This window comes from Variovorax glacialis (assembly GCF_051216375.1).
In the GTDB taxonomy this organism is placed as follows: Bacteria; Pseudomonadota; Gammaproteobacteria; order Burkholderiales; family Burkholderiaceae_C; genus Variovorax.
On record NZ_JBPJZT010000004.1, the window covers coordinates 386,068 to 442,452 of the forward strand.

Below are 56,385 nucleotides of genomic sequence, written 5' to 3' on the forward strand. Positions count from 1 at the left end.
CAGGGTCTGGCCGAGGCGTCCGGCCTGAAGGCCGTGATCCTCGACGTGGAATCCTATGCATCGCGCCTGGCGACGGCGCGCCTGATCGAGCAGCTTCCTGGCCAAGGCCGCGACGCGGTTGTTGCGCTCTTCGAAGTCGGCGCCTTCACGACCAGCATGCAGGTCCTGCGCAACCAGGAAGTGCTCTATGACCGTGACCAGGCATTCGGCGGCGCGCAGCTCACGCAACTGATCGTGCGCCAGTACGGTTTCTCCGCGGAGGAAGCCGAAGCCAAGAAGCGCAGCGGGGAGCTGCCCGACGACTACGGATCGGGCGTCCTCAAGCCTTTCGTGGCAAGCATCGCGCAGGAAATCGCGCGGGCGCTCCAGTTCTTCTTCACTAGCACGCCGCACAATCGCGTCGACTACGTCTTGCTGGCGGGCGGCTCGGCCGCGTTGCCGGGCTTGACCAGCGCCGTGACGCGCCAGACGTCGTTTGCCTGCTCGCTCGTCAATCCGTTCGACGGAATGGAAATCGGCAGTGGAATCCGTGAGAAGAAGGTTCGACGCGAAGCGCCGTCCTACCTGACATCGTGCGGCCTGGCGATGCGGAGGTTCCTGCAGTGATCCTGATCAACCTGCTCCCGCACAGGGAAGCCGCGCGCAAGCGCCGGCGCGAGACCTTCTATGCCACGCTGGGTTTCTCCGCGGTGCTCGGCGGTGTGATCGCGGGGATGGCGTTCCTGTGGTTCCAGGCCCAGATCTCCAGCCAGCAGTCGAAGAACGGCCTCCTGCAATCGGCCATCACAAAGCTCGAGGCGGAGATCAAGGAGATCTCGACCTTGCAGGCCGAGATCGCCGCCCTGAGGGCCAGGCAGCAGGCGGTCGAGGACCTGCAGGGCGATCGCAACATGCCCGTGCACCTGCTCAACGAACTGGTCCGCCAACTGCCGGATGGCGTCTACCTGACGAGCATGAAGCAGGACAACCAGACGGTGACGCTGCAGGGCATGGCGCAATCCAACGAGCGCGTGTCCGAACTGCTTCGCAATCTCGGAAATAACAGCCCCTGGCTGGTCAAGCCGGAACTGGTCGAAATCACTTCGAGCACCGTTAGCCTGAGTCCTCGCGACCAGCGTCGCGTCGCGAACTTCACGATGCGCATCGGTCTCAAGCGGCCCACCGACGCGCAGAAAGCCGTAGCGCCGGGCAGCAAGCCCGCCGCACCGGCAGTCAAAGGGTAGGCGTTCATCATGGCAACTAAACGCGCATCCCCGAGGTTCGACCTGGCGGCCGCCGTGCGGCGCTTCGGCCAGCAGTTCCAGGGTCTCAATCCCAATGATCCGGCCTCCTGGCCCTCGGCGCCGCGCTATGCCCTGTGCATCGCGGTAGCGGCGCTGGTGCTGGTGGGTCTGTGGTTCGTGTGGCTCACCAATTCGAACGACGAACTCGAGGCCGAGCGCGCCAAGGAAGTCACCCTCCGCGCGGACTACCAGAAGAAGGTCGCGCAGGCCGCCAATCTCGAGTTGCTGAAGAAGCAGCGCGAGCAGGTGCAGCAGTACGTCACGCTGCTCGAAAAGCAGCTCCCGAGCAAGGCCGAGATGGATGCGCTGCTGTCGGACATCAATCAGGCAGGGCTCGGGCGCAGCCTGCAGTTCGAACTGTTCCGTCCGGGCCAGGTCTCCGTCAAGGACTACTACGCCGAGCTTCCGATCGCCGTCCGCGTGACGGGTCGCTATCACGACATGGGGGCCTTTGCCGCGGATGTGGCGAACCTCTCCCGCATCGTGACCCTGAACAACTTGTCCGTGGCGCCGCAGAAGGATGGGAGCCTGGTCATGGATGCCACGGCCAGGACCTACCGATATCTGGATGAGGAAGAGCAAGCCATGCAGAAGCGTGCCGCCGCTGGAGCAAAGAAGAAATGAGATCGCTCAGATTTCTCTGGCTCGGCGTGGCCGCGGCCAGCCTGAGCGGCTGCTTCGGCTCCGAGGAGGAGGACCTCCAGCGCTGGATGGCCGACCAGCGGGCGCAGGTTCGCCCCACGGTGCCGCCCATCACGGAGCCGAAGAAGTTCACGCCGCAGGCCTACACGGAAGGCGCCGTGATCGAGCCTTTCAACATGCAGAAGCTCACGCAGGCCTTGCGCCGCGACTCGAGCCAGCCAAGCACCTCGGGCCTGATCGCGCCGGAACTCACGCGTCGCAAGGAAGCCCTGGAGGCTTTCCCGCTCGATTCGATGGCCATGGTCGGCAGCCTGAATCGCAATGGGCAGCCGGTCGCCCTGATCAGCGTCGACAAGCTGCTCTATCAGGTGCGCGTGGGCAACTATCTGGGACTCAACTACGGGCGCATCACCCGTATCAGTGAAACCGAACTCGCCTTGCGTGAAATCGTGCAGGACGCCGCCGGTGAATGGATCGAACGCGTGGCGACGCTGCAGTTGCAAGAGAGGACGAAATGAACCAACAAAAATCAATGCTCGCACGCTGGCTGCGCGTTGCCGGTGCGGCTGTCCTCGCGTTGAGCGCGGCGGCTGTCGTTCATGCCCAGAATGCCATCGAATCGGTGACGAGTTCGATGCAGTCGGGCGCTGAAGTCATTCGCATCGACTTCACCCAGCCGCTCGCTGCGCCGCCGACCGGCTTTGCCATCCAGTCGCCCGCACGCGTCGCGCTCGATTTCCCGGGTGTGACCAATGCGATCGGTCGCTCGGCGATCGAAGTCAACCAGGGCAACCTGCGCTCGGTCAACGTGGTCCAGGCCGGTGAACGCACGCGTCTCGTCCTGAACCTCAAGCAAGCGACGGCCTACAAGACCGAGATCCAGGGCAAGTCGCTGCTGGTCTCTCTCGAACCCGTGGCCGGTGCGGCGCTCGTTTCTTCGACGCCCCAGGCCTTCGCCGAGAACCGGAACCGCGACATGCTGCCGTTGCGCGACGTCGATTTCCGTCTCGGTTCGGACAACACCGGCCGCGTGATCGTCGACCTGGCCAACAACCAGGTGGGCGTCGACATTCGCCAGCAGGGCAAGAACCTCGTCGTCGAGTTCACCAAGTCGACCCTGCCGGAAGGCCTGCGTCGCCGGCTCGACGTCTCGGACTTCGGCACGCCCGTTCAGGTCGTGACGACGCAGCAGGTCGGTGACCGCGTCCGGATGGTCATCGAGCCCAAGGGCGACTGGGAGCACAGCGCCTATCAGAGCGAAAACCAGTTCGTGGTCGAGGTGCGCCCCCGCAAGGTCGATCCGACCAAGCTGACGCAGGGCGTGGGCTACACCGGCGAGAAGCTCTCGCTGAACTTCCAGAACATCGAGATCCGCTCGCTGCTCCAAGTGATCGCCGACTTCACGAACTTCAACATCGTGACTTCCGATTCGGTGACGGGTGCGCTGACGCTCCGCCTGAAGGACGTGCCGTGGGACCAGGCGCTGGACATCATCCTGCAGGCCAAGAACCTCGGCATGCGCAAGAACGGCAGCGTTCTCTGGATTGCGCCTAAGGACGAGATCAACGCCAAGGAAAAGCTCGAGTTCGAGGCGCAGGCCGCGATCCAGAACCTGGAGCCGCTCCGCACACAATCGTTCCAGCTCAACTACACCAAGGCGGTTTCGATTGCGCAGGGCCTGACGGGTACGGGCTCCGCCGCCGGCAGCGGTGGTGGTGCCGGCACGGCGTCGCGCATCCTGAGCCCGCGTGGCAGCGTGATCGCGGAATCGCGCACCAACCAACTCTTCGTTTCGGACATCCCGTCGCGTCTGACGCAAGTGGCTGAACTGATCCAGAAGCTGGACGTGCCCGTCCGCCAGGTCATGATCGAGGCCCGCATCGTCGAGGCGGCAGACACCTTCGGCAAATCGTTGGGCGTCAAGCTCGGTGGCGGCGCCATCAACCAGAACAACACGATCGGCGCAAACCCGATCATCACGCCCAACCCGGTGGTCAATGGACAGTTCCAGAACCCGCCGACCGCAACGACGATCTTCACGAACTCCAACTTCGTGAACCTGCCCTCGACCGGTGTCGCAGGCAACGGCAATGCGGCGGGCACCTTCGCGATCTCGCTCTTCAACTCGAGCCTGTCGCGACTGCTGAACCTGGAAATCTCGGCGCTGGAAGCCGACGGCAAGGGCAAGGTGGTCTCGAGTCCCCGCGTGGTCACGGCCGACCAGACCAAGGCGCTGATCGAGCAGGGTACGGAACTGCCCTACCAGGTCGCGACCTCGAGCGGTGCCACTTCCATCGCATTCCGCAAGGCCAATCTGAAGCTCGAGGTGACGCCGCAGATCACCCCCGAGGGCAACATCATCCTGACGCTCGACGTCAACAAGGACACCGTGGGCCAGGCCACGACCGCCGGCTTCGCCATCAACACCAAGCACGTGCAGACGGAAGTGTTGGTCGAGAACGGCGGCACGGTGGTCATTGGCGGCATCTTCGAACTGACCGAATCGGTCGATGAGTCGCGCATTCCGGTGCTTGGTGAGGTCCCCTATGTCGGGGCGCTCTTCAGGACGCGGAATCGCACGGCCAACAAGACGGAACTGCTCGTCTTCATCACGCCGAAGATGATCACCGACCGCAACGCGGCGCGCTGATCCGATCCATACCAAAACAAGATTCGAAGTTTTTCTGAGGGAACTGATGAGCTATAGGAATATCCTGGCCGTCGCGCTGGTCGCGGGCGTATTGATCTCTTGCGGAGGGGGCGGAAGCCCCGGCCTGCCGCCAACCACGACGACGACGACAGGTTCCGGCAACGGGACTGGCGGCTCGACGCAGGCGCCTGTCGCCGCGGCGAAGGTCACGGTCGATGTGTTCAATGGAGCCGGCACTTCGACCACGTCGATCTCCGGCGTTGAAATCGCCCAGGTCAAGGCGGTGCTCAAGGATGCCAACGGCGCCCCGGTGCCCGGATCCATCGTTACCTTCAGCGAGGCCGGCGGATCGCTGTTGACCTATTCGCCTACTTCCAAGACGGCGTTGACGGATGCGACCGGGACGGCTGTCGTTGAAATCCGTGCGGCCTCCTCGGCAAACACGGGCGCAACGGCCGTTGCCGCAGCCGGGGTTGTCGCAGGTGTGGCGGTCACATCGCAAAAGGCGATCGCGATTACCAGCGCGCCTTCGAGCGGTGCGACGGATCCTCAGATTCTGGCGTCTGCGATCAATTTCCTCGACGTCAATCCGGCGGATAGCTCCATCGTCCTCAAGGGCTCGGGCGGCAATGGCCGACTGGAATCCGCGACCCTGCGGTTCCGGATCGTGGACTCGAACAACAGCCCCGTGAAGGGCGCTGCTGCGACGTTCTCGGTCACCCCGGCCGCAAACGTGACGCTGAATATTCCGACCGCCACCAGCGACTCGGATGGCGTCGTGGTTACCACGGTTTCCTCGCAGACCACCCCCACGGCCGTAGTCGTCAAGGCCACCATCACGGGCAAGGCTGTCAGCACGCAGTCCGATCAACTCACCGTGACCACTGGCATTGCGACCCAAGCGGGCTTCGATATGTCGGCCAGCAAATACAACCTGAACTTCAACAAGACGGGTGACAAGTCGACTGTCCTGGTCCGGGTCCGCGATGCCAATGGCAATCCTGTGGCCGACGGCGTTCCGATCGTCTTTACCGCCGACTACGGCGTGGTGGGTACTTCCACTCGCGGTGGGTGCGTGACCTCGGGTGGCGCTTGTACTGTCGACTTCCTTGTGCAGGATCCGCGGCCTGCCGACGGCACGCCGGCAACGGTGACCGCGACGACCGCGCTGGGAGACGGCTCGACGATCGGCAAGCAGCTTGCCTTCCGCATGGTTGATGTAGGTTTGCTCAATGTGTACAACACAAGCGCCGGTGGCGCGGTGGTGTCGGCAGTGAACAAGACGGGTTGCGCGGCTGAGACGTTCTCGGCGTACGCAGGTACCCCGGCCAACTTCCCGCCGGCCGCCGGGACGACCATCACCGTGAAGCCGATCTCGTCGGGGATGACCGGCACTCTGAAATCGGCTTCGCCGGTCGCGGATCAGCTCGGCGCGACGGCAGCCCGCGTCAGGGTGGATTTTGAACTCAACCTGACGAATGTGACGCCGAGCCCCTGCGTCGTTGGCGGAGCCAACACGGCGACTGCGAATTTCGACATCGAGTTTTCGGCTGACGGGGTCGTGACGACGCGCAACGTGATGGTGAGCTACCCCACGAACTAGTCGTAATCGTTCAGGCAATGGCGGCGACATCGCCGCCGAGGCCTCCGGGTGTTTCGGCACCCGGAGGCCTTTGTACATTCGGCTCCCGGCCATCCGGGATGCTATCTTTTGCATCTTCTATGCAAACCATCGACTCGCGCCCCAGCCCCCTGAGCCCCGCCATCCCGCGCCTGACTGCGACGGGGCGATAGCATGGCGGTCGCACTCGTCGGCCTGCCCGGCGCCGGCAAATCCGCAGTCGGCCGGCGCCTTGCGCAGCGCCTGCAACTTCCCTTCATCGACAGCGATCACGTGATCGAGGATCGGATCGGCTGCTCGATCCGGGACTACTTCGAGCGCGAGGGCGAGGCCAGCTTCCGCGACCTGGAGCAGACAGTCATCTCGGAGTTGTCCGCGGAGCCTCATGGCGTGGTGGCGACAGGTGGCGGTTCGGTGCTCCGCGAGGTCAACCGGTCGCAGTTGCACGCGAGCTTCCACGTGATCTATCTGCGATCCGCGCCCGAGGATCTCTTCCGCCGCCTCCGCCACGACGTGAAGCGCCCGTTGTTGCAGGTCGCGGATCCCCTGGGTAGGCTGCGCGAACTCTACGACGCGCGCGATCCGCTGTATCGCGCCACGGCCCACGACGTGGTCGAAACGGGCCGCCCGACCGTCGCGATGCTGGTGAACATCATCGTGATGCAGCTGGAACTGGCCGGGATCGCTTCGCCCGGTCCCGAAGGGGATCTGCCGGACTGAAACGGGCGTTGGCGGCATGGACCTAAACTCGGGGCCATGCGATTGTCCGTCCCCACTGAACGCGTCGAGATCCAGCTCGGCGAGCGCAGCTACCCCATCTTGATCGGCAACGATCTGCTCGGTGATCCGGGCAACTTCGCGGCCTTGCCGGCAGCGGCAACGGCCCTGATCGTCACCAACGTCACCGTCGCGCCCCTCTACGCCGACACGCTGCGCGCAGCGCTCGCCGGCCGCTTCCGCGACGTGCACGTGCTCGAACTGCCCGACGGCGAGGCGCACAAGGACTGGCAGACGCTCAACCTCATCTTCGACGCCCTGCTGGGTCACGGCAGCGACCGCAAGACCATCCTGTTCGCGCTGGGCGGCGGGGTGGTGGGCGACATGACCGGCTTTGCCGCCGCAAGCTACATGCGCGGCGTGCCCTTCGTCCAGGTGCCGACCACCTTGCTGGCGCAAGTCGATTCATCGGTGGGCGGCAAGACGGCCATCAACCATCCGCTGGGCAAGAACATGATTGGCGCGTTCTACCAGCCGCAGCTCGTGCTGTGCGACCTGGCGACGCTGGCAAGCCTGCCGCCGCGTGAACTGAGCGCCGGGCTCGCCGAAGTCATCAAGTACGGGCCGATCTACGACATGGACTTCATGGCATGGATCGAAGACCACATCGATGCCCTGGTGGCGCGGGAGCCGGCGGCACTGGCGCACGCGGTCAAGCGCAGCTGCGAGATCAAGGCCGCGGTCGTCGGCCAAGACGAGCGGGAGGCGGGCCTGCGCGCGATCCTCAACTTCGGCCACACCTTCGGGCATGCGATCGAATCGGGTCTGGGCTATGGCGAATGGCTCCATGGCGAGGCCGTGGGTTGCGGGATGGTCATGGCGGCCCATCTGTCGGAGCGCTTGGGAGGCATCGATGCCGCCTTCGTGCAGCGACTGACGACGCTGATTCGTCGCGCCGGTCTTCCCGTGGTCGCGCCTGCGCTGGGCGCCGAGCGCTATCTCGAACTGATGCGGATCGACAAGAAGTCGGAAGCCGGCGAGATCCGCTTCGTGGTTATCGACAAGCCGGGCTCGGCCGTCGTGCGCGGGGCTCCCGAGGCGACGGTGCGCGAGGTGCTGGCGCAATGTTGTTCGGCCTGAATCCCGCAACCTTTCCCGGGTCCGCAGCGATGAACTGCGGATCGGCAAGGAGGCCCGGCCCATGACGCTCGCGCCCTACGCGTCCGATCCCGCGGTGTCGCGCGGTCGCAGGTACCCCGAGCCGCCGGCGCCGACGCGCGACGCATTCCAGCGCGATCGCGACCGGATCGTGCATTCGACGGCGTTTCGCCGGCTGGTCTACAAGACCCAGGTGTTCCTCAACCACGAGGGCGACCTGTTCCGTACGCGGCTGACCCATTCGCTCGAGGTCGCCCAGCTCGGTCGGTCGATCGCACGGTCGCTCCAGCTCAACGAGGATCTGGTGGAGGCCGTCGCCCTTGCGCACGACCTCGGGCACACCCCGTTCGGCCACGCCGGACAGGACGCGCTCGACGCTTGCATGCGCGATCACGGCGGCTTCGAACACAACCTGCAGAGCCTGCGCGTCGTGGATGAACTCGAACACCGTTACCCGCAGTACGACGGTCTCAACCTGAGCTTCGAGACCCGCGAGGGCATCCTCAAGCATTGCTCGCGCGCCAACGCCGAGCGCATCGAGGCGGCCGAGCCGGGCGGCGTGGGTCGGCGTTTCTGCGACCGCACCCAACCCGGGCTCGAAGCGCAGTTGTGCAACCTCGCCGACGAGATTGCCTACAACGCGCACGACATCGATGACGGGGTCAGATCGGGCTTGATCAGCATGGAGCGGCTGAGCGAGGTCGCCTTGTTCGACCGTTATCGCCGCGAGACGCTTTCCGAGTATCCCCAGATTCAGGGCCGGCGGGTGCTCTACGAGACGATCCGGCGGATGCTCAGCGCGCAGGTGTACGACGTGATCGATGCGACGCGCAGTGCCCTCGACGGGGTCGCGCCGGCCGACGCCGATGCCGTTCGCCGATCGGCACCGCTGGTGCTTTTCAGCGACGCCATGCGAGCCGAATCCACGGAGCTCAAGCGCTTCCTTTTCCGCAACCTGTATCGGCACGAGCGCGTGGCGCAGACCGCCGATCAGGCGCAAGGCGTCGTTCGCGCCTTGTTCGACGCGTACCTGGCCAACGCGGCGGAGATGCCCGAGGGGTACGGACTGCGCGCGGACAGGCATCGCGCGGTGGCGGACTATATTGCCGGCATGACCGATCGATTTGCGATCCGAGAGTACGAGCGCCTCACGGGGCTTCGGTGGATTCAATGAACGGCGCATCGATCCCGAGGGCCCGCATTCCTGCCGCTGCGCTGGCGGTCGTCGCCGCGGGCGTGTCTGCGGCGTTGCACATCGGGAAGCTGCCACCCGCGGTGCCGGCGTTGCAGACCAGCCTGGGCATCGGGCTCGTCGAAGCGGGCTTCCTGCTGTCGCTGATCCAGGTGGCCGGCATGACGCTCGGCATCTTCATCGGTCTGGCGGCGGACACCATCGGCTTGCGGCGCAGCATGCTGACCGGGTTGGCGCTGGTCTCGCTCGCGAGCATCCTCGGCGGAATGGTGGGCGTCTGGATCACCGACGGTGCCCAGGCCTTGCCGTGGTTGCTGGCGCTGCGTGCGCTCGAAGGACTTGGATTTCTCCTGGCGGTCATGCCCGGCCCCGGATTGGTTCGCGCCCTGACGCCGCCCGGCTCGGAGAAGGCCGCGCTCGGGATGTGGGGCGCCTACATGCCGCTGGGCGTGGCGCTGGCCCTGCTGCTCGGACCGGCGCTGATCGCGTCGGCAGGCTGGCAGGGCTGGTGGTGGGCGCTCGGCGGCGTATCGGGCGCGGCCGCGATCTGGGTGGCGCTGGTGGTGCCCGGCGACAAGGCTCGTCGCCAGGCGGCCGCGTCGGCCGAGGGCTGGTCGTTCCGCCTGCGTGCCACTGTCGGCGCCAGCGGGCCGTGGACATTGGCGCTCGCTTTCGCCGTCTATTCATCGCAATGGATGGCGGTGATCGGCTTCCTGCCTGCCATCTACGCCGACGCCGGCGTGCCGGTCGGCTGGAGCGCGGCGCTCACCGCACTGGCTGCGGCCGCCAACATCATCGGCAACGTGACGGGTGGCCGACTCCTTCAGCGGGGCGTGGCACCGGATCGCCTCCTGCGCTGGGGCTTCGTCGTCATGGCGCTTGGCAGCGTCGCCGCCTTTGCGCAACTCGGCCACCCTCACGATGCGCTGAGCCTGCCGCCGGCACTGCGCTATCTGGCGGTGTGCATGTTCTCGCTGGGTGGCGGTGTGGTGCCGGCGACGCTGTTCATGTTGAGCGTGCGGCTGGCGCCCAGCCCCTCCACCGTGTCCACGACCGTCGGGATGATGCAGCAGGCTTCGTCGCTGGGTCAGTTCATCGCGCCGCCCTTCGTTGCCTGGATTGCGCATCGGATGGGCGGATGGCAGTGGACCTGGGTCGTCACGCTCGCGTGCTCACTGGTGGGGATGGCGCTTGCAGCGAAGCTGTCGCCCGTCATCTCGCGAAGGGGTGCCGCATGAACACGGTGACCGTGTCGGCAGCACAGGCAGAGGTTGATACGCGCCGTTGGCTGGAGCGTGCGGTGATCGGCCTGAGTCTCTGTCCTTTCGCGAAGGCGGTGCATGTCCGGGGACAGGTCCACTACGCCGTGTACCTGCCGAGCGAAGAGGGCGGGTTGCTTGACGCCCTGATCGCAGAAGCGAACGCGCTGGCCGAATGCGAATCCGCCGAGCGGGACACCACACTCTTGATCGCACCCAACACCTTGTCCGACTTTCTGGACTTCAATGACTTCGCGGCGCGTGCCGAACGCCGGCTCGCGCGTGAGGGTTTCGAAGGCCAGTTCCAGCTCGCGACCTTTCACCCCTTTTTCCAGTTCGCCGGCACCGACGCCGATGACGTCACCAATGCCACCAACCGTGCCCCTTACCCCACGCTTCACCTGCTTCGCGAGGACAGCGTGAGCCGCGCCGTCGAGGCTTTCCCCGACGCCGAGGCCATCTTTGGTCGCAACATCGAGACGCTGGAAGCGCTCGGCGCGGCAGGGTGGACCGCCCTGGACGTCGGCCCCGGAGGCTCGGCGCGATGAGCAAGTTGGCCAAGGCCGCGAAGGCCGAAGCAGATGTGCTGAGCGAACTGCGGCCCGGCCAGTCGGTCGAGTTGCTCAAGGAATTGCACATCCTCACGCGAGAGGGCCGGCTCAACCAGGATTCGCGCCGCAAGCTCAAGCAGGTGTATCACCTGTTCCAGTTCATCGAGAAGCTGCTTCGCGAGCTGCCAGGAGACGGCGCGAACGCGACGCTCGCCGATCACGGCGCCGGCAAGTCGTACCTCGGCTTCATCATCTACGACCTGTTCTTCCGGGAACGCGGTGGCGGGCATGTGTATGGGATCGAGACGCGTGCCGATCTCGTCGAGAAGTCGCGCCTGCTGGCCGAGCGGCTGGGATTCGACCGCATGTCCTTCCTCAATCTGACCGTGGCCGAGTCCGCCAATGCATCCGCGATGCCGGCGCGGATCGACGTGGTGACGGCACTCCATGCGTGCGACACCGCGACGGACGATGCGATCGCCTTCGGCCTCGCTAAAGAGGCGCAATTCATGGTGCTGGTGCCTTGCTGCCAGGCCGAGGTTGCCGCCTGTCTGCGTCAGACCAAGGCGCTCGCGCTGTCGCGCACGCCGCTGGCGGAGCTGTGGCGCCATCCACTGCACACGCGAGAAATCGGGAGTCAGCTGACCAACGTTCTGCGCTGTCTCTACCTCGAGGCCAACGGCTATCAGGTCACGGTGACCGAACTGGTGGGCTGGGAGCACAGCATGAAGAACGAACTCATCATCGCTCGCCACACCGGGCAGAACAAGGCCAGTGCGGCGGCGCGGCTTTGCGAACTGCTGGCCCAGTTCGGACTGGCGTCGCTGCTGGAGACGCGCTTCCGGCTGCCCTGAGCCTTCGCGCCCGTTCACTTCATGGCACGCCTGCCTCGTCTCACGCTGGCCGATCAGCCTCACCACGTCATTCAGCGTGGCAACAACCGGCAGCCGGTCTTCGTCGATCGCGAAGACCGCGAGTTCTTCCTGAGCCTGCTTGGCGAGAACGCGGCCCGCTTTGCGATCGCGTTCCACGCATACGTGCTTATGGACAACCATTTCCATCTGCTCGCCACGCCTTCGACGGCGGATGGACTACCCCAATGGATGCAGGCCGTCGGGCGACGTTATGTGCGGTATTTCAACGACCGGCATGGGCGGACCGGCACCTTGTGGGAAGGGCGCTACCGTTCGACCCTGATCCAGACCGAGCGCTATTTGCTGGCCTGCATGGTCTACATCGACCTCAACCCGGTGCGGGCTGGCGTGGCGGCGGAAGCGCGCGACTACGCCTGGTCCAGCCATGGACACTACGCCGGGTTGCGCCACGACAAGTTCCTGACACCTCACCCGCTCTACTGGGCGCTCGGCAACACGCCCTTCGCGCGCGAGGCTGCGTATGCCGAATTGGTGCGAAACGGCATATCGGGCGCCGATTACGCCACGTTGACCGACGCCACGCTGCGTGGTTGGGCCGTTGGTGATCGGGATTTTCTCCATTCGTTACAGAAAACTACAGACCGACGCGTGCTCAAGGCCCGTCCCGGGCGGCCATCGACCCGTCGGATCGAGTAGCGAATCGGCCGGCAGCCGCATGGGAATTGACCAGAGCGCTCCTGTTTTTGATGTGTCCCCGTTTTAAATCCGAGGAAATCAATCAGTATTTAATATTGATCTGACCCCATTTAATCCATTTGGCATTATTTGTGCAAAGCAATATGCTCCTTTTCCCTGCGAAAACTGAAGGAGCACGCCCATGACGACGGCTGCCGAGATCCAGCATCTCCAAGAACACGGTCTTTATTCCGCTGCTGACGAACACGATGCCTGCGGCGTCGGCTTCGTCGCCCACATCAAGGGCGAAAAGAGCCACGCCATCGTGCTGCAGGGCCTGAAGATTCTCGAGAATCTCGATCACCGGGGCGCCGTGGGCGCCGACAAGCTCATGGGCGACGGCGCCGGCATCCTGATCCAGCTGCCCGACCTGCTGTACCGCGAAGAAATGGCGAAGCAGGGCGTGACGCTGCCGCCGCCCGGCGAATACGGCGTCGGCATGATCTTCCTGCCCAAGGAGCACGCCTCGCGCGAAGCCTGCGAGCAGGAAATGGAGCGCGCCATCAAGGCCGAAGGCCAGGTGCTACTGGGCTGGCGCGACGTGCCGGTCAACCGCGAAATGCCCATGTCGCCGAACGTGCGCGCCAAGGAGCCGCTGCTGCGCCAGGTCTTCATCGGACGCGGCAACGACGTGATCGTGCAGGACGCCCTGGAGCGCAAGCTCTACGTCATCCGCAAGACCGCCAGCGCCAACATCCAGCGCCTGAAGCTCAAGCACAGCAAGGAATACTACGTTCCGAGCATGTCGAGCCGCACGGTGGTCTACAAGGGCCTGCTGCTCGCCGACCAGGTTGGCACCTACTACCTCGACCTGCAGGACAAGCGCTGCGTCTCGGCCCTGGGCCTGGTGCACCAGCGCTTCTCGACCAACACCTTCCCCGAGTGGCCGCTGGCCCACCCGTACCGCTACGTCGCGCACAACGGCGAAATCAACACGGTCAAGGGAAACTACAACTGGATGAAGGCGCGGGAAGGCGTCATGTCTTCGCCCGTGCTCGGCGCCGACCTGCAGAAGCTCTATCCGATCAGCTTCCCCGGCCAGTCCGACACGGCGACCTTCGACAACTGCCTCGAACTGCTCACCATGGCCGGCTACCCGATCAGCCAGGCCGTGATGATGATGATCCCCGAGCCTTGGGAACAGCACGCCACGATGGACACCCGTCGTCGCGCCTTCTACGAGTACCACGCGGCGATGCTGGAGCCGTGGGACGGCCCGGCCTCGATCGTCTTCACGGACGGCCGCCAGATCGGCGCAACGCTCGACCGCAACGGCCTGCGCCCCTCGCGCTACTGCGTGACCGACGACGACCTCGTCATCATGGGTTCCGAATCGGGCGTCCTGCCCGTGCCGGAGCAGAAGATCGTGCGCAAGTGGCGCCTGCAGCCCGGCAAGATGTTCCTGATCGACCTCGAACAGGGCCGCATGATCGACGACGAGGAGGTCAAGGCCACCCTCGCCAACAGCAAGCCCTACAAGCAGTGGATCGAGAACCTGCGGATCAAGCTCGACAGCGTCGAGGCCGAAACCGTGCAGGCGCCGCCGAGCCAGGTCAGCCTGCTCGATCGCCAGCAGGCCTTCGGCTACACCCAGGAAGACATCAAGTTCCTGATGAGCCCGATGGCCGCGGCCGGCGAGGAAGGCATCGGTTCGATGGGCAACGACAGCCCGCTGGCCGTGCTTTCCAACAAGAACAAGCCGCTCTACAACTACTTCAAGCAACTGTTCGCCCAGGTGACGAACCCGCCGATCGACCCGATCCGCGAGGCCATCGTGATGTCGCTCGTGTCCTTCATCGGGCCGAAGCCGAACCTGCTGGACATCAACCAGGTCAACCCGCCGATGCGGCTTGAAGTGAGCCAGCCGATCCTCGACTTCGCCGACATGGCGAAGCTGCGCGACATCGGCAAGTACACGCAGGGCAAGTTCAAGAGCTACACGCTCGACATCACCTACCCGCTCGCCTGGGGCGACGAGGGTGTCGAAGCCAAGCTGGCTTCGCTGTGCGCGGAGGCGGTCGATGCCATCAAGGGCGGCCACAACATCCTGATCGTGAGCGACCGGGATGTCGGTCCGACGCAGGTCGCAATTCCCGCGCTCCTGGCGCTGTCGGCCATCCACCAGTACCTCGTGCGTGAAGGCCTGCGGACCACCGCCGGCCTCGTGGTCGAAACGGGCTCGGCCCGCGAAGTCCACCACTTCGGCGTGCTGGCCGGCTACGGCGCGGAAGCCGTGCATCCGTACCTGGCCATGGAGACGCTGGCCACGATGCACGAGGACCTTTCGGGCGACCTGAGCGCCGACAAGGCCATCTACAACTACGTGAAAGCGGTCGGCAAGGGGCTGTCCAAGATCATGTCGAAGATGGGTGTCAGCACCTACATGAGCTACTGCGGTGCGCAGTTGTTCGAGGCCATCGGCCTGAACAGCGACACCGTCGCGAAGTACTTCACCGGCACTGCGAGCCGGGTGGAAGGCATCGGCGTCTTCGAGATCGCCGAGGAAGCGATCCGCATGCACAAGGCGGCCTTCAGCGACGACCCGGTGCTCGCGCACATGCTCGACGCCGGCGGCGAATATGCGTGGCGCACGCGTGGCGAAGAGCACATGTGGACGCCGGACGCGATCGCCAAGCTGCAGCACAGCGCGCGTGCCAACAACTTCAACACGTACAAGGAATACGCGCAGATCATCAACGACCAGAACCGCCGGCATCTGACGCTGCGCGGCCTGTTCGAGTTCAAGATCGATCCCGCGAAGGCGATTCCCGTCGACGAGGTCGAGCCCGCCAGCGAAATCGTCAAGCGTTTCGCCACCGGCGCGATGTCGCTCGGCTCGATCAGCACCGAAGCGCATTCGACGCTCGCTGTCGCCATGAACCGCATCGGCGGCAAGAGCAACACCGGCGAGGGCGGCGAAGACCCGAATCGCTACCGCAACGAACTCAAGGGCATCCCCATCAAGGTGGGCGACACGCTCAAGAGCGTGATCGGCGAAGCCAACGTCGAAGTCGACCTGCCTTTGAAGGATGGCGACTCGCTGCGTTCGAAGATCAAGCAGGTTGCGTCGGGCCGCTTCGGCGTCACGGCCGAGTACCTCTCGTCTGCAGACCAACTGCAGATCAAGATGGCGCAGGGCGCGAAGCCGGGCGAGGGCGGTCAGCTTCCGGGCGGCAAGGTCTCTACCTACATCGGCCAGTTGCGCTACTCGGTGCCTGGCGTCGGCTTGATCTCGCCGCCGCCGCACCATGACATCTATTCGATCGAGGATCTGGCCCAGCTGATCCACGACCTGAAGAATGTCGCGCCGCATGCGAGCGTCAGCGTCAAGCTGGTGAGCGAAGTGGGTGTGGGCACGATCGCGGCCGGCGTCGCCAAGTGCAAGAGCGACCACGTCGTGATCGCCGGCCACGACGGCGGCACGGGTGCCTCGCCCTGGTCGTCGATCAAGCACGCGGGCAGCCCGTGGGAAATCGGGCTGGCCGAAACGCAGCAGACGCTGGTGCTCAATCGCCTCCGCGGCCGCATCCGCGTGCAGGCCGACGGCCAGATGAAGACCGGCCGCGACGTCGCCATCGGCGCGCTGCTCGGCGCCGACGAGTTCGGCTTCGCGACCGCACCGCTGGTGGTCGAAGGCTGCATCATGATGCGCAAGTGCCACCTCAACACCTGCCCGGTGGGCGTGGCCACGCAGGACCCCGTGCTGCGCAAGAAGTTCTCGGGCAAGCCCGAGCACGTGGTGAACTTCTTCTTCTTCGTGGCCGAGGAAGTCCGCCAGATCATGGCCCAGCTGGGCGTGCGCAAGTTCGACGACCTCATCGGCCGCGCCGATCTGCTCGACACCAAGCAGGGCATCGAGCACTGGAAGGCGCGTGGCCTGGACTTCAGCCGTCTCTTCGCGCAACCGAACGTGCCGGCCGATGTGCCCCGCTTCCACGTCGAGAACCAGGACCACGGGCTGCAGAAGAGTTTGGACATCAAGCTGATCGAGCGTTCGCGTCCGGCCATCGACAAGGGCGAGAAGGTCCAGTTCATCGAAGTGGCCCGCAACGTGAACCGCTCGGTCGGCGCCATGCTCTCGGGCGCGCTGACCAAGGTGCATCCGCAAGGCCTGCCCGACGACTCGATCCGCATCCAGCTCGAGGGCACGGGCGGCCAGTCCTTCGGCGCCTTCCTGGCACGCGGCATCACCCTGTACCTGATCGGCGATGCCAACGACTACACCGGCAAGGGCCTTTCGGGCGGCCGCGTGGTGGTGCGTCCTAGCCTCGACTTCCGCGGCGAGGCCACGCGCAACACCATCGTTGGCAACACCGCGCTCTATGGTGCGACCACCGGCGAAGCGTACCTGTGCGGCGTGGCCGGCGAGCGTTTCGCCGTGCGTCTCTCGGGCGCGACCGCCGTCGTCGAAGGCACGGGCGACCATGGCTGCGAATACATGACCGGCGGAACGGTGGCGGTGCTCGGCAAGACCGGCCGCAACTTCGCCGCCGGCATGAGTGGCGGCGTTGCCTTTGTCTACGACGAGGATGGCCAGTTCGCTTCGCGTTGCAACCTCTCGATGGTGTCGCTCGACAAGGTGCTGACATCGGCCGAGCAGACCGCAAGCGTGCATCGCAAGGTGTGGCACGACGGCGAGACCGACGAGGCCCAACTCAGGAAGCTGCTGGAAGACCACCACCGCTGGACCGGCAGCAAGCGGGCGCGCGAACTGCTCGACACCTGGGCCGTCTCCCGGACCAAGTTCGTCAAGGTCTTCCCGAACGAATACAAGCGCGCGCTGGCCGAGATCCACGAGCGCGAGGTCGAGCTCACCAGCAGCGGCAACAACGCCCATGCGGGCATGGAGCCGCACGCCGCGACGGCCGCCAAGCCGGTTGCAGCCGTCTGACAGCCGAAACAACGAAGAACAGAGGACAGCACGATGGGAAAAATCACCGGCTTCATGGAGCACGAGCGCATCGAGGAGGGCTACAAGCCTATCGAGGAGCGGGTCAAGCACTACAAGGAATTCGTCGTCGGGCTCGACGAGGCGCAGGCCAAGGTGCAGGGCGCACGTTGCATGGACTGCGGCACGCCGTTCTGCAACAGCGGCTGCCCGGTCAACAACATCATTCCGGACTTCAACGACCTGGTGTATCGCAGCGACTGGCAGAGCGCGTTCGTCGTGCTCGACTCGACCAACAACTTCCCTGAATTCACCGGCCGCATCTGCCCCGCACCTTGCGAGGCGGCCTGCGTGCTCAACGTGAACGACGACGCGGTCGGCATCAAGTCGATCGAGCACGCGATCATCGACCGCGCATGGGACGAAGGCTGGGTGGCTGCGAGGCCGGCCAAGCACAAGACCGGCAAGAAGGTCGCGGTCGTCGGCTCCGGCCCGGCCGGCATGGCGGCGGCGCAGCAACTGGCGCGCGTCGGCCATGACGTGACCTTGTTCGAGAAGAACGACCGCATCGGCGGTCTGCTGCGCTACGGCATCCCCGACTTCAAGATGGAGAAGGTGCACATCGATCGCCGCGTCGAGCAGATGAAGGCGGAAGGCGTCACTTTCCGGACGGGCGTGATGGTCGGCGCGGCCAAGGATCCGTTGGGCAAGGGCTCCAAGGTCACCAACTGGGCCAAGGAAATCGTCACACCCGAGCAACTCGACAAGGAGTTCGACGCCGTGCTGCTGACCGGTGGCGCCGAGCAGTCGCGCGACCTGCCGGTGCCCGGCCGCGATCTCGACGGGATTCATTTCGCGATGGAATTCCTGCCGCAGCAGAACAAGATCAACGCCGGCGACAAGGTCAAGGGCCAACTGCGCGCCGACGGCAAGCACGTGATCGTGATCGGTGGCGGCGACACCGGCTCCGACTGCGTGGGCACCAGCAATCGCCATGGCGCCGTGACCGTCACGCAATTCGAACTGCTGCCGCAGCCGCCGGAGGAAGAGAACCGTCCGCTCACCTGGCCCTACTGGCCCTACAAGCTGCGCACCAGCTCCAGCCATGAAGAAGGCTGCGAGCGCGAGTTCGCCATCTCGACCAAGGAATTCATGGGCGAGAAGGGCAAGGTCACCGGCCTGAAGACCGTCCGCGTGGAGTGGAAGGACGGCAAGATGGTCGAGGTTGCCGGCAGCGAGCAGGTGCTCAAGGCGGACCTGGTGCTGCTGGCGATGGGCTTCGTGAGTCCGGTAGGCAACGTGCTCGACGCCTTCGGCGTCGAGAAGGACGCGCGCGGCAATGCCAAGGCCACTGTCGACTTCGTCGGCGGCTACGCGACCAACGTGCCGAAGGTGTTCGCCGCAGGCGACATCCGCCGCGGACAGTCGCTGGTGGTCTGGGCGATCCGCGAAGGGCGCCAGGCGGCCCGCGCCGTCGACGAATTCCTGATGGGATTCAGCGACCTGCCGCGTTGATGTCTTGGGGGCGGCGGGACTCCACCGCCCGCAGATCGGGAAACGTCCCGTGCGGGCACGGATTCGAGCTTCCCGTATCATTGTGTGTCACCGCGAGCCGGGATGCCTGAAGGCGCCCCGGCTTTTTTCATTGCCATGGACACATCTCCCGCCAGTTCCCTCGTCGAGTTCCACAACGTCGCCTTCGGGTACGGCGCGCGCGCGATTCTCGACAGCGTCTCGTTCGCCGTGCCGCGTGGCAAGGTGACGGCGCTCATGGGTGCCTCGGGCGGTGGCAAGACCACGGTTCTGCGCCTGATCGGCGGCCAGCTGCGTGCGCAACGCGGCGAGGTGCTCGTCAACGGCCAGGACATGGGCAAGCTCGATGCCGATGCGCTGTATGCCGCGCGGCGACGCATGGGCATGCTGTTCCAGTTCGGGGCGCTCTTCACCGACATGAGCGTTTTCGACAACGTCGCGTTTCCCTTGCGGGAACACACGAAATTGCCCGAAGCGCTGATCCGGGACATCGTGCTCATGAAGCTCGACGCCGTCGGATTGCGAGGCGCGCGCGAACTGATGCCAAGCGAAGTGTCCGGCGGCATGGCGCGGCGCGTCGCGCTGGCCCGGGCCATCGCGCTCGACCCCGATCTGGTGATGTATGACGAACCCTTCGCCGGGCTCGATCCCATTTCGCTCGGCACGGCCGCGCGCTTGATCCGGCAGCTCAACGACACGTTGGGGCTCACCAGCATCATCGTCTCGCACGACCTGGAAGAGACGTTCAGGATCGCCGACCACGTGATCATCCTCGCCAATGGTGGCATCGCCGCCCAGGGCAGCCCGGACGAAGTGCGCAAGAGCACCGATCCGCTCGTCCATCAGTTCGTCAACGCGCTACCTGATGGGCCCGTGCATTTCCACTATCCGGCCGTCGGCGTCGACGACGACTTCGGCAACGCCGGAGGGGGCCGCGCATGAGCTGGTACAACCCGTCGGACGTTGGCTTCGCAGTTCGCAGCAAGCTTGCCGATCTCGGCCTGGGTGCGCGCCTTTTCCTGCGTCTCGTCTTCCGCGGCGCCCAGACCCTCCGTCGCTTCGGGCTGGTCCGCGACCAGATCCACTTTCTCGGCAACTACTCGCTCGCCATCATTGCGGTGTCGGGACTCTTCGTCGGCTTCGTGCTCGGGCTGCAGGGGTACTACACGCTGCAGCGATACGGCTCGTCCGAGGCGCTCGGGCTGTTGGTGGCCCTCAGCCTCGTGCGGGAGCTCGGGCCCGTGGTGGCGGCACTGCTTTTCGCGGGCCGTGCGGGCACCTCGCTGACTGCGGAGATCGGCCTCATGAAAGCCGGCGAGCAACTGAGCGCCATGGAGATGATGGCGGTCGACCCGGTGCAGCGCATCCTGGCGCCGCGTTTCTGGGCAGGCGTGATCACCATGCCGCTGCTGGCGGCCGTGTTCAGCGCGGTGGGCGTGCTGGGCGGCTACGTGGTCGGCGTCCTGATGCTCGGGGTCGATCCGGGCGCGTTCTGGGGGCAGATGCAGGGCGGCGTCGACGTATGGCGGGATGTCGGCAACGGCGTCGTCAAGAGCGTCGTGTTCGGCCTCACCGTCACCTTCATTGCGCTGCTGGAGGGCTACCAGTCGCAACCGACGCCCGAAGGTGTCTCGCGCGCCACGACCCGGACGGTAGTCGTGGCCTCGCTCGCGGTGCTCGGACTCGACTTCCTGCTTACCGCCATGATGTTCAGCATCTAAAACGATCAGAGAGTGCAACACATGCAACGTTCCAACAATGACATCTGGGTCGGCCTCTTGGTGCTGATCGGCGCCGCAGCGCTGCTCTTTCTCGCGCTCCAGTCGGCCAACCTCCTGAGTCTCAACTTCCAGAAGACCTACCCGGTGACCGCGCGTTTCGACAACATCGGCGGGCTGAAACCGCAGACGGCAGTCAAGAGCGCCGGCGTGGTCGTCGGGCGTGTCGAATCGATCACGTTCGACGACAAGAACTTCCAGGCGAGCGTCACCCTGGCGCTGCAAAGCCGATACAGTTTCCCCAAGGACAGCTCGCTCAAGATCCTGACCAGCGGCCTGCTCGGCGAGCAGTACATCGGTATCGAGGCGGGTGCCGACGAGAAGAACCTCCAGGCCGGCGACGTCATTACTGCAACGCAGTCGGCGGTCGTGCTGGAAAATCTGATCGGTCAGTTCCTCTACAGCAAGGCGGCTGAGGGAAATTCGCCGTCCGGTAACTCCAACAAGAAATGAAACCACGATCTTTCATGGCCCCATCGTTCAGGACCGCCGGTCTGCGCTGGGCATTGGGTGTCTTCGCACTCATCCTGATGACAGGATGCGCAACCGGCCCGAACGCCAATCCAGCGGACCCGCTAGAGCCACTCAATCGCCAGGTGGCACGCTTCAACGACGCCGTCGACGATGCCGTCCTGCGACCTGTCGCCACGGTCTATCAGAAGGCCTTGCCCTCGCCCGTGCGCACGGGCGTCAACAACTTCTTCAGCAATTTGACGGACGCCTGGAGCTTCGTCAACAGCGTGGCGCAACTCAAGCTGCAGGACAGCGCGCAAACATTCATGCGTTTGAACGTCAATACCGTGTTCGGGCTAGGCGGCATCCTGGATGTCGCCACCGAACTTGGCATCGACCGTCATTACGAGGACTTCGGCCAGACGCTGGGACGCTGGGGCGTGCCCAGTGGGCCCTACCTGGTCCTTCCGCTGCTGGGTCCTTCGACGGTGCGTGACGCGAGTGCGCTCGTCGTGGACGTGAATGGCGATCCGGTGAACTTCATCAACGACATTCCAGTGCGCAACTCGATGTACGCGCTTCGCCTGGTGGACCTCCGCTCCAGGCTCCTGCGTGCGAGCGCGTTGCTCGACGATGCGGCGCTCGATCGCTATTCGTTCACGCGCGATGCGTTCCTGGCAAGAAGGCGCAACGAAGTCCACGACGGCGACCTGCCCGACGACGGAAACTAACATCGGGCTCTTTGCATTCGGTTGCAGCGGGCATCGCAAAGGGTGGAACCCTCAGCAGTAGGGCTTTCTCCAATCCGTCAAGCTGCCCGACTTGGGAACAGATACAAGGGAATTTTTCGATGAACCAGATCCTTCAACGCCGTTCTTTCGGCCGCCTGGCGTTGGCGGGGCTCCTGCTCGCCGGTGCCGCAGTCTCTTTCGTGCGGCCTGCGCACGCGGCGGATGAAACACCCGATGAACTCGTCAAGCGCATCTCGACGGACGTGCTGGACACCATCAAGTCGGACAAGTCGATCAAGGCTGGCGATATCGGCAAGATCATGGTGCTGGTCGACACGAAGATCATGCCCAACGTGAACTTCCAGCGCATGACTTCCTCCGCGGTCGGTCCGGCGTGGCGCCAGGCCACGCCTGAACAGCAGAAGCGCCTGGAGGAAGAGTTCAAGACCCTGCTCGTGCGCACCTACGCGGGCGCGCTTGACCAGGTCAGCGACCAGACCGTGAGTGTGCGACCCTTCCGTGGCTCGCTCGACGACAAGGAAGTCCTCGTCCGCACCGAAGTCCGGGGCGGGGGCGATCCGGTGCAGCTCGACTACCGGCTCGAAAAGACGCCGGGCGACGGAGCAGGCTGGAAGATCTACAACATCAACGTCCTTGGCGTCTGGCTGGTCGATACCTATCGCACCCAGTTCTCCCAGCAGATCAACAGCAAGGGCATCGACGGCCTGATCGCTGCGCTGGCGGCGCGCAACAAGTCCAACGGCAAGAGCTGACCCGGATGCTCGTCCTGCCGCGTAAGCTGACGCACGACGAAGCGCCCGCCTGCGTCTACATGCTCCAGCAGGGGCTTGGAGGCCAGACGGACACCTCCACCGTGGTCGACGCCAGCGCGCTGGTCCAGTTCGATTCATCGGCGCTGGCGGTGCTGCTGGAATGCCGGCGCGACTCGAAAGCGCTGGGCCGGGGATTCGCGGTCAAGGGGCTGCCGCCCCGCTTGCGGGAACTCGCTTCGCTGTACGGCGTGGCAGGCCTTTTGCCGGCCGCGCCCTGACGAATTCACCGAGCCCCGTAAAATCGCGGCCTCCCATGCCCGCGATCTCCTTTCAATCGGTCTCCAAGACCTATCCAGCCTCACGCCAGCAACGGGCCCAGGGAAAACCGGGCCTGCGAGCGGTCGATGAAGTCAGCTTCGACATCGAAGAGGGCGAGTTCTTCGGCCTCCTCGGACCGAACGGCGCCGGCAAGACTACCCTGATCAGCATGCTCGCGGGCTTGTCCCGCCCCAGCGCGGGCTCGATCAGCGTCCATGGCTTCGACGTGCAGACGCAATACGCGCAGGCGCGCCGGCATCTCGGCGTCGTGCCGCAGGAACTCGTCTTCGATCCCTTCTTCAACGTCCGCGAAGCGCTGCGCATCCAGTCGGGCTACTTCGGCATCAAGAACAACGATGCCTGGATCGACGAATTGCTGCAAAGCCTCGGGCTAGCGGACAAGGCCAGCGCCAACATGCGCCAGCTTTCCGGCGGCATGAAGCGCCGCGTGCTGGTCGCGCAGGCGCTGGTCCACAAGCCGCCGGTGATCGTGCTCGACGAGCCCACGGCCGGCGTCGATGTTGAACTGCGCCAGACGCTATGGCAGTTCGTGGCCAGGCTCAACAAGGAAGGCAGCACCGTGCTGCTCACCACGCACTACCTGGAAGAGGCCGAGGCGCTGTGCCATCGCATCGCCATGCTCAAGCAGGGCCGCGTGATCGCGCTGGACCGTACGAGCGAACTGCTCCGGTCGGCCGCCAGCAATGTGTTGCGCTTCAAGACCGACGGCATGCTGCCCTGGGCGATCGCGCAGCATGCCCGCATCACCGGCCGGATCGTTCAACTGCCCGCACAGAACGCGCACGAGGTCGAGCAGCTGCTCGCCGCGATCCGCGAGGCGGGGCTCGATGTCGAGGACGTCGAAATGCGCAAGGCCGACCTGGAAGATGTCTTCATCGACCTCATGGCGGGTGAGCAGACGCCGCTGGAGGTGGCGAGATGAGCGCCGCGCCGGGCCGCACGCAACAAGCTCTCACGCCCCGTCGGGCAAGGGGGCTCGCATGATGATCAACGCCCTGGGCTGGCGCGCCTTGCTCTACAAGGAGACGCTGCGCTTCTGGAAGGTCGGCTTCCAGACCGTTGGCGCCCCCGTGCTGACGGCGCTGCTCTACCTGATGGTGTTCGGCCACGTGCTCGAGGACCACGTCAAGGTCTACGGCACGGTCAGCTACACCGCGTTCCTGGTGCCCGGCCTCGTGATGATGAGCGTGCTTCAGAACGCATTCGCCAACAGTTCGTCATCGATCATCCAGAGCAAGATCATGGGCAGCCTCGTGTTCGTGCTGCTCACGCCGCTATCGCACTGGGGCTGGTTCTTCGCCTACGTGGGCTCGTCGATCGTGCGCGGGCTGGCCGTGGGCCTGGGCGTGTTCGTCGTCACGGCGCTGTTCGCGATGCCGGGCTTCGTCGCGCCCCTTTGGATCGTCGTCTTCGCGTTCCTCGGCGCGGCGATCCTGGGCACGCTGGGCTTGATCGCAGGGCTCTGGGCCGAGAAATTCGACCAGATGGCCGTGTTCCAGAACTTCCTGATCATGCCGATGACCTTCCTGTCGGGCGTGTTCTATTCCATCGGTTCGCTGCCGCCTTTCTGGCAGGCGGTCAGCCACCTCAACCCGTTCTTCTACATGATCGACGGCTTCCGCTATGGCTTCTTCGGCGTCAGCGACGTCTCGCCGTGGACGAGCCTCGCCATCGTCGGTAGCGCCTGGCTCGTGGTTAGCGCAATCGCTGTGCACCTCCTCCGCATCGGCTACAAAATCCGCGGATAAACCTTGATATGACTGCTGAAGAGCTGCAATCCATCATTCAGACCGGGCTCGCCTGCGACCACATCACCCTCGAGGGCGATGGCCGCCACTGGTATGCCACCATCGTTTCGCCCGAGTTCGAGGGCAAGCGCGCGATCCAGCGGCATCAGCGTGTCTATGCCACCCTCGGTGCGAAAATGCATACCGACGAAGTGCATGCGCTCTCGATGAAAACCTTCACGCCCGCCGAATGGGCCGACCAGACTTCCTCGCCCTCCCGCTAGACCTCCGGATTCTTCATGGACAAACTTCTGATTCGCGGCGGGCGCAAGCTTCGCGGCGAGGTACTCATTTCCGGCGCCAAGAATGCCGCACTGCCCGAACTGTGCGCAGCGCTGCTGACCGACCAGCCCGTGGTCCTGCATAACGTGCCACGCCTGAAGGACGTGGCGACCATGCTCAAGCTGGTCCACAACATGGGCGTCGCCGCCGACCGCGATGACAACGGCACGGTGCGTATCAACGCGCGCTCGCTGGAGGTGCCCGAGGCACCCTATGAACTCGTCAAGACCATGCGCGCGTCGGTCCTGGCGCTCGGCCCGCTGCTGGCGCGCTTCGGGCGGGCCAAGGTGTCCCTCCCCGGTGGCTGCGCCATCGGTTCGCGGCCGGTCGACCAGCACATCAAGGGACTCCAGGCCATGGGCGCGGACATCGTGGTCGAGCACGGCTACATGGTGGCCAGCATCGGCGGCGGACGCAGGCGTCTCCACGGCGCCCGCATCACGACCGACATGGTCACCGTCACCGGCACCGAGAACTTCCTGATGGCCGCCGCGCTGGCCGAAGGCGAGACGGTGCTCGAAAACGCCGCACAGGAACCCGAAATCGGGGACCTGGCCGAAATGCTGATCGCCATGGGCGCGAAGATCGAAGGGCACGGCACCAGCCGGATCCGCATCCAGGGCGTCGAGAAGCTGAATGGCTGCACGCACCAGGTGGTGGCCGACCGGATCGAGGCGGGCACCTTCCTGTGCGCCGTCGCAGCCACGGGCGGTGACGTGGTCCTGAAACACGGGCGTGCCGACCATCTGGACGCGGTGATCGAGAAGCTCCGTGCCGCAGGCGCGAACGTGACGGCGCAGGAGGACGGCATCCGTGTGCAGAGCCAGGGCCGCCTCAAGGCGCAGACCTTCCGCACGACCGAATACCCGGGCTTCCCGACGGACATGCAGGCGCAGTTCATGGCGCTCAACGTGATCTCCGAAGGCACCTCGACGGTCACCGAGACCATCTTCGAGAACCGCTTCATGCACGTGGACGAGATGCTCCGCCTGGGCGCCCGGATCCAGACCGACGGCAAGGTGGCGGTGATCGAAGGCGTCACCCAGCTTTCCGGCGCGACCGTGATGGCGACGGACCTGCGCGCCTCGGCCAGCCTGGTCATCGCCGGCCTGGTGGCCGACGGCGAGACGCTGGTGGACCGCATCTACCACCTTGACCGCGGCTACGACCGGATGGAAGCCAAGCTGCGCGGTCTCGGTGCGGACATCGAGCGCGTGGCGGGCCCCGCCGAGGTGCAGCCGTGATCACCCTGGCGCTCTCGAAGGGACGCATCTTCGAGGAGACGATGCCGCTGCTGGCTGCGGCAGGCATCGAAGTGACCGAAGACCCGGAGAAATCGCGCAAGCTGATCCTCGAGACCACGCGCCCGGACGTGCGGGTGGTGCTGGTCCGCGCCTCGGATGTACCCACCTACGTGCAGTACGGGGGCGCCGACCTCGGTGTCACCGGTCTCGACGTGCTGCTGGAGCACGGCAACCAGGGCCTCTACCAGCCCCTCGACCTCCGCATCGCGGCCTGCCGCCTCAGCGTGGCGGTGCGCGCCGACTACGACTACGTGTCGGCCGTCAAGCAGGGCTCGCGCATCAAGGTGGCGACGAAGTACGTCGGCCTGGCGCGCGATTTCTTTGCGAGCAAGGGCGTCCACGTCGACCTGATCAAGCTGTACGGCAGCATGGAACTGGCGCCGCTCACGGGCCTGGCGGACGCGATCGTCGACCTCGTCTCGACCGGGAACACCCTCAAGGCCAACCACCTCGTCGAAGTCGAACGCATCATGGACATCAGCGCGCGCCTGGTGGTCAACCAGGCCGCCCTCAAGCTCAAGCGCGAGGCGATCCGTCGCATCGTCGACGCTTTCGCCTCGGCCATCCCCACCTCCTGATCCCGGCAAGTGCGATGAACCTGCAAGCTGACCCCGCCCGTCTTTCCACCACGTCGGCCACCTTCGAGGCCGATTTCAAGGCGCGCCTGCATTGGTCCGCCGAGGCGGACGCGGCGATCGAGCAGGTGGTGGCCGACATCCTGGCGGACGTGCAACGTCGCGGCGACGAGGCGGTGCTGGAATACACGCGCCGCTTCGACCGGCTCGCCGTGGCCGGCATGGATGCGCTCGAACTCACGGCCGCCGAATTGCGCGCCGCCTTCGAGTCGCTGCCTGCCGTGCAGCGCGACGCGCTCGAAGCCGCGGCACGCCGGGTTCGCAGCTACCACGAGGCGCAGAAGAAGGCCAGCGGCGAAAGCTGGAGCTACCGCGACGACGAGGGCACCCTGCTGGGCCAGAAGGTCACGCCGCTCGACCGCGTCGGCATCTACGTGCCCGGCGGCAAGGCTGCGTATCCGTCCAGCGTGCTGATGAACGCGATTCCGGCGCATGTAGCGGGCGTGGGAGAAATCATCATGGTCGTGCCGACGCCGGGCGGTGAGAAGAATCCGCTTGTGCTGGCCGCCGCGCACGTGGCGGGCGTGACGCGCGCCTTCACCATCGGCGGCGCCCAGGCCGTGGCGGCGCTCGCCTACGGCACGGCCACCATTCCGGCCGTCGACAAGATCACGGGGCCCGGCAATGCCTATGTGGCCGCCGCCAAGCGGAGGGTCTTCGGCACCGTGGGGATCGACATGATCGCCGGCCCGAGCGAGATCCTGGTACTGGCCGACGGCACGACGCCGCCCGAGTGGGTGGCGATGGACCTGTTCAGCCAGGCGGAGCACGACGAGCTCGCACAGAGCATCCTGCTGTGCCCGGACGCCGACTACATCGAGCGCGTGCAGCAGGAAATCGACCGTCTCCTGCCCTCGATGCAGCGCGCCGGCATCATCGCGGCCTCGCTCAACGGACGCGGCGCGCTGATCCAGACCCGCAGCATGGAAGAGGCTTGCGAGATCAGCAACCGCATCGCGCCGGAACACCTGGAGGTCAGCAGCCGTGATCCTCACCGCTGGGAGCCGCTTCTCAAGCATGCCGGCGCGATCTTCCTCGGCGCCTACACCAGCGAGTGCCTGGGCGACTACTGCGCCGGCCCCAACCACGTTCTGCCTACGAGCGGGACGGCGCGCTTCAGCTCGCCGCTGGGCGTCTACGATTTCCAGAAGCGATCGAGCCTCATCGAGGTGAGCGAGTCGGGCGCGCAGGTGCTCGGCCGTATCGCGGTGACGCTGGCCGAAGGCGAAGGGCTCGCCGCGCACGCCGAGGCGGCCCGCATGAGATTGCGCTGATGGCGCCGGGGAAAGGTGCCGTGATGCGAATCCGATTCAACCGTCTGGGGTTGCTGCTTGTCCTCCTGGCCGGCGCCGCGAGCGCGCAGGCCATGACCATTCGCGAAATGCGGACCCTGGAGGCCAACGAGAAGGACGGCAAGCTCTACGCCAACTACTACCTCGTCGGCGTGATGGAAGGCCTGCGAGAGGCCAGCGAGGCAGCGCAGCGCGCCGGCCAGAAGCCGCCTTTCTGCATCAATGGCCGGAAACTCGAGCCTTCGATGGCGCGCTCCCTCTACCAGTCCGAACTGACGCGCAACGCCGACAACTACGAAGCCGACATGCCGGTGCAACTCGTCGTCTCGTCCGCACTGCGCAACAGCTACCGCTGCAACCCCTGAACCCCATGACCTCCAAGACCGTCACCTCCCTTGCGCTAGGGCGCATCCGTGCCGACGTGCAGTCCATGCACGCCTACGCCGTGCAGGATGCACGCGGCCTGATCAAGCTCGACGCGATGGAGAACCCCTACGGCCTGCCGGCGGAGCTGCAGTCGGCGCTCGGCCAGCGACTGGGCGCGCTCGCCCTCAATCGCTACCCGGGCGACCGCGGGGCCGATCTGCAGCGCGCCCTGGCCGCGCACGCTGCCATGCCGGAAGGTTTCTCGCTGATGCTGGGCAACGGCTCGGACGAGCTGATTTCGCTTCTCGCCATGGCTTGCGACCTGCCCGGCGCGGCCATCGTCGCGCCCGTCCCCGGATTCGTGATGTACGCGATGAGTGCGCAATTGCAGGGCCTCCGCTTCGTCGGCGTGCCGCTCACCGCCGACTTCGAGCTGGACGAGGGCGCCATGCTGGACGCAATTGCGCAGGAGAAGCCCGCCATCGTCTACCTGGCCTACCCGAACAACCCCACCGCCAATCTCTGGGACGACGCCGTGATCGAGAAGATCATCGACGCCCAGGGCGCGCAGGGCGGCCTGGTCGTCATCGACGAGGCCTACCAGCCCTTCGCCGGCAAGAGCTACATCGACCGGGTGGCCCGCCACGGCCATGTGCTGCTGATGCGCACGCTCAGCAAGTTCGGGCTCGCGGGCGTCCGCCTGGGCTATATGATGGGTCCGGCTGCGCTGGTCGCCGAGGTCGACAAGGTCCGCCCGCCCTACAACATCAGCGTGCTGAATTGCGAGTGCGCGCTGTTCGCGCTCGAGCACGCCGACGTGTTCGAGTGGCAGGCGGCCGACATCCGCAGCCAGCGCGACCGCGTCTTCGAGGGGCTGGCGCGATTGCCCGGCGTGAAGAGCTGGCCCAGCGATGCCAACATGATCCTGGTGCGTGTTCCCGATGCGACAAAGACCTTCGAGGGAATGAAGGCGCGCGGCGTGCTGGTCAAGAACGTTTCTAAAATGCATTCCCTGCTCGCGAACTGCCTGCGCCTGACCGTCGGGACCGCCGACGAGAACGCGCGGATGCTCGCGGCACTCCAGGCCTCACTATGAACACCCCCACGGCACCCGAAGCAGTCGTCGCAGCCGCCGCGCGCGTGGCGTCGGTCACGCGCAACACGGCTGAAACCAAGATCACGGTCCAGGTCAACCTCGACGGCACCGGCCGCTCGAAGTTGTCGACCGGTATCGGATTCTTCGACCACATGCTCGACCAGATCGCCCGCCACGGGCTGATCGACCTCGACATCGACTGCAAGGGTGACCTGCACATCGACGGCCACCACACGGTGGAGGACGTCGGCATCACGCTGGGCCAGGCGGTCGCCAAGGCCGTGGGCGACAAGAAGGGCATCCGCCGCTATGGCCATGCCTACGTGCCGCTGGACGAGGCGCTGAGCCGGGTGGTGATCGACTTCTCCGGCCGCCCGGGCCTGGTGATGGACGTGCCCTTTACGAGCGGCATGATCGGCACGTTCGACAGCCAGCTCACCTATGAATTCTTCCAGGGCTTCGTCAATCACGCATTCGTGACGCTGCACATCGACAACCTCAAGGGCGTGAACGCGCACCACCAGTGCGAGACGGTGTTCAAGGCCTTCGCGCGGGCGCTGCGCGGGGCGCTGGAGCTCGATCCGCGCTCGGCCGGCGTGATTCCTTCGACGAAGGGGTCGCTCTGATCCCATGACCAGCAATACTGTTGCCGTCGTCGACTACGGCATGGGCAACTTGCGATCGGTGTCGCAGGCGGTCCAGCATGCGGCCGACCAGGTCGGGGTGGAGGTGTTCGTTACCTCCGACCCGGACGTCGTGCGCCGGGCCACGCGCGTGGTGCTGCCGGGGCAGGGCGCCATGCCCGACTGCATGCGCGAACTGCGCGACTCGGGACTCCTGGAGCCTGTGCTGGAGGCTGCGGCGAGTAAACCCCTGTTCGGCGTCTGCGTCGGCATGCAGATGCTTCTGTCGCACAGCGACGAGGGGCCGACCGACGGGCTGGGGCTGATTCCGGGCAACGTCCGGAAATTCGAGCTCGCGGGCCGCACCCAGCCGGACGGCAGCCGCTACAAGGTGCCGCAGATGGGCTGGAACCAAGTGCGGCAGGTGCGCCCCCATCCGGTCTGGGCCGGGGTGCCCGACCAGAGCTATTTCTACTTCGTGCACAGCTTCTACGCCCGCCCGGACGACGCCAGCCACAGCGCCGGCGAGGCGGAGTACGGCGAGCGCTTTACCGCTGCCGTCGCACGCGATAATATTTTTGCCACCCAGTTCCACCCGGAGAAGAGTGCGGACCATGGGTTGCAGCTCTATCGAAATTTCCTCCACTGGAATCCCTGACACCTTGAACGGATCGACCGCTCGGCCCGGACCTGCGCCTGCGGCGCCCGCCCGAATCTGAGTACGATCGCGCATTTCGCCACCCACTTCCGTTCGTCCGCTCGATCTCCCTGCGATTTCATCGTTCGTTCCACGCAATCCCGCACCATGCTCCTCATTCCTGCGATCGACCTCAAGGATGGCCACTGCGTTCGCCTCAAGCAAGGCGACATGGACCAGTCCACCACGTTCAGCGAAGACCCGGCCGCCATGGCGCGGAAGTGGCTCGAGGCCGGCGCACGGCGGCTGCACCTGGTCGACCTGAACGGCGCCTTCGCCGGCAAGCCGCAGAACCACGGGGCCATCAAGGCGATCCTGAGGGAAGTGGGCGACGACATCCCGGTGCAGCTTGGCGGCGGCATCCGCGACCTCGACACCATCGAGCGCTACATCGACGACGGGCTGCGCTACGTGATCATCGGCACCGCCGCGGTCAAGAACCCCGGCTTCCTGAAAGACGCCTGCAGCGCCTTCGGCGGCCACATCATCGTCGGCCTCGACGCCAAGGACGGCAAGGTCGCGACCGACGGCTGGAGCAAGCTGACCGGCCACGAGGTCGCCGACCTGGGCAAGAAGTTCGAGGACTACGGCGTCGAATCGATCATCTACACCGACATCGGCCGCGATGGCATGCTGTCCGGCATCAACATCGAGGCCACCGTCAGGCTGGCCCAGGCGCTGTCCATCCCGGTGATCGCCTCGGGCGGACTGTCGAACATGGCCGACATCGACAGGCTTTGCGCCGTCGAACCCGACGGTGTCGAAGGCGTGATCTGCGGTCGGGCCATCTACTCGGGCGATCTCGATTTCACCGCCGCCCAGGCCCGAGCCGACGAATTGGCAGAGCAGTAGCTCGCCCCCAGGCTTGCCCACTTCGTGTGGCCGCCAACCCCCTCCCCGGGGGCAACGCCGGCGGAACGGCAAAGCCGCTCCGCGGCGTTTCCCGAAGGGCCGCGTCGCCGGCTATTCAGACTTGATGGCCATCGTCTGGATGATCGTTTCCAGTTGGGGGCTCATCGGCAGGTTGATGCTGGTGCCTGACGGCAGCTTCCGCAGGAACCAACGCTTGTACTGCCGCTCGATCTCGCCGTCTTCGGCCAGGTCGTGGAAGGTGCTGTCGACGACCGCCTTCAGCTGCGGATCGTTCTTCCGGTACATCACCCCATAGGGGTCGTAAGACAGGAAATCGCCGACCACGTGGTAGTCGCTCGGGCCTTGGGCGGCGCCCCGGTCCTGCGCGATCAGGCCGTACAGCAGTACGTCGTCGGTCGCGAAGGCATCGGCCTTCCCCGCCTTCACGAGCGCAAACGATTCGGCATGGTCGCGTGAAGCCACCAGGTTCAGTCCGAGCTTGAATCGGGTCGACAGATCCCGCATCGTCTTCTCGTTGGTGGTCCCGCTGGTCACCGCGACCGTCTTGCCGGCCAAGTCGGTATAGGACTGGATCGGCGAACCCTTCTTGACCAGCAACTTGGTGCCGGACACGAACATCGTCGGCGAGAAGCTCACGCGCTTCTGCCGTTCGAGGTTGCTCGTGGTCGACCCGCACTCGAGATCGACCTGCCCGTTGACCACGGCGTCGATGCGGGTCTCGGAAGTCACGGGCACCCACTTTGTCGCCAGTTCCTTGTGCACCGCCTCGCCCATCGCCTCGACCAGCGCCTTGCACAGTTCGATCGAATAGCCGATCGGCTCGTTGCGGGCGGAGAGATAGGAAAAGGGCACCGAGGACTCCCGGTAGCCGATGGTGACCGTTCCCGAGTCGCGCACCTTGGCCAGCGTCCCTGTCAGCGCCGCTGGCGCAGCCGGCTCGGGCTCCGTCTGGGCCGTCGCCGTGAACGACAGGCACAGCAACCCGCCGAGCAGCGCCGCGGCCATCGACAGCTTCTGCACTTGCATGATGGCCTCAGGCGTGCGCAGGATGGGCGAGGGTGGCCGCCAGCTCGGCGTCCATCGACCGGGCGTTCGCCTCGGCCTCGCTTTCGGTGAGCAACTCACCCTCCCACTTGGCCACGACCGCCGTCGCGATGGAGTTGCCCACCGCGTTGGTCGCCGAGCGGCCCATGTCCAGGAAGGTGTCCACACCCAGGATCAGCAACAGGCCCGCCTCGGGAATGTTGAACTGGTTCAAAGTGGCCGCGATCACCACCAGCGACGCACGCGGCACGCCGGCCATCCCCTTCGAAGTGAGCATCAGGATCAGCAGCATGGTGATCTGGGTGCCGATCGTCAGCGGGATGTCGTAGGCCTGGGCGATGAACAGCACGGCGAAGGTGCAATACATCATCGAGCCGTCGAGGTTGAAGGAATAGCCCATCGGCATCACGAAGCTCGAAATCTTGCGCCTGACTCCGAAACGGTCGAGCGCGATGAGGATCTTCGGATAGGCAGCCTCCGAGCTGGCCGTGGCAAAGGACAGCAGGAAGGGCTCGCGGATGAGCTTCAGCAGCTTGACGATGCGCGGCCCCAGGAACACGAAACCGGCAAACGCGAGCACGCCCCAGAGAATGAACAGGCTGAGGTAGAACCCGCCCATGAAGACGGCGAACTTGAGCAGGATCTGCAGGCCGTTGGTCGCCACCGTCGCGGCCATGGCGGCCATCACGGCCAGCGGGGCGAGCTTCATCACGTAGCCGGTGATCTTGAGCATCGCGTGCGAGAGCTCGTCGATCGAGGCGACCAGCGTCTTGCCCTTCTCACCGAGCGAGGCGAGGGCGACGCCGAAGAACATCGAGAACACCACGATCTGGAGGATCTCGTTGTTCGCCATGGCCTCGACGAAGGACTTCGGCACCACATGGCCCACGAAGTCCTTCAGCGTGAATTTCGAAGTCGCGAGGTTCGCGGAGGACCCGATGTCCGGCAGCGGCAGGCCCAGGTTGTGCCCGGGTTGGAGCAGGTTCGCCATGATCAGGCCCAGGATGAGCGACACCAGCGAGGCCGTGACGAACCATCCCAGCGCCTTGCCGAACACGCGTCCGACCGAGGCAGCGTCCCCCATGTGCGCGATGCCGACGACGAGGGTGGAGAAGACCAGCGGCCCGATCAGCATCTTGATCAGGCGCAGGAACACGTCCGACATGATCGAGATGTAGCCGGCGATCTCGGCCGCGGATTTCTTGTCGGGAAAGTTGATGAAGACCATGTAGCCGAGCACGATCCCGATGACCATCGCGATCAGAATCCAGGCGGCTGGCGGCAGTTTCCTTCTCATGGGAGCTCCTTTGAGGGTCGTCTCTGGCCGACAGTTCGCATCCGGCAACCGTCTGCTGATGTGATTTCAAGCGAAATAGGCGCCGGCTGCAATGCCGATCGGCCCAAACCTAGAATCGGGGCATGTCACTCCAAGCCCTCGACTTCCGCGGCCAGCCGGCCGTGCGTACCTCCCTCCCCGGGGGCGACAGCTGCACGGTGGCGCTGCATGGCGGTCACGTGCTGTCCTGGATCACCGCCGATGGCGTGGAGCGGCTCTACCTGAGCCCCGATGCGCGCTTCGATGGCCACAGCGCCATTCGCGGCGGGGTGCCGATCTGCTGGCCGCAGTTCAACATGCGCGGGCCCCTGCCCAAGCATGGTTTCGTGCGCAACGTCGCGTGGCAGGCCGAATCCGACGAGGGGGACACTAAACGCCGCGCGCTCGTCCTGTCGCTGCACTCCGACGAGGCCACGCGCGCGATCTGGCCGCATTCGTTTCGCGCGCGTCTCTCCGTCACCCTGGCCCCGCACCAGCTCCGCATCGCACTGACGATCGACAACACGAGCAGCGGACCCTGGTCGTTCGCGGCGGCCTTGCACAGCTATCTGCGAGTGGATGAAGTGACCGCCGCTCGTCTCGAAGGCCTGCAGGGCGCCAATCGATGGGACGCGGTGCGTGACGACCGCCATGTCGAACTTGCGGCCGCACTCGGCTTCGGCGAGGAATTCGACAGCGTCTATGCTGCACCCGCTCGCCCGTTGCGCCTGGTCCAGCCGTCCGGCACGCTGGAAATCTCGCAAAGCGCCAGTTGCACCGAGACCGTGGTGTGGAACCCGGGTCCGTTGCTGAGCGCCAAGCTCGAGGACTTGCCCGACGACGGCTGGCGCCACATGCTCTGCGTAGAGGCCGCGCGCATCGACGAGTCGGTCCTGCTGGCACCGGGCGGCCAGTGGCAGGGCTGGCAGCAGCTCCGCGTCCTTTGATTTCTGTCTGAACCTCTCTGAACGTTTCCCATGCTTGCCAAACGCATCATTCCCTGCCTCGACGTCACGGGTGGCCGTGTCGTCAAGGGTGTCAACTTCGTCGAGCTGCGCGATGCCGGGGATCCGGTGGAAATCGCGGCGCGCTACAACGCCCAGGGCGCCGACGAACTGACCTTCCTGGACATCACGGCGACCAGCGACGGGCGCGACCTGATCCTGCCCATCATCGAGGCCGTGGCCTCGCAGGTCTTCATTCCCCTGACCGTCGGCGGCGGCGTCCGGACCGTCGCGGACGTGCGGCGCCTGCTCAACGCCGGCGCGGACAAGACCAGCTTCAATTCCGCCGCCATCGCCAATCCCCAGGTGATCGAGGACGCCTCCGGCAAGTACGGCGCGCAGTGCATCGTGGTGGCCATCGACGCCAAGCGGCGCAGTGCCGAAGACGCGGCGTCGCGCGGTCCCGGATGGGATGTCTACAGCCACGGCGGCCGCAAGAACACCGGACTCGACGCCGTGCAGTGGGCCGTCGAAATGGCGCGCCGCGGCGCCGGCGAGATTCTCCTGACCAGCATGGACCGTGACGGCACCAAGAGCGGATTCGATCTCGAACTCACTCGCGCGGTGAGCGATGCCGTCAGCGTGCCGGTGATCGCATCGGGCGGCGTGGGCAGCCTCGAGCACCTGGCGGACGGCATCCAGGCCGGCGGCGCCGACGCCGTGCTGGCAGCCAGCATCTTCCACTACGGCGAATTCACGGTCGGTGAAGCCAAGCAGCGCATGGCCGACCGCGGCATTCCGGTCCGGCTGTGACCGACAATAGCTCCATGAACTGGTTGGATGACGTGAAGTGGGATGCGAACGGCCTTGTGCCGGTGATCGCGCAGGAGCGGGGCAGCAACGACGTGCTGATGTTCGCCTGGATGAACCGCGAGGCGCTCGCGAAGACAGCGGAGCTTGGCCGGGCCGTGTACTTCAGCCGGTCGCGTGGCAAGCTGTGGTTCAAGGGTGAGGAATCAGGGCATGTGCAGACCGTCCACGAGATCCGGATCGACTGCGACAACGACGTCATCCTCCTGAAGGTGACCCAGACCGGCCATGAGCCGGGCATCGCATGCCACACCGGCCGTCACAGCTGTTTCTTCAGCAAATACGAAGATGGGCGCTGGACCGTGATGGAGCCGGTTCTCAAAGACCCCGCCTCGATCTACACACCGTCCCCAAGATGAGCACTCCCGAACGAAACGCCGAAGACGCGCTGGCGCGACTGGCCGCCGTGATCGAAAGCCGCTTGCCGGCCCGCGGCGGCGACCCCGACAAGAGCTATGTCGCGCGGCTGCTCCATCGCGGCCCCGATGCCTTCCTCAAGAAGATCGGCGAGGAAGCGACCGAAGTCGTGATGGCCGCAAAGGATGCCGACCATGGCGGCGATCGCGCGAAAGTGGTGAACGAAGTGGCCGATCTCTGGTTCCACAGCATGGTGGCGCTCGCGCACTACGGCTTTGCGCCGCGCGACGTGGTGGCGGAACTGGAGCGCCGCGAGGGCACCAGCGGCATCGAGGAAAAGGCCTTGCGCAAGGCGCAGGATCGTGAAGCTTCCAACGACTGAGGGGACACCATGCCGAACGACATCGTGACCGTCGAGCCCGACGACTCGCTCAAGACATGGGGCTGGATCAGCTACATCCTGCACCTGGTGGTGGCGGTCGGCGCCGTGCTGCCGGGCGCCCAGGCTTCCATCGGCCTGCTGCTGATCGCCCTCGTGATCGACCTCGTCAAGCGCGACGATGCCGCGGGCACCTGGCAGGCCTCCCACTTCAGCTGGCGCATCCGGTCGGTGCTCTGGGCCGGCCTGCTGTACGTGCTGACCTCGTGGCTGTGGCTGCTGCTGTTCGTTCCGGGCTGGATCGCCTGGGGCCTGATTTCCCTCTGGTTCCTCTATCGCATCGTCAAGGGGATGGTGCGCATGAATGCCGGCCGATCCATGGAGCCTTCCAATGTCCTCTGACCCGAATTGCGTCTTCTGCAAGATCATCGAAGGGAAGATTCCCTCGCGAAAGGTCTACGAAGACGACGAGCTTTTCGTCTTCCACGACATTGCGCCGTGGGCACCGATTCACTTCATGATCGTGCCGAAGCGCCACATTCCGTCGATGGCGCAGGTCACCGCCGACGATGCCGCGTTGCTGGGCAGGATCATGACGCTGGCACCGAAGCTCGCCGTGGAGCAGGGCTGCAGGCCGTACCCTGAAGGCGGCTTCCGCATCGTCGTGAATACCGGCGCCGAGGGTGGACAGGAGGTTCACCATCTCCATGTCCATGTCATGGGCGGGCCACGACCCTGGTTGAAAGGGTGACTCGCCCCCAGGCTGCGCGCACTTCGTGTCGCTTCGCCTACCCCCTACCGGGGGCAACACCTGTGGACCGGCGAAGCCGGATCCCCGGTGTTTTCCGCGTTCTCGCGTTTCCGGCTGCCAGGTGAGCTGATAGCCATCGTTTTCGGGCGGTCAATTCCGCCGACTAAAATCGTTCACATTCTTCAGGAGTAATCCATGGGTTCACTTTCCATCTGGCACTGGCTGATCGTGCTGCTCGTCGTCGTGATGATTTTCGGTACCAAGAAGCTGCGCAACATGGGCTCGGACCTCGGTGGCGCGGTCAAGGGCTTCAAGGACGGCATGAAAGACGGCGCGGCGGCTGATACACCCGTTGCGCCGAACGCCCAGGTCACTGGCAACACCACCGCCGACAAGTCGACGATCGACGTCGAGGCGCGTCAGAAGTCCTGAGCCAGGCATCCGTGATCGATCTCGGCATCTCGAAACTCGCACTGATCGGCGCGGTCGCGCTGATCGTCATCGGGCCGGAAAAGCTGCCGCGCGTGGCACGCACCGTCGGCACCCTGCTGGGCAAGGCGCAACGGTACGTGAACGACGTCAAGGCCGAGGTCAATCGCTCGATGGACCTCGACGAACTGCGCAAGATGAAGGACACCGTTCAGGAGGCTGCCCGCGACGTCGAGCACAGCATCCAGTCCGGCGCCAGCGACTTCGAAAAGCAGTTCTCCGAAAGCGGCCAGATGCTTTCCGAACTGGCGGAACCGACGGCGCCTTCCTATCCGGAATACAAGCACCCACGCAAGAACTGGCGCCTGAAGCAGGGCGCCACGCCGCAGTGGTACAAGGCGCGCAACGGCGTGCGCACCAAGGCGCTTTCAGGGGCAGCGCGCGTGGCCCGTTACCGCCCCCACAAAATCAACTAGCCGCATCGCCGATCCGGTAGCGCCCAGCGCGCTTCCATTTCCTGCCCGCAGCGCCCCCACATGGCCGATCCCACCGACAAGAACAAAGAAGACGAACTGGCCGGCACCGAGCAGCCTTTCGTCCAGCATCTCATGGAGCTGCGGGATCGCCTGCTCTATTGCATCTACGGCCTTGTGGTGGCCGGCATCCTGCTCGCCATCTGGCCCGGTCCCGCCGGCCTGATCGACCTGATCGCGGTGCCGATTCGCGCCCACATGCCGCCCGACGCGAAGCTGATCGCCATCGGCGTGTTCTCGCCGTTCTTCGTGCCGCTCAAGGTGCTGGCGATGACGGCGGTGCTGCTGGCGCTGCCCTGGCTGATGTACCAGTGCTGGATGTTCGTGGCGCCGGGCCTCTACAGCCACGAGAAGAAGTTCGCGCTGCCGCTGATCTTCTTCGGCAGCCTGCTGGCCTACGCCGGGATCGCCTTCGTGCAGTTCTTCGTGCTGGACAAGATGTTCGGCTTCATCCAGAAGTTCACGCCGCCTTCGGTGAATGCCACGCCCGATATCTCGTCGTATGTGGAGGCGATCCTGTCGCTGTACATCGCATTTGGCGTGGCCTTCCAGGTGCCCATCGTCGTCATGCTGCTGGTGCGCTTCGAGATGGTCACCATCGAGAAGCTGAAGTCTTTCCGTGGCTACTTCATCGTGGTCGCGTTCGTCGTGGCCGCGATCCTGACGCCGCCGGACGTCGTCTCGCAACTCGCGCTGGCGATTCCGATGTGCCTGTTGTACGAAGTCGGCATCATCGGTGCGCGCTACTTCGCGAAGTACACCAAGGCGCCTGAGGAAAGCGCGGACTCCGCGCAGCCCTGAGCCCGGGCGCCTGGCGCCCGCTGCGCGTTCACTCGGTTTCGTTCTGCGCGCGGCGGACGGATGACCGGGGGCGCAGGCCCGGCGTCACGTCCAGCTCCAGTTTGTCGCTGCCGCGCTGCAGGGCAAAACGCGCCGCATTGCCCGGCTTGAGGCCGGCGACTGTGGTCAGGAGCTCCTGCACGTTGCCGATGTTCCTGTCGCCCACGCTGGTAATGACGTCGCCCGGGCGAACGCCGGCCTTGGCCGCCGGACCGTTCTGCAGCACCCCGGTGATGATCACGCCGGCGCTCGCCTTGACGCCGAAGGTCTCGGCCAACTCGGGCGACAGGTCGTTCGGCTCCACCCCGATCCAGCCACGGGTGACCTTGCCTGCCTTAACGATGTCCTCCAGCACTTGCTTGGCGGTCGACACCGGAATGGCGAATCCGATGCCCAGGCTGCCGCCGGAACGGGAGTAGATGGCGGTGTTGATGCCTTCGAGATTGCCGTTCACATCGACCAGCGCCCCGCCGGAGTTCCCGGGATTGATCGCCGCGTCGGTCTGGATGAAGTTCTCGAAGGTGTTGATACCGAGCTGGTTGCGCCCGAGCGCGGAGACGATCCCGCCCGTTACGGTCTGGCCGACGCCGAACGGATTGCCGATGGCGAGCACCTGGTCGCCCACCTGGAGCGCGTCGGAATTGCCCAGCACGATCACCGGCAGCTTGTCGAGGTCGATCTTGAGCACCGCCAGATCGGTGTCGGGATCGGTGCCGATCACCTTGCCGCGCGCATGACGGCTGTCGTTGAGCGTGACGTCGATCTCGTCCGCGCCTTCCACGACATGGTTGTTGGTGAGGATGTAGCCGTCGGCGCTCACGATCACGCCGCTGCCCAGCCCGACCTGGGGCTGGTCCGCGCCCTGGTCGCCGAAGAAGAAGCGAAACCACGGATCGTTGTTGCGAGGTGAAAGCTGCGCAGCCTTGCTGGTATTGATGCTGACGACTGCCGGCGAAGCCTTCTTGGCGGCGGCGCTCAGGCTGCCCGGCGCGATAGCGGCCGGACTCGTGGCCGGCGCTTCGATGACCGCGACCACGCCCCCGAGCGAGCCTGCCCGGCGATTGAGCCATTCGGGCTTGAGGGTCGCGACGACGAAAAAGGCCGCGAGGAGGATGGTGACGGCTTGGGCAAACAGCAGCCAGGTGCGTTTCATGAAGGACGTGAAGAAGACTTTGAGCGACAGGCGCTTCACCCTGCGGAAGCGCCAAACAGCCGATTGTCCCTCAACGGTCCGGACGACCCTTTGACCTGAACTTCGACGAGGTTGGCCCGTGCTGGATGCGGACGGCTCACGGGGGATACGGGAAAACCCTAAAATTCAAGGACTTGCAGCCGGCGTGCCCTACAGGGCGTTCTCCGGTGTGGCGCGCACGAGACCCGCAGCGACAGGCCGCATCCGCAAGAGCCCACGGCCTCCGGCTTACCGGAGCGCCTCGTCCTACTGTTCTGCTTTGCGATTGCCCATGACTGCACCAGCCCTTGGCGGCGCCGCTTCAGCGCCTTCCGCGCCCACGCGCACCCTCAACGCCCGCGACTACAAGACGCTTGCCCTGTCCGCCCTCGGCGGCACGCTCGAGTTCTACGACTTCGTCATCTACGTGTTCTTCGCGACGGTGCTGGGCGCACTGTTCTTCCCCGTCGACATGCCCGACTGGCTGCGGCAACTGCAGACCTTCGGCATCTTCGCCGCCGGCTATCTGGCGCGACCCTTGGGCGGCATCGTGATTGCGCATTTCGGTGACCTGCTCGGGCGCAAGCGGATGTTCACGCTGTCGATCTTCCTGATGGCGGCGCCGACGCTGGTGATCGGCCTGCTGCCGACCTACGCCAGCATCGGCGTGGCAGCCCCACTGCTCCTGCTCGCCATGCGCGTGCTGCAGGGCGCGGCCATCGGCGGCGAAATGCCCGGGGCATGGGTGTTCGTGGCCGAGCACGTGCCGGTGCGCCGCTACGGGTTCGGCATCGGCACGCTGACCTCGGGCATCACGGGCGGCATCCTGCTGGGTTCGCTCGTCGCCGTGGCCATCAACCGGCACTACACGCCGGTCGAGGTCAGCGACTTTGCCTGGCGCATCCCGTTCATCCTGGGCGGTGTGTTCGGACTGGTGTCCGTCTACCTGCGCCGTTTCCTGCACGAGACGCCCGTGTTCCAGGAACTCGCGGATCGCCGCAACGTGGCGCGCGAGCTTCCGCTCAAGACGATCCTGCGCGAACACCGCGGCGCCAGCGTGTTCGTGGGACTGCTGACCTGGGTCCTCTCGGCAGCGATCGTGGTGGTCGTGCTCTTCACGCCGACCTATCTGCAGAAGGTGCACCACGTCCCGCCGGCGCTTGCACTGGAGGCGAACGCGGTGGCAACGCTGATGCTCACGCTGGGATGCATCCTGGTGGGCTGGGCCTGCGACCGCATCGGCACGCGCGCCGTGATGCTGATCGGCTGGGGTGGCCTGCTCGTCACCACCTATCTTTTCTACACGAGCCTGCCCGGCACGCCGACCTCGCTCGTCTGGCACTACGGCCTGGTCGGCTTGTTCGTCGGCACCATCGCGACCGTGCCGATCGCCGGCGTGCGCGCATTCCCCGCACCGGTGCGCTTCTCGGGGCTTTCGTTCGCCTACAACATGTCGTATGCGATCTTCGGCGGCCTGACGCCGGTGATCCTCACGCTGTGGCTGCAGAAGGACCCGATGGCGCCGGCCCACTACGTCGGCGCGCTCGCAGTGCTCGGTTTCGTGCTCGGGTTGTTGCCCCTCGCGTCGCGCGGCCATGCGATGCGGGCGGTGCCGGCCCGGTCCACAATGGCGTGATGAGCACGACCCGCCACGAACTTCTCCACGCGTTCGACCTGCTGCTCGCGCCCGAGCGCTTCAAGGACTACGGGCCCAACGGTCTGCAGGTCGAAGGTCGCACTACGGTGCGCAAGATTGTCTCCGGCGTCACGGCGAGCCGTGCGCTGATCGAGGCGGCCATTCGCGCCGAAGCGGATGCGATCTTCGTCCACCACGGTCTGTTCTGGCGGGGCCAGGATGGGCGGGTCACAGGCTGGATGCGCCAGCGACTGGGCCTGCTGCTGGGGGACGACGTCAATCTGTTCGCCTACCACCTGCCGCTCGATGCGCATCCCGAACTCGGCAACAACGCGCAGCTCGGCGCGCGCCTGGGCCTCGCAGCGCGCCCCGGCACCGCCGGCCGTTTCGGCGAACAGGAACTGGGCTTCATGGGCGGGCGGGAGAACGGCGAGGGGTTCGCCAGCGCCAAGGCCCTGGCCGCCCATGTGGAGAAGGCGCTCGGCAAGCCGGCGACACTGGTGGACGGCGCACCGCGACCGATTCGAAGCGTCGCCTGGTGCACGGGCGGGGCGCAGAGCTATTTCGAAGCCGCAATCGCTGCCGGCGCGGATGCTTTCATCACCGGCGAGATTTCCGAACCCCAGGCGCACTACGCACGCGAGATGGGCGTTGCCTTCCTGGCCTGCGGACACCATGCAACCGAACGGTACGGTGCACAGGCAGTCGCGGGCCATGTGGCCGCGCAACTCGGTCTGGCGCACGAGTTCATCGACATCGACAACCCGGCGTGAGCAGCGTTCGGTCTCCCATCGCCATCACGCTCGGCGACCCGGCGGGCATCGGGCCCGAGATCATCGCCAAGGCGTTCCGCGACGCGGGCAGTCTTGTGCAAGGGTGCTTCGTGGCCGGTGACGTCGACACGGTGAGACGCGCGGCCCAGGCACTTGCGGCACCCGGTGCACCGGCGCTCCCCGTGGCCTTGATCGAGTCGCCGACCGACGTGCGTGGCACACCGCCGGGCTGCATTCCGGTGCTGCAAGCCGTCGAAGCGCCGAAGAGCCCGATTGCGACGGGCCAGGTCAGCGCCGATGCAGGGCGCGTCGCCGGAGACTGCGTCGCGTGGGCTGCGCGCGCGGCCCTGCGCGGCGAGGTGGCTGCGATCGTGACCGCGCCATTGCACAAGGAAGCGCTGGCGGCCGCGGGGTTCCCGTTCCCCGGTCACACCGAGTTGCTCCAGGCCGAGACCGCGGCCTACCTTGCCCGCCCGGTCGCCCAGGTGCCGGTGCGGATGATGCTCGCCAACGACGAGCTTCGGACGGTGCTCGTGAGCATCCACGTGTCACTGCGCGATGCGATCGAGGCAGTGACCTTCGACGGCGTGCTCGAGACGATGCGCATCACACACAGCGCTTTGACGGCCGTGCTGGGCCGGGCGCCGCGCATCGGCGTGGCCGGCCTCAACCCACATGCAGGGGAGGGTGGCCTGTTCGGCTCGGAAGAGCGGGACATCATCGCGCCGGCCATCGCGGCGGCCCGTGCCGAAGGCATCGTCGCGGACGGGCCTCATGCGCCGGACACGATTTTCATGCGGGCCCGGGCCAAGGCGCACAGCGCCGGCGAGTTCGATGTCGTGATTGCGATGTACCACGACCAGGGCCTGATCCCGGTCAAGTACCTCGGCGTGGAGAAGGGCGTGAATGTCACGCTCGGACTGCCGCTGGTTCGCACCAGTCCCGATCACGGGACTGCCTTCGACATCGCAGGCACCGGGCGGGCCGACCCGTCGAGCCTGATCGAGGCGATCAGGATGGCGAGGTCGCTCTCGGACGTCAGGGGCGCTTGAGGTTGTCGCGGATCTCGCGCAGCAGCACCACTTCCTCGGGCGGCGCTGCGGGAGGGGCAGCCTCCTGGCTCTTCTTCAGCTTGTTGATCTGCTTGACCATCAGGAAAATGATGAAGGCCAGGATCACGAAGTTGACGGCGATGGTGATGAAGTTGCCGTATGCCAGCACCGGCGCACCGGACTTCTTCAGGTCGGCCAGGTTGTTGGCAACGCCCGCAGGCGTTGGACCCAGCACGATGTAGAGATTCGAGAAATCGAGCTTGCCGAATACCAGCCCGACAATCGGCATGATGATGTCGCTCACCAGGGAGTCGACGATCTTGGCAAAGGCAGCGCCGATGATCACACCGACCGCAAGGTCGATCACGTTGCCCTTGACGGCAAATTCGCGGAACTCCTTCAGAAAGCTCATGTCGGGTACCTCTCATGTGCGGTTGTTGAACGCAGGCCAGTATAGGGGCCGACCTTGCCGTCGCAGGCCCGAGGCGCGCCTGCGACTACGGGGTCGTGGCGCGTTGAATTCACTTCTTACGCTCCGCTACAATCGTTGGTTGACCCCAAGCCCCTAGCGAAGAACATTGAGGATCCCCATGAGTGACAGCACCGCCGGCCGCCCCCGGATCGACACCAGCAAGCGGACGTGGTTGATCGCATCAGGTTGTGCGGGCGCAGTGGGCGGGGTGGCAGTGGCCGTCCCGTTCGTGAGCTCCTTCCAGCCCTCCGAGAAAGCCAAGGCAGCCGGTGCGCCGGTCGAGGCCGACATCAGTGGCCTTCAGGTGGGCGAGAAGATGACGGTCGAATGGCGCGGCAAGCCGGTGTGGATCCTGAAGCGCACGCCGGCACAGGTCGCCGAACTCCCCAATCTCAATCCGCTGCTCGCCGATCCGCTGTCCAAGCGCAATCCCGACGAGTTCACGCCGGTCTACGCCCGCAATGACCACCGTTCGATCAAGCCTGAAGTCCTGGTGGTCGTGGGCATCTGCACCCACCTCGGCTGCTCGCCGACGGACAAGTTCCAGGCCGGGCCCCAGCCCTCGCTGCCCGACAACTGGGAAGGCGGCTTCCTCTGCCCCTGCCACGGATCGACCTTCGACCTGGCCGGCCGCGTCTTCAAGAACAAGCCTGCGCCGGACAACCTCCCGGTGCCTCCGCACATGTACCTCTCCGACACGCGCGTCTTGATCGGTGACGACAAGAAGGCCTGAAGGGGAACGACGACATGGCTGAATTCAAGGAAATCTCCCCCAACGCACCCGCCGCCGAGAAGGCACTTAACTGGGTCGACAACCGATTCCCGCTGACCAAACTGTGGAACGACCAGTGGGGCAAGTACTACGCGCCGAAGAACTTCAACTTCTGGTACATCTTCGGCTCGCTCGCGATGCTGGTCCTCGTGATCCAGATCGTGACCGGCATCTTCCTCGTGATGCATTACAAGCCGGATGCCACGATGGCATTCGCTTCGGTCGAGTACATCATGCGCGACGTGCCCTGGGGCTGGCTCATCCGCTACATGCACTCCACGGGGGCATCCGCCTTCTTCATCGTGGTGTACCTGCACATGTTCCGCGGGCTGATCTACGGCAGCTACCGCAAGCCGCGCGAACTGATCTGGATCTTCGGCTGCGCGATCTTCCTGTGCCTGATGGCCGAGGCCTTCATGGGCTACCTCCTGCCCTGGGGCCAGATGAGTTACTGGGGCGCGCAGGTGATCGTCAACTTGTTCTCCGCGATCCCCTTCGTGGGCCCGGACCTCGCGCTACTGATCCGCGGTGACTATGTGGTGAGCGATGCCACCCTCAACCGCTTCTTCAGCTTCCACGTGATTGCCGTGCCGCTGGTGCTGCTCGGCCTCGTCGTCGCGCACCTGATCGCGCTGCATGAAGTGGGCTCGAACAATCCCGACGGCATCGAGATCAAGGCCAATCGCGGTCCCGATGGCCACCCGGTGGACGGCATCCCGTCGCATCCGTACTACACGGTGCACGACATCTTCGGCGTGGTGGTGTTCCTCACGATCTTCTCGGCGGTGATCTTCTTCGCGCCTGAGGCTGGCGGCTACTTCCTGGAATACAACAACTTCATCCCGGCCGATTCGCTGAAGACGCCGAATCACATTGCGCCGGTCTGGTACTTCACGCCGTTCTATTCGATGCTGCGTGCCATCACCAGCGAGATGATGTATGCGCTCATCGCCTGCGTGGTGGGTGCAGCGGCCTTCGGCGTCTGGAAGGCGCGCGTGCCCCAGTTCGTGAAGGTTGCCATCGTGGTGGCGGCGGTCGTCGTCGCTGCGCTCATGCTCTCGATCGACGCCAAGTTCTGGGGCGTGGTCGTGATGGGCGGCGCCGTCATCATCCTGTTCTTCCTACCATGGCTGGATCACAGCCCGGTCAAGTCGATCCGTTATCGGCCGAGCTGGCACAAGTACCTGTACGGCGTGTTCGTCGTCAATTTCGTGGTGCTGGCCTATCTGGGCGTGCAGCCGCCGTCGCCGATCGGCGAGCGCGTGTCGCAGGTCGGCACCCTGTTCTATTTCGGTTTCTTCCTGTTGATGCCATGGTGGAGCCGCCTCGGTGAATTCAAGCCGGTCCCCGAGCGCGTGAACTTCGCAGCGCATTGACCGGGAGAGCACAAGAATGAAGAAACTGATCCTCACGTTGATCGCAGCGCTCGGCATCGTCACCGGCGCACACGCCGCGGAAGGCGGCATTCCCTGGGACAAGGCGCCGAACCGCACCAACGATCTGGCGTCCTTGCAGAACGGCGCGAAGCTGTTCGTCAACTACTGCCTCAACTGCCACTCGGCTGCGTTCATGCGCTACAACCGGCTGCAGGACATCGGCATCTCGGAACAGCAGATCAAGGACAACCTCCTATTCACGACCGACAAGGTCGGCGAGACGATGAAGGCCAACATCGATCCGCGCCAGGCCAAGGAATGGTTCGGCACCGTGCCGCCCGACCTGACGCTGGTGGCACGTTCGCGTGCCGGTCATGGCGGCACCGGCGCGGACTACCTCTACACCTACCTGCGTACCTTCTACCGAGACGACACCAAGGCCACGGGTTGGAACAACCTGGCGTTCCCGGCTGTCGCGATGCCGCACGTGCTGTGGGAACTGCAGGGCGAACGCCGTCCGATCTTCGACAAGGTCGAGGCGCATGGCCATGAGACCGAAGTGTTCAAGGGCTGGGAGCAACTCACTCCCGGTACCATGACGCCGATGCAGTACGACCAGGCGATGGGCGACCTCGTGAGCTATCTGCAGTGGATGGCGGAACCGGCGCAGAACACCCGCATCCGCGTGGGCGTCTGGGTGCTGCTGTTCCTTGTCATGGCAGTGGTCTTTGTTTGGCGCTTGAATGCCTCGTACTGGAAAGACGTCAAGTAGTACGAACGATGCCGATCGGGCGCCACAAGCGTCCGGTCCCGCAGAGTGGGTTGCCAACGCGACCCACTCTTTTTGATTTTTAGGAGCCTTTCGCCATGATGGTCTTGTATTCAGGAACGACCTGCCCTTTTTCACACCGCTGCCGCTTCGTGCTGTTCGAGAAAGGCATGGATTTCGAGATTCGCGATGTCGATCTGTACAACAAGCCTGAAGACATCAGCGTGATGAATCCGTACGGCCAGGTGCCGATCCTGGTCGAGCGCGACCTGATCCTGTACGAGTCGAACATCATCAACGAGTACATCGACGAACGCTTCCCGCATCCGCAACTGATGCCCGGCGACCCGGTCGACCGCGCGCGTGTCCGCCTGTTCCTGCTCAATTTCGAGAAGGAACTGTTCGTGCACGTGTCCACGCTGGAAAACCGCACGACCAAGGGCAACGAGAAGGCGCTCGAAAAGGCGCGCTCGCACATCCGCGATCGCCTGACGCAACTCGCCCCGGTCTTCCTCAAGAACAAGTACATGCTGGGCGACAACTTCTCGATGCTCGACGTCGCGATCGCCCCGCTGCTCTGGCGGCTGGACTACTACGGCATCGACCTCAGCAAGAACGCCGCACCGCTCCTGAAATACGCCGAGCGCATCTTCTCGCGCCCTGCCTACATCGAAGCGCTGACGCCGTCCGAAAAAGTCATGCGCAAGTGAGCCTGCGGCGCAGCCAGCCATGATCAACGCGCTCGAGTCGTCTTCCACCCGCCCGTACTTGATCCGGGCGCTGTATGAATGGTGCACGGACAACGGCTTCACGCCGTATGTGGCGGTGCAGGTCGACGACACCGTCCAGGTGCCGCGCGAATACGTCAAGAACGGCGAGATCGTGCTCAACATCAGCTTCGACGCGACCAGTTCGCTCAAGCTGGGCAATGATTTCATCGAGTTCAAGGCGCGTTTCGCCGGCACGGCTCGCGAGATCAGCGTGCCGGTGGGACGTGTGATCGCCATCTACGCGCGCGAGAACGGGCAGGGGATGGCCTTTCCGGCTCCCGCGCCCGCGCAGGCGGATGGCGCCGCGCCACCCACTTCGACGACACCCACACCTTCGGTTTCGGCTTCGCGCACGCCATTGCGTGACGCATCGCGCGGCACCGAGGGCGACGCGAGCAAGATCGTTCATCTCGTGACGGGCGAGGGTACGGAGGAAGCGGTGGAGGCCAGCAGCACACCGACCGACTCCGAAGAGCCCCCGCGTCCGCCGACCGGTGGCGGATCGCGCCCCTCTCTCAAGCGGATCAAATGAGCGCTGCGGCCAACGCCGCACCGCTAAAATCCTCCCTCACCGCCGCTTTAGCTCAGTTGGTAGAGCAACCGCCTTGTAAGCGGTAGGTCGTCAGTTCGATTCCGACAAGCGGCACCATCAAAGATCGCGAAACCGCTCCCCGTTCCAGCCTCGTGCCGGGAGCGGCGTTGCAGCACGATATGGACAACGTCATCCCGCAGGATCCTGGTCGCAGCGCCTCGTCCCTTTCCGCCGATGCCCGAACGCGCTCGCATCAGCGCCGCACGATGATCGTCCAGTGGATTCGCAAGACGCATGGCTGGTTCGGATTGTGGGGAGCGATCCTCGGCCTGATCTTCGGCACGGCCGGCATCTGGTTGAATCACCGCGCAGTGCTGAAGCTGCCGATGGAGCAGCAGCGCATCAATGCCCAGCTGGTCTTGCCCGACCCCGCGCCGGCCACTGCGGAAGATATGGCCGCATGGCTGCAATCGGCGCTGAATCAGAGCGGCCCGCCGAATACCGTCCGGACCGAGCCGTCAAGGCCTGTCGCGTGGACCGAGAAGGGCAAGCGCGCTCCAGCAGCGGATGCGACGGAAGCCGCGGTACCGACGAAACCGCTCATGCAACCCGAGCGCTGGGTCTTCAATTTCGGCGGCCCCGACACCATCGTGCAGGCCGACTACTGGCTCGGCAATCGGTCGGTGGGCGTCACGACCACGAGCAACGGATTTGTCGCGACGTTGACCAATCTGCACAAGGGCACAGGAATGCCCGTCGCGTGGATCCTGCTCGTCGATACATTGGCGGGCAGCCTGATCTTCCTGTCGATCTCAGGGGTAACGCTCTGGATGCTGACCCATCGGCGGCGGCGCGTCGGCCTCGTCATCTTCGGCACGTCGGTTGCGCTGACGCTCGGGCTGGTGTTCGCCCGCATCTGAGGCGTTGCGCTGCGCGCCAGGGCGCAAATGCATCTGGATGGGGTCGCCATGACCGTCCCGTTCGAGGGCCCGACCTAAACATTCGACAAGATCGTCCGATAAGGGGAAGACCCCTTCACGGCGATCTTCATGTCCTCCACTTCTTCCATTACCTTGTCGACGCGTCTGGAACTGCTCAATGCGGGCATCCACGATGCAAATGAGGCGGCAACCCCCGAAGCAGCCAGGACGGCCGCCGCGAGCGCGGCCGCTTCAGCGACCGGCCAGGCCGCACCCGTCGCGCCTTCCTCCGCCAGCGTCACGATCAGCGCCGCCGGAGCGCAGATGTCTGCCGTGGCGGCAGCGCCCGCGCCCGTCGACTACACCAACCGGATCAAGCCTTCGGGCAACATCAACATCGATGCCCTGCTTGCGGGTGGGAGCGCATGGTTCCACACGGCGGGCGCCAGCGGGGCCGTTCCCTCGGCCGTCGCCCGCCATGAACTGACCTTCAGCTTCCTCGACAGCGCGAGCGGCTTGTCCGGCTCGGATGCCAACGGCTTTCAGGCGTTGGACGAGACGCACAAGCAGGCGGTGCGCGATGCGCTTGCCTACATCTCGACGGTGGCGGGTGTCACCTTCACCGAGGTGGCCTCCGGTGGAGACATCAAGTACGGATCGAACGTGCAAGCCGCGAGCGCCGGCTACGCCTCGTACCCCGACCCCATGGCGGGATCGAAGGTAATGCTGGCCAACAACCAGGGCAGCTACGCCGATACCAGCAAGGGCGCTTACACGCGGGAGGTGATCCTCCACGAGACGTCGCACGCCCTGGGGCTCAAGCATCCAGGCAACTACAACGCGGGCGGCGGCGGAACGCCGGGGCCCTACCTGCCGGCCGCGACGGACAACCGCGGCAACACGATCATGTCGTACAAGGACGCGAGCAACGTCAAGGAGATCAAGCAGGTCGGGGGGATGTATGTCACGTCGACGATCAACCCCGACACCTTGCAGGCGAACGACGTCATGGCGCTGCAGTACCTGTACGGCGCGCCGGGCACCGTCAACGCCCAGGACTTCTCATGGTCCGACGGCCAGGCGATGTCGCAGACCATCTGGAGCAGCAACACGGACAGCACCATTGACCTGTCGAACCAGACGGGCACGAACATCGTGGATCTCCGTGCTGGCAACTTCAGCAGCATCGGCATCCACGATGCGTACGCCAGCGTGGGTGGAAAGGCCGCGTACACGGCCACGAAGACCATGGTGAACGGCAAGCTGGTACCGATCTCGTCGGTGCTCGGCACGCCCACGTACACCGGCATCAACAACGTCAAGATCGCGACCGGAAGCCACATCCGCACCGCGGTGGGCGGCAGCGGCAACGACACCTTTGTCTCGAATGGCGAAGGCAACCATCTGGATGGCGGCGTCGGCGACGATGCGTTCTTCCTGAGTGGCGGTGACGACGTTGTCACGGGAGGAGCGGGCAGCGACACCGTCTATCTGAAGAATGTCTCGGGCGCCGTGTGGACGCTGAGCGACGACCACGCCACCGCCACCCTGACGAAAACCGTCACCGATCCGAAGACAAAGGTGGTGACGACGACCACGCTCTCGACAGTGACCCTGGACGGCATCGAGCATGTCGGCTTCTGGAGCGGCTCCGGGACCGGCACGGCGATCAAGGGCACCGGAGCCTTCATGTACGACGCGTTCAGCGGCACCAGCGGGAACGACACTTTCGTCGCCAAGGGCAAGAGCGATATTTCCGGTGGCGACGGCACCAACCAGTTCTTCGTGGGCGACAGCAGCACCGTCACCGGCGGATCGGGCGACGATTCGATCTACCTCAAGACGGTCGCTGGCGCGGCCTGGAGCTTCAACGCGGACCGCACGCAGGCCGTACTGACCAAGAGCGTGACCGATCCCAAGACCAAGGTCGTGACCACGACGACCCTCCAGACGGTGAACATGACCGGGATCGAACACATCGGCTTCTGGAACGGCACGACTGCCAAGGCCACGGGCATGGCCTTCGACCAGTTCACCGGCGGCGCAGGCGACGACACCTTCGTTGCCAAGGGACAGAGCGTGATCCGTGGAGGCGATGGAACGAACGCCTACTACCTCGGCGGTGACGCCACCGTGACCGGCGGTGCCGGCAGCGACACGGTCTACCTGAAAACGGTCGCAGGTGCCACGTGGAGCCTGAGCGCTGATCGCACACTCGCCCAACTGATCAAGTCGATCACCAATCCGACCACGCATGCCGTGACGACCACGACGCTCCAGACCATCAGCATGAACGGCATCGAACATGTCGGCTTCTGGAATGGCACGACGGCCAAGCCTCTGGCGAAGCCCGCGCCGCTCGCCTCCGAGTTGGCGGGCGGCCAGGCCGCGGCTTACGCCAGCGGTCCGGACCCTTCGAGCGGAAAGCTGGACGTCGCCGCCTGACCGAGGCGCGCCGCGCGATCCGCGCTCAATGGCGCGATTGCACCTTGATACGAATCGTCGCGACGTCCCAGCCGCGGGATTTGAGCCGTGCCTGCAGGACGGGGGCCAACTGGCGCAGCTTGGCGGCCGCCGAACTCCCGTAGACGAGCAGGCACCAGACATCGCCCTCGGCCGGGCCGGCCTTGACGCCGGCGCGCATCTCCGGCGGGATCAGGTCCTGGATTGCGGCGAGACGTTCGCCCGACTCGCGAGCGCGCGCGGCGAGGCCGGCGAGGGTGGGGGAGCCCTCAGTGGCCTCCAGCAAAGTGACGGCGTTGAAGCGGCGGTTCATGGGGAAAGGTCTGCGGTCGGGAGGTTTGGACAAGACGGCTAAAATCAACGGTTTGCCGGCAATCCTGCGGGCCGGTCGGCTTGCTTTCCGGCAAAGCGCGCCCAAGTTCCTTCTCGTCTATCTTAGGGATTTCGGTCGAGGCAGTCGCGTACGGCGAGTGTGCTTCGATCTCCATTCATGGCCACCAACTTCCTGACCCAAATTTTCGGCAGCCGCAATGATCGGCTCCTGAAGCAGTATCGCAAGACGGTTGAACGCATCAACGCGCTGGAGCCAGCGTTCGAGAAGCTCGATGACGGCGCATTGCGCGCGAAGACGCAGGAATTCAGGGATCGCCTTGCCAAGGGCGAGGCACTCGATGACCTGCTCCCCGAGGCCTTCGCAACCGTTCGCGAAGCATCCAAGCGGGTCATGAAGATGCGCCACTTCGACGTCCAGTTGCTGGGTGGCATGGCGCTCCATAACGGCAAGATCTCCGAAATGCGCACGGGCGAGGGCAAGACCCTGACCGCCACGCTGCCGGTCTACCTGAACGCGCTCACCGGCAAGGGCGTGCACGTGGTCACGGTGAACGACTACCTCGCCAGCCGCGACGCCACCTGGATGGGTCGGCTCTACAACTTCCTCGGTCTCAGCGTCGGCATCAACCTGCCGCAGATGCCGCGCGAGGAAAAGCAGCAGGCCTACGGCAGCGACATCACCTACGGCACGAACAACGAGTACGGCTTCGACTACCTGCGCGACAACATGGTCTATGAGCCGGGCGACCGGGTCCAGCGCGGGCTGAACTACGCCATCGTCGACGAAGTGGACTCAATCCTGATCGACGAGGCGCGCACGCCGCTCATCATCAGCGGCCAGGCCGAGGATCACACCGAACTGTACCTGGCGATCAACAAGGTCGTCCCGCTGCTGGTCCGCCAGGAAGGCGAGGCCGATCCGCGCACCGGCGAGGGCGTCACGAAGCCCGGCGACTTCACGGTCGACGAGAAGACGCACCAGGTGTTCATGACCGAAGACGGCCATGAAAAGGCGGAGCAGATCCTCTCGGAATTCAAGCTGCTCCCCGAGGGCGCTTCGCTCTACGACCCGGCCAACATCACGCTGATGCACCACCTGAATGCGGCGTTGCGTGCACGGCACCTGTACCACCGCGACCAGCACTACGTGGTGCAGCAGGGCGAAGTGGTCATCGTCGACGAATTCACCGGCCGCCTGATGACGGGCCGCCGCTGGAGCGACGGCCTGCACCAGGCGGTGGAAGCCAAGGAAGGCGTCGAGATCCAGGCCGAGAACCAGACGCTCGCGTCGATCACGTTCCAGAACTACTTCCGCCTCTACGCCAAGCTCGCGGGCATGACCGGCACGGCCGATACCGAGGCGTATGAATTCCAGGAGATCTATGGTCTGGAGACCATGATCATCCCGCCGAACCGGCCGAGCAAGCGCGAAGACCAGTTGGACCGGGTCTACAAGACCACCCGCGAAAAATACGAGGCGGCCATCCGGGACATTCGCGAGTGCTACGAGCGCGGACAGCCGGTCTTGGTCGGCACCTCGTCGATCGAGAACTCCGAAATCATCGCCGGCCTGCTCGAGAAGGCCGATCTCCCGCACCAGGTGCTCAATGCCAAGCAGCATGCGCGAGAGGCGGAGATCGTGGCGCAGGCGGGCCGGACCAAGATGATCACGATCGCCACCAACATGGCGGGCCGTGGTACCGACATCGTGCTCGGCGGCAATGTCGAGAAGGCCATCGAAGCGGTCGAGGCCGACGAGGCGCTCGAGCCCGCAGCCAGGGCGGCCGATGTCGCTCGACTGCGCGCGCAATGGGACAAGGACCACGAGTTCGTGAAGTCGCTGGGCGGCCTGCGCATCATCGCGACCGAACGCCACGAATCGCGCCGCATCGACAACCAGCTGCGCGGTCGTTCGGGCCGCCAGGGCGACCCGGGCTCCTCGCGCTTCTACCTGAGCCTGGACGATCCGCTGATGCGCATCTTCGCAGGCGACCGGGTGAAGGCGATCATGGATCGACTCAAGATGCCCGACGGCGAGGCGATCGAAGCCGGCATCGTCACGCGCAGCATCGAGAGCGCGCAGCGCAAGGTCGAGGCGCGCAACTTCGACGTTCGCAAGCAACTGCTCGAATACGACGACGTGTCGAACGACCAGCGCAAGGTGATCTACCAGCAGCGCAACGACATCCTCGACGCGGGCGACCTGACCGCGCAGATCGAGGCGCTGCGTGAAGGCTGCTTCGGCGATCTCGTCCGCCAGTACGTGCCCAACGAATCGGTCGAGGAGCAGTGGGATCTCGCCGGGCTGGAGAAGGTGCTGGCCGACGAATGGCATATCGAGATGCCACTGCGCAAGGATGTCGAGGCCGCGACGGCCATCGGCGACGAAGACGTGGTGGAAAAGGTCGTGACCGCGGCCAACGATGCGTTCAACGCCAAGGTTGCGCTCATCGGCCAGGAGAACTTCACGCAGTTCGAGCGCATGGTCCTGCTGCAGAGCATCGACACCCATTGGCGCGAGCACCTGGCCTCGCTGGACTACCTGCGCCAGGGCATCCATCTTCGCGGCTACGCGCAGAAGCAGCCCAAGCAGGAGTACAAGCGCGAAGCTTTCGAACTCTTCGGCCAGCTGCTCGACTCGGTCAAGAACGAAGTCACCCGTCAGCTCATGACGGTGCGCGTGCAGTCCACCGAGCAGCTCGAGCAGGCGGCCGAGGCCATGGAAAGCCGCGGCGAAAACGTGGCGAACATCACCTACACCGCGCCCACGGAGACCGGCGAAGTCGAAGTCCGCGTCGACGAGGAAAGCTTGCGCCGGCAGGCCGCAGGCGGGCTGAGCGCTGGCGCCGCCGCCTATGCACGCGTGGGCCGCAACGACCCTTGCCCTTGCGGCAGTGGCAAGAAGTTCAAGCAGTGCCACGGCAAGCTCACCTGATATCTGTCAGCAGGATTTATCCATGCCCGTGAATCTTTCCGCTCCCGATCCCGCGGCGTTGCACGCGGTTGCCGGTGTCCGCATCGGTGTCGCCGAAGCCGGCGTGCGCAAGGCCAATCGCAAGGACCTGACGGTCGTGCTGATCGACGAGGGCGCCGCGGTGGGCGGTGTCTTCACGCAGAACCGCTTCTGCGCCGCGCCGGTCCAGCTTTGCCGTGATCATCTGGCTGCGAACTTCGGTGTTCGCGCCATGCTGATCAACACGGGCAATGCCAACGCCGGTACTGGCGAGGACGGATTGGCGCGCGCGCGTGCGACCTGCATCGCCCTGGCCCGCAAGCTCAATCTCGCGCCTGAACAGATCCTGCCGTTTTCCACCGGCGTGATCATGGAGCCGCTGCCTATCGATCGCATCGAAGCGGGATTGCCCGCGGCCCTGGCTGATGCATCGCCGTCGAACTGGGCGCGCGCCGCCGAGGGCATCATGACCACGGACACCGTGCCCAAGGCGTTCAGCCGGCAGGTGCAGATCGGAGGCGCTACCGTCACGATCACCGGCATCAGCAAGGGGGCAGGAATGATCCGGCCGAACATGGCCACGATGCTGGGCTTCATGGCCACCGACGCGAAGATCGACGCGTCGCTGATCCAGCCGCTCGCCAAGGCGCTGGCCGATGCGTCGTTCAATCGGGTGACGATCGACGGCGACACGTCGACCAATGATTCCTTCGTGGTGATTGCCACGCACAAGGCCGATCACGCAGCCATCACCTCGCTTGAATCCGCCGACGGACGCGCATTGCTCGAAGCGATGCA

58 protein-coding genes and 1 tRNA gene (2 of these 59 cut by a window edge) are annotated in these 56,385 nt (G+C 65.1%); 54 read left to right on the plus strand and 5 right to left on the minus strand.

What is annotated here, in order from left to right; genetic code table 11:
* The 32 genes from ACSFBL_RS13565 to hisA all read left to right on the plus strand — a co-directional run.
* Positions 1–606 carry the 3' portion of a pilus assembly protein PilM gene (locus ACSFBL_RS13565; protein ID WP_028249285.1) on the plus strand. The gene continues 474 nt to the left of window position 1, outside the view, so 606 of the gene's 1,080 nt are visible here — the last part of the coding sequence; its start codon lies beyond the left edge, outside the window; its stop codon occupies positions 604–606.
* The gene (locus ACSFBL_RS13570) at positions 603–1,223 is read left to right on the plus strand and encodes a PilN domain-containing protein (protein ID WP_435516303.1); all 621 of its coding nucleotides are present in this window, start codon (positions 603–605) and stop codon (positions 1,221–1,223) included. Before ACSFBL_RS13565 ends, ACSFBL_RS13570 begins: the two co-directional genes overlap by 4 nt.
* A gap of 9 nt (positions 1,224–1,232) precedes the next feature.
* Positions 1,233–1,907: a type IV pilus inner membrane component PilO gene (locus ACSFBL_RS13575; RefSeq protein WP_435516304.1), complete on the plus strand. Its 675-nt coding sequence runs from the start codon at positions 1,233–1,235 to the stop codon at positions 1,905–1,907.
* Complete coding sequence (locus tag ACSFBL_RS13580) at positions 1,904–2,443, plus strand: pilus assembly protein PilP (RefSeq protein ID WP_435516305.1); 540 nt, start codon at positions 1,904–1,906, stop codon at positions 2,441–2,443. The genes ACSFBL_RS13575 and ACSFBL_RS13580 overlap by 4 nt, the downstream gene beginning before the upstream one ends.
* Complete coding sequence (locus tag ACSFBL_RS13585; protein ID WP_435516306.1) at positions 2,440–4,575, plus strand: type IV pilus secretin PilQ; 2,136 nt, start codon at positions 2,440–2,442, stop codon at positions 4,573–4,575. Before ACSFBL_RS13580 ends, ACSFBL_RS13585 begins: the two co-directional genes overlap by 4 nt.
* A gap of 46 nt (positions 4,576–4,621) precedes the next feature.
* Positions 4,622–6,178, plus strand: a complete 1,557-nt coding sequence (locus ACSFBL_RS13590) for an Ig-like domain-containing protein (protein WP_435516307.1) — start codon at positions 4,622–4,624, stop codon at positions 6,176–6,178.
* A 192-nt stretch (positions 6,179–6,370) separates the two neighbouring features.
* Entirely contained in the window at positions 6,371–6,916 is a 546-nt protein-coding gene (locus ACSFBL_RS13595; RefSeq protein ID WP_435516308.1) for a shikimate kinase, read from the plus strand.
* Positions 6,917–6,952: 36 nt separating this feature from the next.
* Positions 6,953–8,053, plus strand: coding sequence for a 3-dehydroquinate synthase (aroB, locus tag ACSFBL_RS13600; RefSeq protein ID WP_435516309.1), 1,101 nt, complete (start codon positions 6,953–6,955; stop codon positions 8,051–8,053).
* A gap of 61 nt (positions 8,054–8,114) precedes the next feature.
* Positions 8,115–9,245 (plus strand): deoxyguanosinetriphosphate triphosphohydrolase, encoded by a 1,131-nt coding sequence (locus tag ACSFBL_RS13605; protein ID WP_435516310.1) that lies wholly within the window; start codon positions 8,115–8,117, stop codon positions 9,243–9,245.
* On the plus strand, positions 9,242–10,501 hold the full coding sequence (locus ACSFBL_RS13610; protein WP_435516311.1) for an MFS transporter: 1,260 nt from the start codon (positions 9,242–9,244) through the stop codon (positions 10,499–10,501). The genes ACSFBL_RS13605 and ACSFBL_RS13610 overlap by 4 nt, the downstream gene beginning before the upstream one ends.
* Positions 10,498–11,070: a DUF1415 domain-containing protein gene (locus ACSFBL_RS13615; RefSeq protein ID WP_435516312.1), complete on the plus strand. Its 573-nt coding sequence runs from the start codon at positions 10,498–10,500 to the stop codon at positions 11,068–11,070. Before ACSFBL_RS13610 ends, ACSFBL_RS13615 begins: the two co-directional genes overlap by 4 nt.
* A complete protein-coding gene (locus ACSFBL_RS13620) occupies positions 11,067–11,927 on the plus strand; it encodes a class I SAM-dependent methyltransferase (RefSeq protein ID WP_435516313.1) in 861 nt (286 codons plus the stop codon). The genes ACSFBL_RS13615 and ACSFBL_RS13620 overlap by 4 nt, the downstream gene beginning before the upstream one ends.
* Before the next feature lie 21 nt (positions 11,928–11,948).
* Positions 11,949–12,644: a transposase gene (locus ACSFBL_RS13625; protein ID WP_435516314.1), complete on the plus strand. Its 696-nt coding sequence runs from the start codon at positions 11,949–11,951 to the stop codon at positions 12,642–12,644.
* Positions 12,645–12,825: 181 nt separating this feature from the next.
* A complete protein-coding gene (locus ACSFBL_RS13630; protein WP_435516315.1) occupies positions 12,826–17,574 on the plus strand; it encodes a glutamate synthase-related protein in 4,749 nt (1,582 codons plus the stop codon).
* A 33-nt stretch (positions 17,575–17,607) separates the two neighbouring features.
* A complete protein-coding gene (locus ACSFBL_RS13635; RefSeq protein ID WP_435516316.1) occupies positions 17,608–19,086 on the plus strand; it encodes a glutamate synthase subunit beta in 1,479 nt (492 codons plus the stop codon).
* Positions 19,087–19,188: 102 nt separating this feature from the next.
* Entirely contained in the window at positions 19,189–20,046 is an 858-nt protein-coding gene (locus tag ACSFBL_RS13640; RefSeq protein ID WP_435516317.1) for an ABC transporter ATP-binding protein, read from the plus strand.
* Positions 20,043–20,825, plus strand: a complete 783-nt coding sequence (mlaE, locus tag ACSFBL_RS13645; protein ID WP_435516318.1) for a lipid asymmetry maintenance ABC transporter permease subunit MlaE — start codon at positions 20,043–20,045, stop codon at positions 20,823–20,825. Before ACSFBL_RS13640 ends, mlaE begins: the two co-directional genes overlap by 4 nt.
* 21 nt (positions 20,826–20,846) lie before the next feature.
* Positions 20,847–21,335, plus strand: a complete 489-nt coding sequence (gene mlaD, locus ACSFBL_RS13650; protein ID WP_435516319.1) for an outer membrane lipid asymmetry maintenance protein MlaD — start codon at positions 20,847–20,849, stop codon at positions 21,333–21,335.
* 14 nt (positions 21,336–21,349) lie between these two features.
* Complete coding sequence (locus ACSFBL_RS13655; RefSeq protein ID WP_435516320.1) at positions 21,350–22,066, plus strand: MlaA family lipoprotein; 717 nt, start codon at positions 21,350–21,352, stop codon at positions 22,064–22,066.
* A gap of 119 nt (positions 22,067–22,185) precedes the next feature.
* Entirely contained in the window at positions 22,186–22,839 is a 654-nt protein-coding gene (locus ACSFBL_RS13660) for an MlaC/ttg2D family ABC transporter substrate-binding protein (RefSeq protein ID WP_435516321.1), read from the plus strand.
* A gap of 5 nt (positions 22,840–22,844) precedes the next feature.
* Positions 22,845–23,117: an STAS domain-containing protein gene (locus ACSFBL_RS13665; RefSeq protein WP_435516322.1), complete on the plus strand. Its 273-nt coding sequence runs from the start codon at positions 22,845–22,847 to the stop codon at positions 23,115–23,117.
* A gap of 35 nt (positions 23,118–23,152) precedes the next feature.
* The gene (locus ACSFBL_RS13670) at positions 23,153–24,100 is read left to right on the plus strand and encodes an ABC transporter ATP-binding protein (protein WP_435516323.1); all 948 of its coding nucleotides are present in this window, start codon (positions 23,153–23,155) and stop codon (positions 24,098–24,100) included.
* 61 nt (positions 24,101–24,161) lie between these two features.
* Positions 24,162–24,926: an ABC transporter permease gene (locus ACSFBL_RS13675; RefSeq protein ID WP_435516501.1), complete on the plus strand. Its 765-nt coding sequence runs from the start codon at positions 24,162–24,164 to the stop codon at positions 24,924–24,926.
* A gap of 8 nt (positions 24,927–24,934) precedes the next feature.
* Positions 24,935–25,189, plus strand: a complete 255-nt coding sequence (locus tag ACSFBL_RS13680; protein ID WP_435516324.1) for a BolA family protein — start codon at positions 24,935–24,937, stop codon at positions 25,187–25,189.
* A gap of 15 nt (positions 25,190–25,204) precedes the next feature.
* A complete protein-coding gene (gene murA, locus ACSFBL_RS13685) occupies positions 25,205–26,491 on the plus strand; it encodes a UDP-N-acetylglucosamine 1-carboxyvinyltransferase (protein WP_435516325.1) in 1,287 nt (428 codons plus the stop codon).
* Positions 26,488–27,129: an ATP phosphoribosyltransferase gene (gene hisG / locus ACSFBL_RS13690; RefSeq protein ID WP_435516326.1), complete on the plus strand. Its 642-nt coding sequence runs from the start codon at positions 26,488–26,490 to the stop codon at positions 27,127–27,129. Before murA ends, hisG begins: the two co-directional genes overlap by 4 nt.
* 14 nt (positions 27,130–27,143) lie before the next feature.
* A complete protein-coding gene (hisD, locus tag ACSFBL_RS13695) occupies positions 27,144–28,460 on the plus strand; it encodes a histidinol dehydrogenase (protein WP_435516327.1) in 1,317 nt (438 codons plus the stop codon).
* A 23-nt stretch (positions 28,461–28,483) separates the two neighbouring features.
* Complete coding sequence (locus ACSFBL_RS13700) at positions 28,484–28,843, plus strand: hypothetical protein (protein WP_435516328.1); 360 nt, start codon at positions 28,484–28,486, stop codon at positions 28,841–28,843.
* Between the two features lie 5 nt (positions 28,844–28,848).
* Complete coding sequence (gene hisC / locus ACSFBL_RS13705) at positions 28,849–29,940, plus strand: histidinol-phosphate transaminase (protein ID WP_435516329.1); 1,092 nt, start codon at positions 28,849–28,851, stop codon at positions 29,938–29,940.
* Positions 29,937–30,566, plus strand: coding sequence for an imidazoleglycerol-phosphate dehydratase HisB (gene hisB / locus ACSFBL_RS13710; protein WP_435516330.1), 630 nt, complete (start codon positions 29,937–29,939; stop codon positions 30,564–30,566). The genes hisC and hisB overlap by 4 nt, the downstream gene beginning before the upstream one ends.
* Positions 30,567–30,570: 4 nt before the next feature.
* On the plus strand, positions 30,571–31,221 hold the full coding sequence (gene hisH / locus ACSFBL_RS13715; protein ID WP_435516331.1) for an imidazole glycerol phosphate synthase subunit HisH: 651 nt from the start codon (positions 30,571–30,573) through the stop codon (positions 31,219–31,221).
* A 147-nt stretch (positions 31,222–31,368) separates the two neighbouring features.
* Positions 31,369–32,112 (plus strand): 1-(5-phosphoribosyl)-5-[(5-phosphoribosylamino)methylideneamino]imidazole-4-carboxamide isomerase, encoded by a 744-nt coding sequence (gene hisA, locus ACSFBL_RS13720; RefSeq protein ID WP_435516332.1) that lies wholly within the window; start codon positions 31,369–31,371, stop codon positions 32,110–32,112.
* Between the two features lie 111 nt (positions 32,113–32,223).
* On the opposite strand, the gene ACSFBL_RS13725 is transcribed toward hisA, so the two are convergent.
* Positions 32,224–33,159, minus strand: a complete 936-nt coding sequence (locus ACSFBL_RS13725) for an amino acid ABC transporter substrate-binding protein (protein WP_435516333.1) — start codon at positions 33,157–33,159, stop codon at positions 32,224–32,226.
* Positions 33,160–33,166: 7 nt separating this feature from the next.
* On the minus strand, positions 33,167–34,474 hold the full coding sequence (locus ACSFBL_RS13730) for a dicarboxylate/amino acid:cation symporter (RefSeq protein ID WP_435516334.1): 1,308 nt from the start codon (positions 34,472–34,474) through the stop codon (positions 33,167–33,169).
* A gap of 122 nt (positions 34,475–34,596) precedes the next feature.
* On the opposite strand from ACSFBL_RS13730, the gene ACSFBL_RS13735 reads away from it, so the two are divergent.
* The 9 genes from ACSFBL_RS13735 to tatC all read left to right on the plus strand — a co-directional run bounded on the left by ACSFBL_RS13735 (position 34,597) and on the right by tatC (position 39,556).
* Positions 34,597–35,439 (plus strand): D-hexose-6-phosphate mutarotase, encoded by an 843-nt coding sequence (locus ACSFBL_RS13735; RefSeq protein ID WP_435516335.1) that lies wholly within the window; start codon positions 34,597–34,599, stop codon positions 35,437–35,439.
* Positions 35,440–35,469: 30 nt separating this feature from the next.
* The gene (hisF, locus tag ACSFBL_RS13740) at positions 35,470–36,249 is read left to right on the plus strand and encodes an imidazole glycerol phosphate synthase subunit HisF (RefSeq protein ID WP_435516336.1); all 780 of its coding nucleotides are present in this window, start codon (positions 35,470–35,472) and stop codon (positions 36,247–36,249) included.
* Between the two features lie 14 nt (positions 36,250–36,263).
* A complete protein-coding gene (gene hisI / locus ACSFBL_RS13745) occupies positions 36,264–36,665 on the plus strand; it encodes a phosphoribosyl-AMP cyclohydrolase (protein WP_435516337.1) in 402 nt (133 codons plus the stop codon).
* Complete coding sequence (locus tag ACSFBL_RS13750) at positions 36,662–37,045, plus strand: phosphoribosyl-ATP diphosphatase (RefSeq protein ID WP_435516338.1); 384 nt, start codon at positions 36,662–36,664, stop codon at positions 37,043–37,045. The genes hisI and ACSFBL_RS13750 overlap by 4 nt, the downstream gene beginning before the upstream one ends.
* Before the next feature lie 9 nt (positions 37,046–37,054).
* The gene (locus ACSFBL_RS13755) at positions 37,055–37,444 is read left to right on the plus strand and encodes a DUF4870 family protein (protein WP_435516339.1); all 390 of its coding nucleotides are present in this window, start codon (positions 37,055–37,057) and stop codon (positions 37,442–37,444) included.
* Entirely contained in the window at positions 37,434–37,793 is a 360-nt protein-coding gene (locus ACSFBL_RS13760) for a histidine triad nucleotide-binding protein (protein ID WP_435516340.1), read from the plus strand. Before ACSFBL_RS13755 ends, ACSFBL_RS13760 begins: the two co-directional genes overlap by 11 nt.
* 195 nt (positions 37,794–37,988) lie before the next feature.
* The gene (gene tatA, locus ACSFBL_RS13765) at positions 37,989–38,225 is read left to right on the plus strand and encodes a Sec-independent protein translocase subunit TatA (protein ID WP_435516341.1); all 237 of its coding nucleotides are present in this window, start codon (positions 37,989–37,991) and stop codon (positions 38,223–38,225) included.
* 11 nt (positions 38,226–38,236) lie between these two features.
* A complete protein-coding gene (gene tatB / locus ACSFBL_RS13770; RefSeq protein ID WP_435516342.1) occupies positions 38,237–38,698 on the plus strand; it encodes a Sec-independent protein translocase protein TatB in 462 nt (153 codons plus the stop codon).
* A 60-nt stretch (positions 38,699–38,758) separates the two neighbouring features.
* Positions 38,759–39,556 (plus strand): twin-arginine translocase subunit TatC, encoded by a 798-nt coding sequence (gene tatC, locus ACSFBL_RS13775; protein WP_435516343.1) that lies wholly within the window; start codon positions 38,759–38,761, stop codon positions 39,554–39,556.
* Between the two features lie 28 nt (positions 39,557–39,584).
* On the opposite strand, the gene ACSFBL_RS13780 is transcribed toward tatC, so the two are convergent.
* Entirely contained in the window at positions 39,585–40,748 is a 1,164-nt protein-coding gene (locus ACSFBL_RS13780) for a S1C family serine protease (protein WP_435516344.1), read from the minus strand.
* Positions 40,749–41,058: 310 nt separating this feature from the next.
* On the opposite strand from ACSFBL_RS13780, the gene ACSFBL_RS13785 reads away from it, so the two are divergent.
* The 3 genes from ACSFBL_RS13785 to pdxA are packed head-to-tail and all read left to right on the plus strand — an operon-like array spanning position 41,059 to position 44,227.
* Positions 41,059–42,402, plus strand: coding sequence for an MFS transporter (locus ACSFBL_RS13785; protein ID WP_435516345.1), 1,344 nt, complete (start codon positions 41,059–41,061; stop codon positions 42,400–42,402).
* Entirely contained in the window at positions 42,402–43,175 is a 774-nt protein-coding gene (locus tag ACSFBL_RS13790; RefSeq protein WP_435516346.1) for a Nif3-like dinuclear metal center hexameric protein, read from the plus strand. The genes ACSFBL_RS13785 and ACSFBL_RS13790 overlap by 1 nt, the downstream gene beginning before the upstream one ends.
* Positions 43,172–44,227: a 4-hydroxythreonine-4-phosphate dehydrogenase PdxA gene (pdxA, locus tag ACSFBL_RS13795; protein WP_435516347.1), complete on the plus strand. Its 1,056-nt coding sequence runs from the start codon at positions 43,172–43,174 to the stop codon at positions 44,225–44,227. The genes ACSFBL_RS13790 and pdxA overlap by 4 nt, the downstream gene beginning before the upstream one ends.
* Here the strand turns inward: pdxA and mscL are convergent.
* On the minus strand, positions 44,214–44,639 hold the full coding sequence (gene mscL, locus ACSFBL_RS13800) for a large conductance mechanosensitive channel protein MscL (RefSeq protein WP_435516348.1): 426 nt from the start codon (positions 44,637–44,639) through the stop codon (positions 44,214–44,216). The two genes, pdxA and mscL, sit on opposite strands and share 14 nt — an antisense overlap.
* A 178-nt stretch (positions 44,640–44,817) precedes the next feature.
* Here mscL and petA point away from each other — a divergent pair, with 178 nt between their 5' ends.
* The 8 genes from petA (at position 44,818) to ACSFBL_RS13840 (ending at position 52,283) form a co-directional block, all read left to right on the plus strand.
* On the plus strand, positions 44,818–45,432 hold the full coding sequence (petA, locus tag ACSFBL_RS13805; protein ID WP_435516349.1) for a ubiquinol-cytochrome c reductase iron-sulfur subunit: 615 nt from the start codon (positions 44,818–44,820) through the stop codon (positions 45,430–45,432).
* Between the two features lie 14 nt (positions 45,433–45,446).
* The gene (locus ACSFBL_RS13810; RefSeq protein WP_435516350.1) at positions 45,447–46,847 is read left to right on the plus strand and encodes a cytochrome b; all 1,401 of its coding nucleotides are present in this window, start codon (positions 45,447–45,449) and stop codon (positions 46,845–46,847) included.
* Positions 46,848–46,863: 16 nt separating this feature from the next.
* Positions 46,864–47,619: a cytochrome c1 gene (locus tag ACSFBL_RS13815; protein ID WP_435516351.1), complete on the plus strand. Its 756-nt coding sequence runs from the start codon at positions 46,864–46,866 to the stop codon at positions 47,617–47,619.
* Between the two features lie 95 nt (positions 47,620–47,714).
* A complete protein-coding gene (locus ACSFBL_RS13820; RefSeq protein ID WP_007835362.1) occupies positions 47,715–48,326 on the plus strand; it encodes a glutathione S-transferase N-terminal domain-containing protein in 612 nt (203 codons plus the stop codon).
* A gap of 19 nt (positions 48,327–48,345) precedes the next feature.
* Positions 48,346–48,918, plus strand: a complete 573-nt coding sequence (locus ACSFBL_RS13825; protein ID WP_435516352.1) for a ClpXP protease specificity-enhancing factor — start codon at positions 48,346–48,348, stop codon at positions 48,916–48,918.
* A 41-nt stretch (positions 48,919–48,959) separates the two neighbouring features.
* Positions 48,960–49,035: transfer RNA gene (locus ACSFBL_RS13830), tRNA-Thr, on the plus strand.
* 62 nt (positions 49,036–49,097) lie between these two features.
* Positions 49,098–49,838, plus strand: coding sequence for a PepSY-associated TM helix domain-containing protein (locus ACSFBL_RS13835; RefSeq protein ID WP_435516353.1), 741 nt, complete (start codon positions 49,098–49,100; stop codon positions 49,836–49,838).
* A 129-nt stretch (positions 49,839–49,967) separates the two neighbouring features.
* Positions 49,968–52,283 (plus strand): hypothetical protein, encoded by a 2,316-nt coding sequence (locus tag ACSFBL_RS13840; protein ID WP_435516354.1) that lies wholly within the window; start codon positions 49,968–49,970, stop codon positions 52,281–52,283.
* A 25-nt stretch (positions 52,284–52,308) separates the two neighbouring features.
* Here ACSFBL_RS13840 and ACSFBL_RS13845 read toward each other — a convergent pair whose 3' ends face one another.
* Entirely contained in the window at positions 52,309–52,614 is a 306-nt protein-coding gene (locus ACSFBL_RS13845) for a hypothetical protein (RefSeq protein WP_435516355.1), read from the minus strand.
* Positions 52,615–52,791: 177 nt separating this feature from the next.
* Between ACSFBL_RS13845 and secA the strand changes: the two genes are divergently transcribed.
* Positions 52,792–55,569 carry a preprotein translocase subunit SecA gene (secA, locus tag ACSFBL_RS13850; protein ID WP_435516356.1) on the plus strand — a complete coding sequence of 926 codons (2,778 nt, stop codon included), beginning with the start codon at positions 52,792–52,794 and terminating at the stop codon, positions 55,567–55,569.
* 22 nt (positions 55,570–55,591) lie between these two features.
* Positions 55,592–56,385, plus strand: partial view of a bifunctional glutamate N-acetyltransferase/amino-acid acetyltransferase ArgJ gene (gene argJ / locus ACSFBL_RS13855; protein WP_435516357.1) — the 5' portion only. 436 nt of this gene lie beyond the right edge of the window; 794 of the gene's 1,230 nt are visible here — the first part of the coding sequence; it begins with the start codon at positions 55,592–55,594; the stop codon falls past the right edge of the window.

Coding starts and splice junctions, on each gene's coding strand:
- aroB (WP_435516309.1), top strand. CDS start 6,953: ATGCGATTGTCCGTCCCCACTGAACGCGTCGAGATCCAGCTCGGCGAG.
- ACSFBL_RS13585 (WP_435516306.1), top strand. CDS start 2,440: ATGAACCAACAAAAATCAATGCTCGCACGCTGGCTGCGCGTTGCCGGT.
- mscL (WP_435516348.1), bottom strand. CDS start 44,639: ATGAGCTTTCTGAAGGAGTTCCGCGAATTTGCCGTCAAGGGCAACGTG.
- ACSFBL_RS13595 (WP_435516308.1), top strand. CDS start 6,371: ATGGCGGTCGCACTCGTCGGCCTGCCCGGCGCCGGCAAATCCGCAGTC.
- ACSFBL_RS13620 (WP_435516313.1), top strand. CDS start 11,067: ATGAGCAAGTTGGCCAAGGCCGCGAAGGCCGAAGCAGATGTGCTGAGC.
- hisA (WP_435516332.1), top strand. CDS start 31,369: ATGCTCCTCATTCCTGCGATCGACCTCAAGGATGGCCACTGCGTTCGC.
- ACSFBL_RS13755 (WP_435516339.1), top strand. CDS start 37,055: ATGCCGAACGACATCGTGACCGTCGAGCCCGACGACTCGCTCAAGACA.
- ACSFBL_RS13820 (WP_007835362.1), top strand. CDS start 47,715: ATGATGGTCTTGTATTCAGGAACGACCTGCCCTTTTTCACACCGCTGC.
- ACSFBL_RS13760 (WP_435516340.1), top strand. CDS start 37,434: ATGTCCTCTGACCCGAATTGCGTCTTCTGCAAGATCATCGAAGGGAAG.
- ACSFBL_RS13790 (WP_435516346.1), top strand. CDS start 42,402: ATGAGCACGACCCGCCACGAACTTCTCCACGCGTTCGACCTGCTGCTC.
- tatC (WP_435516343.1), top strand. CDS start 38,759: ATGGCCGATCCCACCGACAAGAACAAAGAAGACGAACTGGCCGGCACC.
- ACSFBL_RS13610 (WP_435516311.1), top strand. CDS start 9,242: ATGAACGGCGCATCGATCCCGAGGGCCCGCATTCCTGCCGCTGCGCTG.
- ACSFBL_RS13815 (WP_435516351.1), top strand. CDS start 46,864: ATGAAGAAACTGATCCTCACGTTGATCGCAGCGCTCGGCATCGTCACC.
- ACSFBL_RS13750 (WP_435516338.1), top strand. CDS start 36,662: ATGAGCACTCCCGAACGAAACGCCGAAGACGCGCTGGCGCGACTGGCC.
- ACSFBL_RS13575 (WP_435516304.1), top strand. CDS start 1,233: ATGGCAACTAAACGCGCATCCCCGAGGTTCGACCTGGCGGCCGCCGTG.
- mlaD (WP_435516319.1), top strand. CDS start 20,847: ATGCAACGTTCCAACAATGACATCTGGGTCGGCCTCTTGGTGCTGATC.
- ACSFBL_RS13785 (WP_435516345.1), top strand. CDS start 41,059: ATGACTGCACCAGCCCTTGGCGGCGCCGCTTCAGCGCCTTCCGCGCCC.
- ACSFBL_RS13605 (WP_435516310.1), top strand. CDS start 8,115: ATGACGCTCGCGCCCTACGCGTCCGATCCCGCGGTGTCGCGCGGTCGC.
- ACSFBL_RS13655 (WP_435516320.1), top strand. CDS start 21,350: ATGGCCCCATCGTTCAGGACCGCCGGTCTGCGCTGGGCATTGGGTGTC.
- ACSFBL_RS13680 (WP_435516324.1), top strand. CDS start 24,935: ATGACTGCTGAAGAGCTGCAATCCATCATTCAGACCGGGCTCGCCTGC.
- ACSFBL_RS13635 (WP_435516316.1), top strand. CDS start 17,608: ATGGGAAAAATCACCGGCTTCATGGAGCACGAGCGCATCGAGGAGGGC.
- ACSFBL_RS13735 (WP_435516335.1), top strand. CDS start 34,597: ATGTCACTCCAAGCCCTCGACTTCCGCGGCCAGCCGGCCGTGCGTACC.
- ACSFBL_RS13840 (WP_435516354.1), top strand. CDS start 49,968: ATGTCCTCCACTTCTTCCATTACCTTGTCGACGCGTCTGGAACTGCTC.
- ACSFBL_RS13675 (WP_435516501.1), top strand. CDS start 24,162: ATGATCAACGCCCTGGGCTGGCGCGCCTTGCTCTACAAGGAGACGCTG.
- ACSFBL_RS13825 (WP_435516352.1), top strand. CDS start 48,346: ATGATCAACGCGCTCGAGTCGTCTTCCACCCGCCCGTACTTGATCCGG.
- hisD (WP_435516327.1), top strand. CDS start 27,144: ATGAACCTGCAAGCTGACCCCGCCCGTCTTTCCACCACGTCGGCCACC.
- ACSFBL_RS13700 (WP_435516328.1), top strand. CDS start 28,484: ATGCGAATCCGATTCAACCGTCTGGGGTTGCTGCTTGTCCTCCTGGCC.
- ACSFBL_RS13835 (WP_435516353.1), top strand. CDS start 49,098: ATGGACAACGTCATCCCGCAGGATCCTGGTCGCAGCGCCTCGTCCCTT.
- ACSFBL_RS13725 (WP_435516333.1), bottom strand. CDS start 33,159: ATGCAAGTGCAGAAGCTGTCGATGGCCGCGGCGCTGCTCGGCGGGTTG.
- mlaE (WP_435516318.1), top strand. CDS start 20,043: ATGAGCTGGTACAACCCGTCGGACGTTGGCTTCGCAGTTCGCAGCAAG.
- petA (WP_435516349.1), top strand. CDS start 44,818: ATGAGTGACAGCACCGCCGGCCGCCCCCGGATCGACACCAGCAAGCGG.
- ACSFBL_RS13660 (WP_435516321.1), top strand. CDS start 22,186: ATGAACCAGATCCTTCAACGCCGTTCTTTCGGCCGCCTGGCGTTGGCG.
- ACSFBL_RS13810 (WP_435516350.1), top strand. CDS start 45,447: ATGGCTGAATTCAAGGAAATCTCCCCCAACGCACCCGCCGCCGAGAAG.
- ACSFBL_RS13640 (WP_435516317.1), top strand. CDS start 19,189: ATGCCTGAAGGCGCCCCGGCTTTTTTCATTGCCATGGACACATCTCCC.
- secA (WP_435516356.1), top strand. CDS start 52,792: ATGGCCACCAACTTCCTGACCCAAATTTTCGGCAGCCGCAATGATCGG.
- hisC (WP_435516329.1), top strand. CDS start 28,849: ATGACCTCCAAGACCGTCACCTCCCTTGCGCTAGGGCGCATCCGTGCC.
- hisI (WP_435516337.1), top strand. CDS start 36,264: ATGAACTGGTTGGATGACGTGAAGTGGGATGCGAACGGCCTTGTGCCG.
- tatA (WP_435516341.1), top strand. CDS start 37,989: ATGGGTTCACTTTCCATCTGGCACTGGCTGATCGTGCTGCTCGTCGTC.
- ACSFBL_RS13625 (WP_435516314.1), top strand. CDS start 11,949: ATGGCACGCCTGCCTCGTCTCACGCTGGCCGATCAGCCTCACCACGTC.
- ACSFBL_RS13730 (WP_435516334.1), bottom strand. CDS start 34,474: ATGAGAAGGAAACTGCCGCCAGCCGCCTGGATTCTGATCGCGATGGTC.
- ACSFBL_RS13590 (WP_435516307.1), top strand. CDS start 4,622: ATGAGCTATAGGAATATCCTGGCCGTCGCGCTGGTCGCGGGCGTATTG.
- ACSFBL_RS13845 (WP_435516355.1), bottom strand. CDS start 52,614: ATGAACCGCCGCTTCAACGCCGTCACTTTGCTGGAGGCCACTGAGGGC.
- ACSFBL_RS13665 (WP_435516322.1), top strand. CDS start 22,845: ATGCTCGTCCTGCCGCGTAAGCTGACGCACGACGAAGCGCCCGCCTGC.
- ACSFBL_RS13580 (WP_435516305.1), top strand. CDS start 1,904: ATGAGATCGCTCAGATTTCTCTGGCTCGGCGTGGCCGCGGCCAGCCTG.
- hisH (WP_435516331.1), top strand. CDS start 30,571: ATGACCAGCAATACTGTTGCCGTCGTCGACTACGGCATGGGCAACTTG.
- hisB (WP_435516330.1), top strand. CDS start 29,937: ATGAACACCCCCACGGCACCCGAAGCAGTCGTCGCAGCCGCCGCGCGC.
- hisF (WP_435516336.1), top strand. CDS start 35,470: ATGCTTGCCAAACGCATCATTCCCTGCCTCGACGTCACGGGTGGCCGT.
- ACSFBL_RS13670 (WP_435516323.1), top strand. CDS start 23,153: ATGCCCGCGATCTCCTTTCAATCGGTCTCCAAGACCTATCCAGCCTCA.
- murA (WP_435516325.1), top strand. CDS start 25,205: ATGGACAAACTTCTGATTCGCGGCGGGCGCAAGCTTCGCGGCGAGGTA.
- ACSFBL_RS13630 (WP_435516315.1), top strand. CDS start 12,826: ATGACGACGGCTGCCGAGATCCAGCATCTCCAAGAACACGGTCTTTAT.
- ACSFBL_RS13780 (WP_435516344.1), bottom strand. CDS start 40,748: ATGAAACGCACCTGGCTGCTGTTTGCCCAAGCCGTCACCATCCTCCTC.
- ACSFBL_RS13615 (WP_435516312.1), top strand. CDS start 10,498: ATGAACACGGTGACCGTGTCGGCAGCACAGGCAGAGGTTGATACGCGC.